Source organism: Streptococcus sp. 27098_8_82, from assembly GCF_041431615.1.
GTDB classification, from domain to species: Bacteria; Bacillota; Bacilli; order Lactobacillales; family Streptococcaceae; genus Streptococcus; species Streptococcus sanguinis_K.
Map to the genome: position 1 here is coordinate 344,356 of NZ_JAPVYB010000002.1, position 57,671 is coordinate 402,026.

Annotated in this window: 47 protein-coding genes and 1 pseudogene (2 of these 48 only partly in view); 17 read left to right on the top strand and 31 right to left on the bottom strand. The window is 45.8% G+C overall.

From position 1 onward, the window contains the following. The 10 genes from O3627_RS05040 to O3627_RS05085 form a co-directional block, all read right to left on the bottom strand. Positions 1-154, bottom strand: partial view of a cobalt-precorrin-8 methylmutase gene (locus tag O3627_RS05040; protein WP_125357175.1) — the 5' end (the start) only. It extends 545 nt beyond the left edge of the window; 154 of the gene's 699 nt are visible here — the first part of the coding sequence; the start codon lies at positions 152-154; its stop codon lies beyond the left edge, outside the window. A gap of 9 nt (positions 155-163) precedes the next feature. Further along, positions 164-1,114, bottom strand: coding sequence for an adenosylcobinamide-phosphate synthase CbiB (cbiB, locus tag O3627_RS05045; protein ID WP_125357176.1), 951 nt, complete (start codon positions 1,112-1,114; stop codon positions 164-166). A 1-nt stretch (position 1,115) separates the two neighbouring features. Then, on the bottom strand, positions 1,116-2,474 hold the full coding sequence (locus O3627_RS05050; RefSeq protein ID WP_125357177.1) for a cobyrinate a,c-diamide synthase: 1,359 nt from the start codon (positions 2,472-2,474) through the stop codon (positions 1,116-1,118). 300 nt (positions 2,475-2,774) lie between these two features. Then, complete coding sequence (locus O3627_RS05055) at positions 2,775-4,532, bottom strand: ABC transporter ATP-binding protein (protein ID WP_371621302.1); 1,758 nt, start codon at positions 4,530-4,532, stop codon at positions 2,775-2,777. Continuing rightward, on the bottom strand, positions 4,522-6,288 hold the full coding sequence (locus O3627_RS05060) for an ABC transporter ATP-binding protein (RefSeq protein ID WP_343092002.1): 1,767 nt from the start codon (positions 6,286-6,288) through the stop codon (positions 4,522-4,524). Before O3627_RS05060 ends, O3627_RS05055 begins: the two co-directional genes overlap by 11 nt. Beyond that, positions 6,281-6,739, bottom strand: a complete 459-nt coding sequence (locus tag O3627_RS05065) for a MarR family winged helix-turn-helix transcriptional regulator (RefSeq protein WP_004188212.1) — start codon at positions 6,737-6,739, stop codon at positions 6,281-6,283. The genes O3627_RS05060 and O3627_RS05065 overlap by 8 nt, the downstream gene beginning before the upstream one ends. A gap of 174 nt (positions 6,740-6,913) precedes the next feature. Next, entirely contained in the window at positions 6,914-7,249 is a 336-nt protein-coding gene (locus tag O3627_RS05070) for a hypothetical protein (protein ID WP_002903845.1), read from the bottom strand. Positions 7,250-7,327: 78 nt separating this feature from the next. Further along, a complete protein-coding gene (locus O3627_RS05075) occupies positions 7,328-7,738 on the bottom strand; it encodes a peptide deformylase (RefSeq protein ID WP_002910562.1) in 411 nt (136 codons plus the stop codon). 46 nt (positions 7,739-7,784) lie between these two features. Beyond that, entirely contained in the window at positions 7,785-8,684 is a 900-nt protein-coding gene (gene scrK, locus O3627_RS05080; RefSeq protein ID WP_125382009.1) for a fructokinase ScrK, read from the bottom strand. 159 nt (positions 8,685-8,843) lie between these two features. Further along, positions 8,844-10,730 (bottom strand): sucrose-specific PTS transporter subunit IIBC, encoded by a 1,887-nt coding sequence (locus tag O3627_RS05085; protein ID WP_125382011.1) that lies wholly within the window; start codon positions 10,728-10,730, stop codon positions 8,844-8,846. Positions 10,731-10,925: 195 nt separating this feature from the next. Here O3627_RS05085 and O3627_RS05090 point away from each other — a divergent pair, with 195 nt between their 5' ends. After that, positions 10,926-12,380, top strand: a complete 1,455-nt coding sequence (locus tag O3627_RS05090) for a sucrose-6-phosphate hydrolase (RefSeq protein ID WP_125382013.1) — start codon at positions 10,926-10,928, stop codon at positions 12,378-12,380. After that, a complete protein-coding gene (locus O3627_RS05095) occupies positions 12,361-13,326 on the top strand; it encodes a LacI family DNA-binding transcriptional regulator (RefSeq protein ID WP_125382015.1) in 966 nt (321 codons plus the stop codon). Before O3627_RS05090 ends, O3627_RS05095 begins: the two co-directional genes overlap by 20 nt. 91 nt (positions 13,327-13,417) lie before the next feature. Here the strand turns inward: O3627_RS05095 and O3627_RS05100 are convergent, their stop codons facing one another. The 6 genes from O3627_RS05100 to uvrA form a co-directional block, all read right to left on the bottom strand. After that, on the bottom strand, positions 13,418-17,113 hold the full coding sequence (locus O3627_RS05100; protein WP_125382016.1) for a pullulanase: 3,696 nt from the start codon (positions 17,111-17,113) through the stop codon (positions 13,418-13,420). Positions 17,114-17,337: 224 nt separating this feature from the next. Continuing rightward, positions 17,338-17,769 carry a transcription antitermination factor NusB gene (nusB, locus tag O3627_RS05105; protein WP_185756094.1) on the bottom strand — a complete coding sequence of 144 codons (432 nt, stop codon included), beginning with the start codon at positions 17,767-17,769 and terminating at the stop codon, positions 17,338-17,340. Continuing rightward, positions 17,762-18,151 (bottom strand): Asp23/Gls24 family envelope stress response protein, encoded by a 390-nt coding sequence (locus tag O3627_RS05110; protein WP_002896484.1) that lies wholly within the window; start codon positions 18,149-18,151, stop codon positions 17,762-17,764. Before O3627_RS05110 ends, nusB begins: the two co-directional genes overlap by 8 nt. 19 nt (positions 18,152-18,170) lie before the next feature. Further along, a complete protein-coding gene (efp, locus tag O3627_RS05115) occupies positions 18,171-18,731 on the bottom strand; it encodes an elongation factor P (protein WP_002910568.1) in 561 nt (186 codons plus the stop codon). A gap of 61 nt (positions 18,732-18,792) precedes the next feature. Then, positions 18,793-19,854 carry a Xaa-Pro peptidase family protein gene (locus O3627_RS05120; RefSeq protein ID WP_125382019.1) on the bottom strand — a complete coding sequence of 354 codons (1,062 nt, stop codon included), beginning with the start codon at positions 19,852-19,854 and terminating at the stop codon, positions 18,793-18,795. A 152-nt stretch (positions 19,855-20,006) separates the two neighbouring features. Then, complete coding sequence (uvrA, locus tag O3627_RS05125; protein ID WP_125382020.1) at positions 20,007-22,838, bottom strand: excinuclease ABC subunit UvrA; 2,832 nt, start codon at positions 22,836-22,838, stop codon at positions 20,007-20,009. 127 nt (positions 22,839-22,965) lie between these two features. Here uvrA and O3627_RS05130 point away from each other — a divergent pair, with 127 nt between their 5' ends. Then, on the top strand, positions 22,966-23,910 hold the full coding sequence (locus O3627_RS05130) for a magnesium transporter CorA family protein (RefSeq protein ID WP_002896489.1): 945 nt from the start codon (positions 22,966-22,968) through the stop codon (positions 23,908-23,910). 18 nt (positions 23,911-23,928) lie between these two features. Continuing rightward, positions 23,929-24,600 carry a DUF1129 domain-containing protein gene (locus O3627_RS05135; protein WP_002903834.1) on the top strand — a complete coding sequence of 224 codons (672 nt, stop codon included), beginning with the start codon at positions 23,929-23,931 and terminating at the stop codon, positions 24,598-24,600. 109 nt (positions 24,601-24,709) lie between these two features. On the opposite strand, the gene rpsR is transcribed toward O3627_RS05135, so the two are convergent. From rpsR to hutI, 4 genes are all read right to left on the bottom strand, one after another. Then, positions 24,710-24,949, bottom strand: a complete 240-nt coding sequence (gene rpsR, locus O3627_RS05140) for a 30S ribosomal protein S18 (protein ID WP_000068664.1) — start codon at positions 24,947-24,949, stop codon at positions 24,710-24,712. Between the two features lie 36 nt (positions 24,950-24,985). Continuing rightward, the gene (locus O3627_RS05145) at positions 24,986-25,480 is read right to left on the bottom strand and encodes a single-stranded DNA-binding protein (protein ID WP_002896496.1); all 495 of its coding nucleotides are present in this window, start codon (positions 25,478-25,480) and stop codon (positions 24,986-24,988) included. Between the two features lie 11 nt (positions 25,481-25,491). Continuing rightward, positions 25,492-25,782 carry a 30S ribosomal protein S6 gene (gene rpsF, locus O3627_RS05150; protein WP_002896497.1) on the bottom strand — a complete coding sequence of 97 codons (291 nt, stop codon included), beginning with the start codon at positions 25,780-25,782 and terminating at the stop codon, positions 25,492-25,494. Positions 25,783-25,960: 178 nt separating this feature from the next. Continuing rightward, positions 25,961-27,226, bottom strand: a complete 1,266-nt coding sequence (hutI, locus tag O3627_RS05155) for an imidazolonepropionase (protein ID WP_125382022.1) — start codon at positions 27,224-27,226, stop codon at positions 25,961-25,963. 199 nt (positions 27,227-27,425) lie between these two features. Here hutI and O3627_RS05160 point away from each other — a divergent pair, with 199 nt between their 5' ends. The 8 genes from O3627_RS05160 (at position 27,426) to hutG (ending at position 37,575) form a co-directional block, all read left to right on the top strand. Continuing rightward, a complete protein-coding gene (locus tag O3627_RS05160) occupies positions 27,426-29,456 on the top strand; it encodes a urocanate hydratase (RefSeq protein ID WP_125382023.1) in 2,031 nt (676 codons plus the stop codon). 119 nt (positions 29,457-29,575) lie between these two features. Further along, the gene (gene ftcD / locus O3627_RS05165; protein ID WP_002903832.1) at positions 29,576-30,475 is read left to right on the top strand and encodes a glutamate formimidoyltransferase; all 900 of its coding nucleotides are present in this window, start codon (positions 29,576-29,578) and stop codon (positions 30,473-30,475) included. Between the two features lie 14 nt (positions 30,476-30,489). Further along, positions 30,490-31,116 (top strand): cyclodeaminase/cyclohydrolase family protein, encoded by a 627-nt coding sequence (locus tag O3627_RS05170; protein ID WP_125382025.1) that lies wholly within the window; start codon positions 30,490-30,492, stop codon positions 31,114-31,116. A gap of 66 nt (positions 31,117-31,182) precedes the next feature. Continuing rightward, on the top strand, positions 31,183-32,856 hold the full coding sequence (locus tag O3627_RS05175; RefSeq protein WP_125382026.1) for a formate--tetrahydrofolate ligase: 1,674 nt from the start codon (positions 31,183-31,185) through the stop codon (positions 32,854-32,856). Positions 32,857-32,868: 12 nt separating this feature from the next. Further along, complete coding sequence (locus O3627_RS05180) at positions 32,869-33,468, top strand: HutD family protein (RefSeq protein ID WP_125382027.1); 600 nt, start codon at positions 32,869-32,871, stop codon at positions 33,466-33,468. A gap of 75 nt (positions 33,469-33,543) precedes the next feature. Next, positions 33,544-34,896 carry an APC family permease gene (locus O3627_RS05185; RefSeq protein ID WP_002898305.1) on the top strand — a complete coding sequence of 451 codons (1,353 nt, stop codon included), beginning with the start codon at positions 33,544-33,546 and terminating at the stop codon, positions 34,894-34,896. A gap of 5 nt (positions 34,897-34,901) precedes the next feature. Next, positions 34,902-36,443 (top strand): histidine ammonia-lyase, encoded by a 1,542-nt coding sequence (hutH, locus tag O3627_RS05190; protein ID WP_032916282.1) that lies wholly within the window; start codon positions 34,902-34,904, stop codon positions 36,441-36,443. A 142-nt stretch (positions 36,444-36,585) separates the two neighbouring features. After that, complete coding sequence (gene hutG, locus O3627_RS05195) at positions 36,586-37,575, top strand: formimidoylglutamase (protein ID WP_371621303.1); 990 nt, start codon at positions 36,586-36,588, stop codon at positions 37,573-37,575. 61 nt (positions 37,576-37,636) lie between these two features. On the opposite strand, the gene O3627_RS05200 is transcribed toward hutG, so the two are convergent. Next, on the bottom strand, positions 37,637-40,693 hold the full coding sequence (locus O3627_RS05200; RefSeq protein ID WP_125382029.1) for an AAA family ATPase: 3,057 nt from the start codon (positions 40,691-40,693) through the stop codon (positions 37,637-37,639). A 160-nt stretch (positions 40,694-40,853) separates the two neighbouring features. Here O3627_RS05200 and O3627_RS05205 point away from each other — a divergent pair, with 160 nt between their 5' ends. The 4 genes from O3627_RS05205 (at position 40,854) to O3627_RS05220 (ending at position 44,395) form a co-directional block, all read left to right on the top strand. Next, positions 40,854-41,675, top strand: coding sequence for a PrsW family intramembrane metalloprotease (locus O3627_RS05205; protein ID WP_011836505.1), 822 nt, complete (start codon positions 40,854-40,856; stop codon positions 41,673-41,675). A 308-nt stretch (positions 41,676-41,983) separates the two neighbouring features. Then, entirely contained in the window at positions 41,984-43,033 is a 1,050-nt protein-coding gene (locus O3627_RS05210; RefSeq protein ID WP_371621304.1) for a GtrA family protein, read from the top strand. After that, complete coding sequence (locus O3627_RS05215; RefSeq protein ID WP_002911229.1) at positions 43,030-43,941, top strand: phosphodiester glycosidase family protein; 912 nt, start codon at positions 43,030-43,032, stop codon at positions 43,939-43,941. The genes O3627_RS05210 and O3627_RS05215 overlap by 4 nt, the downstream gene beginning before the upstream one ends. After that, positions 43,922-44,395 carry a hypothetical protein gene (locus O3627_RS05220; RefSeq protein WP_032913332.1) on the top strand — a complete coding sequence of 158 codons (474 nt, stop codon included), beginning with the start codon at positions 43,922-43,924 and terminating at the stop codon, positions 44,393-44,395. Before O3627_RS05215 ends, O3627_RS05220 begins: the two co-directional genes overlap by 20 nt. Positions 44,396-44,453: 58 nt before the next feature. Here O3627_RS05220 and O3627_RS05225 read toward each other — a convergent pair whose 3' ends face one another. From O3627_RS05225 to O3627_RS05270, 10 genes and pseudogenes are all read right to left on the bottom strand, one after another. Next, complete coding sequence (locus tag O3627_RS05225) at positions 44,454-45,056, bottom strand: histidine phosphatase family protein (RefSeq protein WP_371621305.1); 603 nt, start codon at positions 45,054-45,056, stop codon at positions 44,454-44,456. Next, positions 45,053-45,649 carry a histidine phosphatase family protein gene (locus tag O3627_RS05230; RefSeq protein WP_168955963.1) on the bottom strand — a complete coding sequence of 199 codons (597 nt, stop codon included), beginning with the start codon at positions 45,647-45,649 and terminating at the stop codon, positions 45,053-45,055. Before O3627_RS05230 ends, O3627_RS05225 begins: the two co-directional genes overlap by 4 nt. Positions 45,650-45,660: 11 nt before the next feature. Continuing rightward, positions 45,661-46,503 carry an HAD family hydrolase gene (locus O3627_RS05235; RefSeq protein WP_371621306.1) on the bottom strand — a complete coding sequence of 281 codons (843 nt, stop codon included), beginning with the start codon at positions 46,501-46,503 and terminating at the stop codon, positions 45,661-45,663. 263 nt (positions 46,504-46,766) lie between these two features. Then, complete coding sequence (locus O3627_RS05240; protein ID WP_002911224.1) at positions 46,767-49,004, bottom strand: alpha-galactosidase; 2,238 nt, start codon at positions 49,002-49,004, stop codon at positions 46,767-46,769. A 108-nt stretch (positions 49,005-49,112) separates the two neighbouring features. Further along, the gene (locus tag O3627_RS05245; protein ID WP_002911223.1) at positions 49,113-50,057 is read right to left on the bottom strand and encodes an AraC family transcriptional regulator; all 945 of its coding nucleotides are present in this window, start codon (positions 50,055-50,057) and stop codon (positions 49,113-49,115) included. 1 nt (position 50,058) lies between these two features. Then, a complete protein-coding gene (gene metF, locus O3627_RS05250) occupies positions 50,059-50,937 on the bottom strand; it encodes a methylenetetrahydrofolate reductase [NAD(P)H] (protein WP_002910611.1) in 879 nt (292 codons plus the stop codon). Positions 50,938-51,074: 137 nt separating this feature from the next. Further along, positions 51,075-53,327 (bottom strand): 5-methyltetrahydropteroyltriglutamate--homocysteine S-methyltransferase, encoded by a 2,253-nt coding sequence (metE, locus tag O3627_RS05255; protein ID WP_002910612.1) that lies wholly within the window; start codon positions 53,325-53,327, stop codon positions 51,075-51,077. A 241-nt stretch (positions 53,328-53,568) separates the two neighbouring features. Next, a complete protein-coding gene (locus O3627_RS05260; RefSeq protein WP_002910613.1) occupies positions 53,569-54,510 on the bottom strand; it encodes a hypothetical protein in 942 nt (313 codons plus the stop codon). After that, positions 54,507-55,607 (bottom strand): AI-2E family transporter, encoded by a 1,101-nt coding sequence (locus O3627_RS05265; RefSeq protein WP_371621307.1) that lies wholly within the window; start codon positions 55,605-55,607, stop codon positions 54,507-54,509. Before O3627_RS05265 ends, O3627_RS05260 begins: the two co-directional genes overlap by 4 nt. A 964-nt stretch (positions 55,608-56,571) precedes the next feature. After that, positions 56,572-56,705, bottom strand: a pseudogene (locus O3627_RS05270) (insulin activator factor); the annotation flags it as partial. A gap of 132 nt (positions 56,706-56,837) precedes the next feature. On the opposite strand from O3627_RS05270, the gene pabB reads away from it, so the two are divergent. Next, a protein-coding gene (gene pabB / locus O3627_RS05275) for an aminodeoxychorismate synthase component I (RefSeq protein WP_161543509.1) crosses the window boundary here: on the top strand, positions 56,838-57,671 show its start. 897 nt of this gene lie beyond the right edge of the window; the window shows 834 of its 1,731 coding nt (coding positions 1-834); it begins with the start codon at positions 56,838-56,840; its stop codon lies off the right edge, out of view.

Here is a 57,671-nt window from a genome sequence, read left to right on the forward strand (position 1 = left end):
AATCGAAATCTCCCGTCGTATGGATAGCCCTCTTGATAATGGATTCTTCCATTTCCGAATGGAAGACATAATCAGGATCTTTTTCAGTAATCATAGACTGAATAATTTGAAAGCTCTTTTCCTCAATAGAGGAAGGATTTTGGATATATGTCATAGTATACTCCTAGAAATATGCTTGCTTTACTAAATAAAAAAGAGTGAACAAGATTAAACCTGTCATGGTACTTGTATAAAGCAGAGAGATAGCCGTCTGAATATCATCCGCCGCAACCGGCCTGGAAGCCTCTCCAATGGTCGGCTTCTCGATTAGCTCTCCGTGATAGACGTGCGGTCCGCCCAGCTGAATGCCCAGAGCACCAGCTACAACTGCCTCCGAAAAAGCACTGTTGGGACTAGCATGCTGATAGCGATCCCGCCAGCCAATCCGCAGGGCTCCTTTGACATCCAGCAGTAAAATCTGACTGCTGAGAATCAAGAAAAGCCAAGTCAAACGCGCAGGAATCAGATTGGCCAGATCATCCATCTTGGCGGATATCAAGCCGATTTTGCGGTATTTCTCCGTCTTATAGCCTACCATAGAATCTAAGGTGTTGATGGCCTTATAGGTCATGGCTAGAATGGGTCCTCCTAGAAAGAGGCAGAGCAGAGGGCCGATAACCCCGTCACTGGTATTTTCAGCCACCGTCTCAATTGTCGCCTTGCTGATTTCCTCTGGTGTCAGCTGGGAAGTTTCACGGCCGACAATCATACCAACTTGCTTTCTAGCTTCTTCCAAAGTGCCAAACTTGAGCGTATGGTAAACCTTTTGGGCCTCAAAAGCTAGACTTTTAGCCGCTAGACTAGCATAGGCCAGATAGATCCAGACGATCCAGTAGAGGACGGGATGGACCAGACTAGCCAGCCAAAGCAGCCCGTAGCTGACTCCCAGCGACAGTCCAACTGTTGTCAGCCAGAGGAAAAAGCCAAATAGATAGGGCGAAAACTGCCTTTTCTCCTGCAAGCGCATACATAGATAAATATAGGAACCCATCCACTTGACTGGATGAGGCCAGCTATAGGGGTCGCCAATGAGCCAGTCCAGTAAGACGGCCAAAAAAATTGCAATGAGTGTCATATCACTTCGCCTCTTTGATATAGTTCAGCCAGTTGGCCAGCAGTTGCTCATCCTGATAAAAATGAACATGCAGGTAGCTAGCAAAGGTCCGGCCCTTTTGATAACCGCCTGTCCAGGCAGCTACGACCTGACCGTCTCTGACCTTCTCTAGCTTGAGGACCGTATCTTCCTCCGTTTCAAAGACCGAATGGTGAAACTCATGTCCCCTGACCGCTGTACCTTTAGGACCAAAAAGACTGTCTACCTGCGTTTCTGCTTGGCAATAACCAAAGCTTTTCAGGCCGGGTGTCATCAGGCTCTTGCCCTCGAAAATGCCGACCATTTCATAGACCTGCCCCCCTACTTCCAGCAGCTCTCCCAGATACATGAGTCCGCCGCATTCTGCGTAGATTGGCTGGCCTTGCTCGTGAGCTTTCTTAACCGAAGCCCGAAAGTCAGCATTTACCATCAGCTCCTGAGCGTAGACTTCTGGAAAACCACCGCCAAAATAATAAGCATCTGCAGCTGGGAGTTCCTTATCTTTCAGAGGGCTGAAAGGCACTAGCTGGACATTGAGCTCTCTTAAAAAGTCTAGATTATCTTCGTAGTAAAAGTGGAAAGCATCATCCAAAGCATAAGCCAAAGTCAAGGGCTGGTCATTGCGGATATGAAAAGGATTGGTCATCTGCTTATCGGGAAGTTCTGCCTTTTCCAGCAGTCTGTCTAGATTTATATACTTGGCCGCTGCCGCTCCCAACTCCTCAAATCGACGGTCCAAATCATCCATTTCTACGTCAGGGATTAGACCTAGATGGCGCGATGGCAACTCTGCAGTTGCATTCTTAGGCAGATAACCCAGCACTTCGACATCCGTGTAACGCTCAATGGCACCCTTGATAAGTTCAAAGTGAGTCTGTGAAGCCACCCGGTTGATAATGACCCCAGCAATATTCAAATCCGGATCAAAAGTCGCAAAGCCATGTACCATGGCTGCTGCAGATGTTGATGTCGCCTTCCCATCGATAATCAAGACAACCGGAATGCTCAACTTCTTAGCAACAGAAGCAGAAGACGCACAGTCCTTGTCCGTTCCCAGACCATCAAAGAGCCCCATGACTCCTTCGACTACTGCCACATCCGCATCTCCATGCCATTTGTAGTAGGACCAAGCCAGACTCTGATCGTCCGGTATCATAAAGCTGTCCACATTCCGTGACGGTCGCTTAGTAATCCGACTATGATAAGCTGTATCAATATAATCAGGTCCTACCTTATAAGGCTGGACCTGATAACCTCTGTCTGCCAGAGCTTTCAAAATCCCTAGGGTAACTGTGGTCTTTCCGACACCGCTGGAAACACCAGCTAGCATAAATTGCTTCATCGCTTTACTCCAGATTTGCTGATAAAAAAAGTACTACAAAAAAATAAGGAATTTTTATTTTTTTTGTAGCACCGTTGCTCACTTATTATGTAGAGCAAACACCCCGTTGTGTTCGCTTTCAGTTCTTATATTAAATTTATTTTAATATAAAGCGTAAAAGCTGTCAAGTTTTTAATAGAGCATCTGCGAAAAAAGTCAAGATTCTAGAGCGTCTCCACTGAAAATTGAGCATTTTTTACAATTCTGTTAAATTTAAAAAAACATCAGGAAAACGAACATTCCTGATGTTTTATTTGAGCATCAACCTGCATCTTCCTCTACAAACTGACTATTATAGAGGTCCGCATAGAAGCCATTCTGAGCCATGAGTTCATCGTGGTTGCCCTGCTCGATGATATTTCCATCGCGCATGACCAAGATAAGATCTGCATTACGGATAGTAGACAGACGGTGGGCAATGACAAAGGAAGTCCGGCCTTCCATGAGTTTGTCCATGGCCTTTTGAATCAGCTCCTCCGTCCGTGTATCGACTGATGAAGTTGCCTCATCCAAGATCAAGAGCGGCGCATCTTTCAGCAGAGCACGAGCGATGGTCAACAGCTGCTTCTGACCAACCGATAAGTTGACCGTGTCATCCAGCACCGTACCATAGCCCTGCGGCAGAGTCATGATAAAGTGATGAACACCGACCGCCTTCGCTGCAGCAACAACTGCTTCATCCGTCACATGCTCCTGATTATAAATCAAGTTCTCTCGGATAGTTCCCTCAAAGAGCCAGGTATCCTGCAAGACCATTGAAAAGGCATCGTGAACCTCGGAGCGTTTCATATCCTTAATATCTATACCATCAATGCTGATACGTCCCTTGTCAATTTCATAGAACTTCATAAGGAGATTAACGATAGTCGTCTTACCGGCACCCGTCGGACCGACAATGGCAATCTTCTGTCCGGCTTTGGCCTGGGCTGAGAAATCATGAATAATGGTCTGGTCCGGCTTGTAGCCAAAGAAGACTTCTTCAAAGGCAACATCTCCCTTGACAGCAGTAAGCTGCTGCTCTTTATGCTGGTCGTCTTCCATCTCAGGCTCAGCCAGAAACTCAAAGACACGAACCAGTGCTGCACCAGCCTGCTGCAAGACAGTGATACCTTGGGCAATCTGTGACAAAGGCTGAGAGAAGGTCCGCACATAAACCATAAAGGCGACGATAATTCCGATGCTAATAGAGCCATTAATCGCCAGAGCAGCACCGACCAAAATAACCAGCACATAAGCAAAATTCCCCGTAAAGAACATGAGCGGCATCATCATGCCAGAGATAAATTGAGACTTCCAAATACTGTTATAGAGATTATGATTGAGAACCGCAAAGCGCTCCTTAGACTGCTCAATGGCATTATAGCTGGTAACAACATTATGACCGGAGTACATCTCCTCCACATAACCGTTTACCGCAGCCAGATCGTTTTGCTGGGCAGTGAAATAACCCTGGGACTTGCCCATGATGAGACCAACAAAGACAAAACCTAATACAGTAGCCAAGATAGTTACCATGGCCAAGATCCAGTTCATGAAGAACATGGTCAAAACCACAGCAACCAAGAGCAGGCTGGCAGAGATGACGTTACCCAAACTCTGGTTGAGGGATTGGCCGACCGTATCCACGTCATTGGTCACGCGCGACAGAGTATCCCCCTGAGAATGACCATCGAAATAGCCCAACGGCAGCTTGTTTATCTTCTCTGCAATGGCCGTCCGCAGCCGCTTGGAAAAATACTGGATAACCGTACTGATGATAAAGGACTGGCCATAGTTGAGCAGGGCTCCGACTGCATAGAGCACGGTCAGCAGAAGGGCAATCTGAGACACAGCTTTCAAATCAATGCTGGTAGCCAAACCTTCAGAGATGAGATTGGTAATTTCTTTTAATTTATTTGGCCCATAGACCGTGATAATGTTTGATAAGACAGCTCCCACAAATGCCAAAGCAAGAGGAAGCTGGAAGCCTTTGAGATAAGGCCGTATCTGGCTAAATAATGAAGGCTTCTTATTTTCCATTTTCTAATTCCTCCTTGGATAGTTGTGAGTAGGCAATTTCTTGATAGACTTCGTTGCTGGCCAAAAGCTCTCTGTGGGTACCTTGACCGACTACCTTACCAGCATCCAAGACCAAGATTTGATCCGCATCCATGATAGTAGAAATCCGCTGCGCCACGATCAGCTTGGTCATATCCTGCGTCCGCTCAGCCAGTTCCTTGCGCAAAATGCGGTCTGTCTTATAGTCTAGTGCTGAGAAAGAATCATCAAAGATGAGGATTTCTGGCTTACGAGCCAAGGCTCTGGCAATGGCCAAACGCTGACGCTGGCCACCAGAGAAGTTGGTTCCGCTTTGAGCCACTTCAGCTTTCAGCCCCTTTTCCTTCTCTTGGACAAAGGGCTTAGCCTGTGCTAGATCAAGAGCCTCCCACATTTTCTGCTCATCCAGCGGGCTTTCTTTGCTTTGACCGAAGTCCAGATTGCTCTCGATATCACCAGAGAAAAGCACCGCCTTTTGCGGGATGTAGCCGACCTTATTGTGCAGGTCTTCCAGCTGGTAATCTTGAACATTGACGCCATCTACCAGAATCTCTCCTTCTGTCACATCATAGAAACGAGGGATGAGATTGACCAGCGTGGATTTCCCTGAGCCGGTTGAACCGATAAAGGCCACGGTATCACCAGCCTGCGCTGTAAAGCTAACATGCTCAATGACCGCTTCTGAAGTCTTGGAATAGCGGAAGGACACATCTCGAAAGATCACTTCTCCCTTGCTATCCGCTGCTGCCTTAGGCTGTTCCGGACTGGTGATAGAAGAATGCAGGTCCAGTACTTCATTAATCCGGCCAGCCGATACAATGGTCCGAGGCAGGACGATGAAGAGGGCCCCCATGAGCAAGAATCCAATCACAATCTGCATAGCATAGGACATAAAGACGACCATATCACTGAAGAGTGGGAGACGCTCCTGCAGCCCAGCCTCCTGGATCAAATAAGCACCAATCCAGTAAATAGCCAGTGTCAAACCGCTGGAAATCCCCATCATAACTGGATTCATCATAGCCATCAGACGACCGATGAAAAGATTGAGTCGGGTTACTTCATCATTAGCCGCCGCAAACTTCTCATCCTGATAGTCCTCAGCATTATAAGCCCGGACCACGCGAATCCCAGTCAGACTCTCTCTAGTGACGCTATTTAGCTTATCGACCAAACGCTGCGCAACTGACTGCTTGGGAAAAGCCAGTGTAACCAAAACTACTGTCAGCAGGATATTAACAAGAACGGCAATGAGAACAGCTGTCAGCCAGTTCTCAGACTTACCGATAATCTTAGTCATGGCCCAAATCGCCATAATCGGTCCCCTGGTCACCACCTGCAGCCCCATGGTAATCAAAGTCTGTACCTGAGTAATGTCATTCGTTGTCCGAGTCAGCAAACTAGGAATCGAAAATTTCTTAATCTCCGTCTGCGAATAGTCTAGCACACGGTTGAAAATATCGCTCCGCAAACTCTGGGTAAAGCTAGCTGCTATACGAGCGGCAAAAAAGCCAACCACAATAGCTGACAGCAAACTTGCAAAAGACAGGCCGATCATTTTCAGGCCTGGCTCCCACAAATCTGCCAAACCAGTCCCCGGCGTTTGCAATAGCTCTGTAATCGTCGAAATATAGGTCGGAACTTCTAATTCCAAATATACCGTTAGGAAGGTGAAGAGCACACTGAGAACAATCATGCTCACTTCCCTTACCGTCAGCCGTTTAAATAACTTAAACATCTTTGCCTCCATTTTCTAAACTTTCGATATTCTGATAAAACTTGGTCATGACTTGTGAAAAAATCAGCAGTTCTTGCTCAGAAACACCATTCAAAATAGCACGGTCCATTTCATCAAAAAAGTTACGGATTTTCTTCATTCTTTCCTGCGACTGCGGAGTAAGGCGGATATACTTGGCCCGCTTGTCTGTCTTGCTCGTTTCCAGTTGGATAAAGCCATTCTTCTCCATCCTTTTCATTAAGTTAGAGGCCACCGATTTGGAAATATCCAACTCCTGCTCAATATCCTTGATAAGGGTATCCTTCCCCTCTTCCATACGACAGGCGACAATATGCAAGACCTGCCCCTGAGGCCCAGCCATGGACTCAATCCCTTGCTCCTTGGCAAGCTTTTCCGCTATGAGATGAATCTTTCGTCCAAAACGCTTCAATTCCAGTAAAGGCTTATCCATACCTGTATCCTTTGTAAAAATAGTTTTCGTGAGAACTATTTTAACACAAGAAAAAAGAAAGTCAAGAAAAAAGTTTCCATGAGAACTATTTTTTCAACAAGAAAAAAAGCGAAGAAAATTTCTTCACCCTTCCTTTCAAACTGACAAACAGCCTAAAAATTGATTGGTCCCGCATTAAAATTTTGAAGAAGAAGCGAGGAATAGAGCCCCTCCAATGATAAGGAGAATGCCTGCAATCCAGCCTATAAATGGAATGGGCGCGATGTTGCTGCTTCCGACGATAAGGAGGACGCCCGCTGCGACACTGAAACGCATTTGACCTTTGTAATAAGCCAAGGAAGTAATTCCCAAGCCCAGAGCTGCCAATTTAATCACCGCTCCCAGTAAATTCAGGCCAGAATCACCTAGTAGGGCTGAAAAAGGAACAAAAAAGATATTCGAGAGCAGCAAAATAGTCCCTCCAATCAAACCAACCAGACCGCTTATCAGTGCTAAAGTTTTTGTTTTCATTTACATCTTGCCTCCTTCAATATTATTCTGCTAATTATCTCTAATTTTAGACATTTTTTGCAATTTTGTCAAATTTTTCTAAATGATAATCCCTTCCAAATGATCCAATTCATGCTGGCAGATTTGGGCAGGCAGGCCTTTCAAGGTCATGGTCTGCTGCTGCCAATGTTTATCCAGATAATCGACTGTGATTTCCTGATAACGTTGAGTGGGACGGCTTCCAACCAAGGACAGGCAGCCCTCTTCTGTCTTATAAGGGCCTGACTTAGAGAGCAGCACCGGATTAAACATGACTACCGGCACCAAGCCATATAGAAAGATAATGACCCGCTTACGGACACCAATCATATTTGCTGCGAGCCCTATACAGTTTTCTCGATTGGCCTGCAGAGTATCCTGCAAGTCTTGAGCCAGATAAAGGTCTTCTCTGCTAGCCCGCTCAGACAGCTGCTGCAGAAAGAAAATATCTTTGACAATTGCTTTTTCCATTGCTTTCCCTCATAGAGAAGAGCCTGATAAATCAGACCCTATAAGCTTATTTTGCGTGGCGTTCACTAACTTCTTTAGCCAGTACAAAGTTGCCCAGCGTTGCGGAGCCATTTCCAGCCACAGCCGGTGTCACGATATAGTCACGAACATCAGGAACTGGCAAATAGCCATTCAGAAGAACTGTGAATTTCTCACGAACTCGATCCAGCATGTGCTGCTGAGCCATAACTCCGCCACCAAAGACGATGACATCTGGACGGAAAGTCACTGTCGCCTGAATAGCCGCCTGAGCGATATAGTAAGCTTGAATATCCCAGACAGAACTATTGAGTTTAATATTTTCCCCACGAACTCCGGTCCGCGCCTCTAAGCTTGGTCCAGCCGCCAATCCTTCCAAGCAGCCATTGTGGAAAGGACAAACGCCATTGAACTCTTTTTCCACATCCATAGGGTGCTTAGCTACATAATAATGCCCCATCTCTGGGTGTCCTGTCCCCCCTACAAATTCGCCTCGCTGGATAGCGCCAGCACCGATTCCTGTCCCAATCGTATAATAGACCAGATTTTCAATACGGCCGCCAGCATTGTTGCGAGCTACCACTTCACCATAAGCTGAACTATTGACATCCGTCGTGAAGTAAATGGGCACATTGAGAGCCCGGCGCAGAGCTCCGACAATATCCACATTAGCCCAGTGTGGCTTAGGCGTAGTCGTGATAAAGCCGTAAGTCTTTGCGTTGGGATCAATATCAATCGGCCCGAAAGATCCAACAGCCAAACCAGCTAAATTGTCGAAACGAGAAAAGAACTCGATCGTCTTGTCTAGTGTTTCGATAGGTGTAGTCGTTGGAAACTGTGTCTTTTCAACAACTTCAAACCGTTCATCACCTACAGCACAGACAAACTTAGTGCCGCCCGCTTCCAAACTTCCATACAATTTTGTCATTATAAATCCTCTTTTAAAATTTGATTTCTACTCTATTCATTATAGCATATCTCTTGCAGACTTTTTGCCAAAAATAGTCTTTTAAAAGCTTTTTCAACAAGACTGCACTTATGACATAAAAAACGAACAAAAACTGATTTGTTCGTTTTCTAAATTCCATTAGGCTTTCACTTCGATAATTGCGTCGCCTTTAGCAAGAGCTCCTTCTGCTACTGGAGTCACAGAAGTGTAGTCAGCTGTGTTGGTAACGATGACCATGGTCGTATCATCCAGACCAGCAGCTGCAATTTTCTCAGCTTCAAATGTTCCCAGAACATCACCAGCTTTGACCTTGTCGCCTTGAGCAACCTTTTGGTCAAAACCTTCGCCGCCCATAGACACTGTGTCGATTCCGACATGAATCAGAATTTCAGCACCATTAGCTGTCTTCAAACCATAAGCATGGCCAGTCGCGAATGCAATTGTCACTTCAGCATCAGCCGGAGCATAAACCACACCCTCACTAGGCTTGATAGCAATTCCTCGTCCCATCGCTCCGCTAGAGAAAACAGGATCATTCACATCGCTCAAAGCCACTGCCTGACCAACGATTGGAGAGATAATTGTTTCGTCTTGGAGAGCAGCTGGCACATTACCAGTTGTTTCTTCTTCAACTAGTTTTTCAGTTACAGCTGCTTCAGTTACAGTTTCTTCATCTTCAAAACCAAACATATAAGTCAAAGCAAATCCAAGCGCAAATGATACAGCTACCATGAGGAGATATTGTAAGAGTTGGCCATTACCGATGTAAAGCATTGTACCAGGGATGATAGTGATACCATTACCAGTACCGGCAAGTCCAAGGAGAGATGCCAAGCCACCACCAATTGCACCTGCAATCAATGAAAGGAAGAATGGTTTGCGGTAACGTAAGTTAACCCCGAAGATAGCTGGCTCTGTAATGCCAAGGAAGGCAGAAAGAGCAGCTGGGAAAGCAAGAGTTTTAAGTTTAGGATTTTTAGTTTTCACACCAACAGCAACGGTTGCAGCACCTTGAGCTGTCATAGCTGCAGTGATGATAGCATTGAATGGGTTAACGTGGTCCGCAGCAAGCAATTGTACTTCAAGTAAGTTGAAGATATGGTGAACACCTGATACGACAATCAATTGGTGAACTCCACCAATCACCAAACCACCTAAACCAAACGGTAAAGCAAGGATTGCTTTTGTTCCAAACAAAATGTAGTTTTCAACAACGTGGAATACTGGTCCGATGACGAAAAGTCCAAGGATAGACATTACCAAAAGTGTAACGAATGGTGTCACCAAGAGATCCAAGACATCTGGCACAACCTTGCGGAGAGCTTTTTCAAACTTAGCTCCAACAACCCCGATAATGAAGGCTGGAAGAACAGAACCTTGCAAACCAACAACCGGGATGAAGCCAAAGAATTTCATAGCAGTCACTTCGCCACCTGATGCTACTGCCCAAGCATTTGGAAGCGAGCCAGACACCAGCATCATACCAAGGACGATACCAACAGCTGGATTTCCACCAAATACACGGAAGGTTGACCAAACAACCAAGCCTGGCAAGATGATGAAGGCTGTATCCGTAAGGATTTCTGTATAGGTCTTCACATCATCTGGAAGCGTCATTCCAAGAGCGTTCAAGAGTCCACGCACACCCATGAAGAGACCTGTCGCTACGATAACTGGGATGATTGGCACAAATACATCACCAAATGTACGAATGGCGCGTTGGAACCAATTCCCTTGCTTAGCAGCTTCTGCTTTCATGTCATCTTTTGATGAAGTTGGCAATCCTAAGGCTACAACTTCGTCATAGATTTTATTAACCGTACCGGTACCAAAGATAATCTGGTACTGGCCGGAGTTAAAGAAGGCACCCTGAACTTTTTCCAGATTTTCGACAGTATTTTTGTCTATTTTACCTTCATCTTTAACCATCACGCGCAAGCGAGTCGCACAGTGAGCCACACTGTTGACATTCTCACGTCCGCCAAGGGCTTCGATGACTTTTTTTGCAATGTCAGTATTATTCATTTGCAAAAATCTCCTTATAAATATTTTTAACTTTTGAAAGCGATTTTATCGCCTTTACGAATATTATTTTACCATGATTCAAAAATATGTCAAGCGTTTTGCAGAAAAAATATTTTTTTACTGTTAAATGTTGATTTTTCAGCAGAAAACGTTTACTATAGTAATAAGAAATAATATGATTCGGAGGACAAAAGATTGGCTTGGACGACTGAAAAACGCTACAAACGCTATGAAGACTGGACTCAGGAAGAGCTACAGCACATCAAAGAAAACATCGCTAAATCTCCTTGGCGGGCTAACTATCATGTAGAGCCTCAGACAGGTCTCCTCAATGACCCCAATGGCTTTTCTTATTTTGACGGCAAGTGGGTGGTTTTCTACCAAAACTTTCCTTTCGGAGCAGCTCACGGCCTCAAGTGCTGGGTCCAGATGGAAAGCAATGACCTAGTTCACTTCACGGAAACTGGCCTTCGGGTGCTGCCAGATACTCCTCTGGACAGCCACGGTGCCTACTCGGGCTCTGCCATGCAGTTTGACGATAAGCTCTTTCTCTTCTACACTGGCAATGTTCGTGACGAGAACTGGGTACGTCACCCATATCAAATCGGTGCCTTATTAGATAAATCAGGCAAGCTCGAAAAAATTGACAAGGTCTTAATTGAGCAGCCTGCTGAAGCGACTGACCACTTCCGCGATCCCCAGATTTTCAATTACAAAGGACAATTCTATGCCATTGTCGGCGGGCAAAACCTAGACAAACAAGGCTATGTCAAGCTTTACAAGGCAGTTGATAATGACTATACCAACTGGGAAGTAGTTGGCGATTTAGACTTCGCCAATGACAAGACAGCCTATATGATGGAGTGTCCTAATCTAGTCTTTATCAATGACCAACCAGTCCTGCTCTATTGTCCTCAAGGTTTGTCTAAGGATGTACAGGACTATGGCAACATTTATCCAAACATGTATAAAATAGGTCAATCGTTTGACACAAACAAAGTTGCTATGATTAATCCTAGCCCTATCCAAAATCTGGACTACGGTTTCGACTGCTACGCGACCCAAGCTTTTAACGCACCTGACGGTCGTGCACTGGCTGTCAGCTGGCTAGGCTTGCCTGATGTGGAATACCCATCTGACCGCTTCGACCATCAAGGGGCCTTCTCTCTCGTCAAGGAATTAAGTCTGAAAGACGGCAAGCTCTACCAATACCCCGTGCCTGCTATCAAGGATTTGCGAGCAGAGGAACAGCCTTTCACTGCTCTGGCAGAAAGCAAGAACAGCTACGAACTAGAGCTGAATCTCGCTGCGGACACCGAGCACGAAATCGTCCTCTTTGCAGACAAGGATGGCAAGGGATTACGCATCAATTTTGACCTCAAAGCAGGTCAAGTGACCGTTGACCGCAGTCAGGCAGGCGAGCCATTCGCTCTGGACTTTGGAACCAGCCGAAGCTGTAATATTGACAAAGAAGCAACGAGCGCTACTATCTTCATCGATAAATCGATTTTTGAAATTTTCATCAATAAAGGAGAGAAAGTATTTTCCGGCCGTGTCTTCCCAAGAGAGGACCAGACTGGCATTGCCATTACCAAGGGCAATCCAACCGGTACTTACTATGAATTAGATTATGGTCGCAAAGCTAACTGATGTAGCAAAACTAGCAGGAGTCAGCCCCACAACTGTTTCCCGCGTCATCAACAGAAAAGGCTACTTATCCGACAAAACGATTTCTAAGGTTGAGGCAGCCATGCGAGAATTGGCCTACAAGCCTAACAATCTGGCGCGTAGCCTCCAAGGAAAATCAGCCAAGCTGATTGGACTCATTTTCCCTAATATCAGCAATGTCTTTTATGCAGAATTGATTGACAAGCTTGAGCATGAGCTCTTTAAACAGGGCTATAAAACCATCATCTGCAATAGTGAGCATGACTCAGACAAGGAGCGTGAATACCTTGAGATGCTGGAAGCCAACCAGGTGGACGGCATCATTTCTGGCAGCCACAATCTAGGCATCGAGGACTACAATCGCGTGACCGCTCCAATCATTGCCTTTGACCGCAATCTTTCGCCGGATATCCCTGTTGTCTCCTCAGACAACTATGGTGGCGGAGTGCTGGCGGCCCAGACCTTAGTCAAGGCTGGAGCTCAAAACATCATCATGATTACTGGCAATGACAATTCCAACTCGCCAACTGGCCTGCGCCACGCTGGCTTCGCTTCCGTCCTGCCAGACGCACCTATTATCAATGTTTCCAGTGATTTCTCACCGGTCCGCAAAGAAATGGAAATCAAGCAAATTCTGACTCAGACCAAACCTGATGGCATTTTTACATCAGACGATCTGACAGCCATTTTAATTATGAAAGTCGCTCAGGAGCTAGACATCCAGATTCCTGAAGAGTTGAAAATCATTGGCTACGACGGCACCTACTTTGTGGAGAACTACTACCCACAGCTGGCAACGATAAAGCAGCCACTGAAAGATATCGCCCGTCTCTCTGTGGACCTGCTCCTCAAAAAAATTGCCGGTCAAGAAGTCCAAACGACTGGCTATTTCCTACCAGTCAGCCTCTTATCTGGTAAGAGTGTTTGATATAGATAAAAAAGTAAAGACGACCTCCATTATTGGAAGTCGTCTTTATTTAGCCATAGTCTAAAAATTCTCACAGGGCAATAATCAATTATTACTCTTTCTTTCTAAAGCTTAACAGACCGGCCAGGAAAGCAAGGAAGCCACCTAAAAGTGCCAGCAGGGAAGTATTTGTTCCCGTTTTTGGCAAGGCTTTTTCTGTTTGGTTAGCCGCTTCTTTTACTTCTGAAGCCTGAATTTTTTGCCCATCCAAGGATAAAGCTTGAGGCTGAGCGTTGGCTACAGAAGCGGCAGACAGCTGCTCTTCTTGAGCTACTGGAGCTTGAGATTTTTCTTCCTGAGCTAGGTTCGCTTTTCGAAGTCGCAAAATAGTCGCTGTCAGCGGAGCTAGGGCTAAACCATTGCCGTTTCTGGTGACACCTGCTGGATCAGAAATGGCTGTCACTCCTGCCGTATTACCATCTGCCACAACCTCTGCACCTGCTAGATGCTTGTAGGCTTCACCAAAGTTGAATTGTCGTTCCTTGGTGTCTGCATTGACAAAGATAGCATAAATATCGCCATTCGACGCAACCACTTGGTAACCGAGCACGAGGTCTTCTTTCTCAACACCATCCTTGCCAGGCTGGGTGATGAGGGTCACATTTTGCTCCACTTCATCTTTGGAACTGCGGGTAAAGGCATCCGTTGATTTCCGCAAGGCAATCAAGCCTTTCATATAGGCACGACTCTTGGCATTTTCAGGGAACTTCTCTGAATCAGTCGCCTTGGTCCAGTCAAAGTGGTTGACCGCATCGCTCGAATCATAAGAATCATGAATGAAATACGGATAGTCAAACGGCGTGCCGTCTTCATTGGTCAACAAATGCGCTTTGTTTGGAACCTTGTCTTCAGAGACCGGATATTTATAGTCGGGATCACGGAATTGCTTGGTCCGGCCGTACTCTTGACCAGAGTGGATAAATGGTGTCCCTTGCGAAGTCAGAATCATCAGATTTCCCAGACGCAGGCGGCGATGAATCTCTTGATAATTGGCAGCCACTGCCGGATCTTTCTTGATCGACTGGGCAATGATATCAAAGAGCGTCAGATTATCATGGGCTGCGATGTATTGGATCACATCCCCTGGGCTATCCGCCTCAAAATTGGTTGGTTGCGCCTTGATGTTTTTAAAGACATTTTCTACACTGCGTTTGCCACCAGTGATGAAGGCTGGTGTTCCTTCATTTGGATAACCTGATTTCAAGGTATTGCGAATATCATCCGAGAAAACCGCTACCGTGTCCGTTGACTTCATCCAAGACTGGTCAGCAGGCTGGACAGCTTTATTTTCATCACCTGCATAAGTCTTCCAGCCCTCACCCAGCATAATGAGATTTGGGTTGAGCTTCTTGGCTTCTTCAAAGGCTTTTTGGATGGACTCAGCATCATGGTCTCCCATCATATCAAAGCGAAAACCATCTACCTTGTACTGCTCTGTCAGGTACTTGATCGAATCCACCAAGACCCGTCTGCTCATATAGTGAGTAGTACCCAAGCGGCCGCCGCCAAAGCTTGATCTCGGTGTACCATCCGCATCCATAAAGTGGTAGTAATTGGGCTCCAAATCCTCAAAGATAGAGGTCTTAGCCGTATGATTATAGACCACATCCAGGATAACGCCCATTCCACGCTTATGAATTTCGTTGACAAGGTTTTTGAATTCCTCAATGCGCTTGGCTGGATCTGTCGGTACGCTAGAGTACATACCTGTCAGCGAGAAGTAGTTTTGCGGATCATAGCCCCAGTTATAGTTGCTGTTGCTGGAAGCGTACTTGTCCATGCGCTCAGCATTTTTCAGCTCATTTACAAAATAATAACTCAAAACTGGCAAGAGCTGAACGTGGGTCACTCCCAAGTCTTTCAAATAATCTAATTTCTCAATGAAAGCTGAGAAGGTTCCAAATTGAGATTTCAAATCCTTTGAGATAGCTGGATCAGAGGTAAAATCACGAACATGCGCCTCATAAATCAAGGCATCTTCCCGCTTCTTAAAGTTCGGTATAGTAGCATAGGTCAGGTCTTTCGGTCCATATTCACTTGGATCTACAAAGGCTGCCTTAGCAATCTTGTAGGCATCCCCCTTGTCCGCATCTTCACTGTTCCAAGCGGCTAAAGACTTGGCATAAGGATCCAGCACAAGAAACTTTTTGCCGCCACGAGTAATTTCATAATGATAGAAATACCCTCGATAGTCTGAAATCCCTAGGCCGCTCTCAGGCGTTAAGCTGCTGGTCCATGTGCCAGACTCCCCTTTCTGCATAGCCAAGCGTCCAACAACCTTGTTCTGATCCTCTTTGTCGTAGACTACCAAATCAACTTGGTCCGCACTTGGCGACCAGAAGCTTAGGTCCACTTGTTTACCCGCTTGAGAAACACGCGCTCCCAATTCACCATCATACTTGTAAATACTATCTTTTAGCTGCCAGTTCATGCTGGTTTTGAATTGATCATTGCCATATTTGATAAGGTAAGGTGACTGGGCTTGGTTAAAATCACCGATGAATTTGGCACTTTTGGTCTCAGGAGCCAGAACCACATCTTTAACAACGACTTGATTGCCATCTTTGTCTGTAATCTTTAAGTTCTTTAAAATGTCCTCTTTTTTAGCACTCTCTAAGGTAGAAAAGCTGGTCTCAATCTCGGTCAAACCTACATGCTGGGCACCCGTCATGCGAATATCGTTGACAAAGTAAGGGTTGGTATAAACTGTCGGATCCGCATCACGCAAGAAAATCTGGCTGTTTTTCTCCAAATTCGCGAAATTATAATCCTGATTTTGAATCTTCACATCATCTCCTGATTTGCTTTCGTCTAAAAGCAAAAAGCCAATCATCTTAGCAGCATCTTTCAAGGGAACATCTACATAGCGACCATATTTCCCAGTATTTTCAAAATCCACTCCGTCAGGCCAATTCTTGCTTGGGTTTTGGACATCTCCCCAGAGCCAGAGCGACTTCTTATCATACTGCCCATCTGTACGATAGTAGTTGATTCGAACCATCCCTTTTTTCAAAGGCTCATAAGTATGAGGTTGATAGTCCGTATCAAACCAAACCTCATTCATCTGAGGACTGAGTAGCTCAACTGTCTTGTCACCTGTAATATTCTGACCTGCCGTATTATTGATGAGAAGGCTGATCTTGCTTCTTTTCTCAGCCATCTTGACATCAAGATAATAGCCGTAGTCATCTTCTTTAGCAGTCGCAAAGCTAGTCGCTCCGGTCGGCCAACCTCCCTTTTGGCTAGAAGGCGTCTCAACATCATCCCAAGTCCACAGGCCCAAGCTGTCTAGATTTTGTGAAGGCAGGGTTTTGAAATGAAAGCGAATATTGCCCTCTTCGATAGCGTCTTTCGCCGAAGCCTGCGGCTGACTAACTGGTTCTTGCTTGTCTTTTTCACTTGGATTCGCAGTTTCTTGACCTGATGCTGAACCTGCACTAGCTGGAGCTTGATCTGCTAGCACACCAGTTGGAGCAGCCTGCTCTGAAGCCCCCGCTCCTGAACTACCTACCTCTCCAGTTTTTTCTTCATTTGCTGACTTAGGTTGGGCTGCCGCATCTGCATCAGAGACTGCTTCTATTGCAGGGCTGGTGGCTGTGCTCGCCTCATCCGCTTGGACTAGCTGAGCATTTCCCAGGAGGAAACCTGAGGCAATGACAACAGAGGCTACTCCTACTTTTAAACGACGGATGCCAAAATAATGACGCTTTTCGCCCATCTGAGACTGTAGGTGATAGTTATTTTTCATAAACAGAAAACTCCTTTATTTTTTCTTATAGAGAACATCTATGCAAACGTTTTCTGTATTTATTATACCGATTCTTTTTAAAATTGTAAAGGCTTTCAAGAAGAGTTTTTCTCACTCAGATACTTCATGCTTTCTGTGCGGAATTTGATAATTCGATAAGCTATTTGTGATTTAAACAACAATTGACAAGCAAAAGGGCCAAGACACTTGTCTCGACCTTCATTTTATTCAACAATAAATTGACTCAAAATCCCATTAATGAACTTACTGGACTTTTCGTCAGAGAATTGCTTGGAAAGCTCAATGGCTTCATTGACTGCTACCAGCTGTGGGGTATCAAACTCCGTAATCTCAAAGATCCCCAGACGCAGGATATTTTTTTCGACCAGCGTCAGACGATCTACTGTCCAGCCTTTTTTGAGATGCTGGGCAATTTTCTTATCCAAGTCGTCCTTGGACTGGACCACACCGGATACCAGATTGAGCAGAAAAGCTGGAATATCAGCTTCCGCTGCATTGTCAGCCTCTTCGTCCTTATCATAAGAATAGGCAAAGCGACAAGCTTCCACAAGATCACCTTCATACTCTAGGCTCATCAGGGCCTGAAAAGCCCGCTGGCGCAGACCTCTTCTGGATTCCAACAGTATATCAGTCATTGAGGAAGTCCTCATCAAATAGATCTTTCAAGTCTGGCTTCGGTGCCTTTTCTGGAACAATGCCTGCCACATGGATATTGACAGCAGACAGCTCTACCTCAGCCATATCAAAAACTGCGCTTTTTACAGCCTTCTGGATTGCTACTGCAACAGTTGGAACGCTGACACCGTATTCCAAATACAGGTAGATATCTACAGTCACATCACCTGTCTCATCTGTATGAAGCGATACTCCGCGACCGAGGGAGCGCATGGAAAGACTGTCTGACATACTCTTATTTGCGAAGGAATAAACACCTTCTACCTTTGCCGTTGCAATGGCAATGATTTTTTCCAAAACACGTGGCGCAATGACGATTTCACCTAATTGTTCAGCTGCCATAGTTATTACCTCTTCTATATTATGCGCGAGAAACGTAAGTTCCTTCTGCAGTATTGATGATTAATTTTTGTCCAACTTCGATGAAGTCTGGTACGTTGACAACAAGACCTGTCTCAAGTGTCGCTGGCTTACCAGATCCGGTAACAGTAGCTCCCTTGATAGACGGCTGAGTATCTGTCACGACCAATTCAACTGTTGTCGGTACTGTCACACCAATCACTTCTGTTCCGTAGAACTGGATTTTCACATCAGAGTTTTCAAGGATGAATTTCAATTCTTCTTCTACATTGACTACTGGAATTTCATATTGATCATAAGTCTCAGTATTCATGAAATAAGCAGTGTCATCCATTTTGTACAAGTATTGAGCTGGAACAGTTTCAATAATGGCTTGTTCAAATTTTTCTTCTGGACGGTAGCTGGTATCGAAGGTAGAGCCAGTACGAACATCGCGCAGTTTCATCCGCATAATCGTATTTCCCTTACCTGGCTTGTGGTGGCTCGCTTCCAAAACGCGGATGAGTTTTCCATCAGCTGTTTCGAAGGTCATTCCAGCTTTCAGCTTACTTGCTTCAATCATTCTATATTACCTCTTTTTAAAATTATATTTCTACTTATTCTATCATAAAGCCTGATAATTCTCAAATAACAATCAACTCTTTCGGCGCAAGAGTTAGGACTTCGCAGCCTGTTTCTGTGATGAGGAGATCGTCTTCGATGCGGACGCCGTATTTGCCATCCAGATAGATACCTGGCTCATCAGTCAGGACCATGCCCGCCTCAATCGGCTCTTCTGACTTGCCGAAGTAAGGAATCTCATGGATGTCCAGGCCAATCCCGTGGCCAATCCCGTGGCTAAAGTAAGGACCGTAGCCAGCATCGTTAATAATCTGACGCGGAATCCGGTCAAAATCAATTCGGCTGAGACCAGCCTTGGCTGCTTCTATCAGGGCTTGATTGCTGCGCAGGACGATATCATAAATCTCCTGTTCCTCATCCGTCACTTGCCCCACATGAACAGTCCGCGTCATATCGCTGACATAGTGGTTGTAGTAGCAACCAAAGTCCATGGTCAGGGTTTCACCCTTTTGAATGACCTTGTCACTAGCCACACCATGAGGCATAGCAGAGCGGTAGCCCGAAGCAATGATAAAATCAAAAGAGGCACCTGAAGCACCTAGCTGGCGCATACGGGCATCTAAAAAGTTCATAACAGCCAGCTCTGTTGTCTCACCAGGCTTGATAAAGTCCAGTACATCTAGGAAGGCTTGATCAGAAATCTGACAGGCCTTGCGAGTGGTCGCGATTTCCTGAGCATCCTTAATCATGCGCAGATTTTCAATAAAGCCCGTCATGGGAACTAGTTCGTAGGCCGAGAAGACACTTTCCAGCATCTTGAAGTAGGCATAGGAAATCTCGTCATCAAAACCGATTTTTTGCAGCTTGTCATCCGCAATAATCTTGACAATCTCACCAATCGCGTCGCGTGTTTCGACAATATCAAAACCTTGGACTACTCCCTTGGCAATCAGCGTATAGCGCGCATCCGTTAGGAAAATCCGACGTGTTTTGCTGATGAAAACTGTCGCTTCTGTCCCGCTGAAACCAGTCAGGTAGTAAATATTTTTCAGATTGGTTACTAAAACAGCATCGCAGTCTGTCTGAGCCAATGCTGCTTCAAACTTTTCAACTCTTGATAACATGAGGCACCTCCGTGAAATAACTAAGCTTATTATATCAAAAAACCAGTCAAATAGGACATTTTTTGACAAACCTTATCCAGGAATTAGAATCCAACGAGCATTCTCTGACATGAAAAATCCCTGTTTTTAATATCAAACAGGGATTTGATGAATTATTTTACGTGCAGCTTGCCTTTCAAATATTGACCGGTATAGCTGGCTGGATTAGCTGCGACTTCTTCCGGTGTCCCCGTCGCAATAATCGTACCGCCACCGACACCGCCTTCCGGTCCCAAATCAATGATATGGTCAGCTGTCTTGATAACATCCAAATTGTGCTCGATAACGAGGACTGTATTGCCATCGTCCACAAAGCGTGATAGCACTTGAAGGAGCTTGGCAATATCTTCAGAATGCAGACCCGTGGTCGGCTCATCCAAGATATAGAAGGACTTACCAGTCGAGCGCTTGTGAAGTTCGCTGGCCAGTTTCATCCGCTGAGCTTCACCACCTGACAAGGTTGTGGCTGGCTGCCCTAGAGTCACATAGCCTAGTCCCACATCCTTGATAGTCTGGAGTTTGCGGGCAATCTTGGGAATGTGCTGGAAGAACTCTACCGCATCATTGACCGTCATGTCCAGAACCTGAGCGATATTCTTCTCCTTGTAGTGGACCTCTAGAGTCTCGCTATTATAACGGGTACCGTGGCAGACCTCGCAGGCCACATAGACGTCAGGCAGGAAGTGCATCTCAATCTTGATAATCCCATCACCCGAGCAGGCCTCACAACGACCGCCCTTGACATTAAAGCTGAAACGCCCCTTCTTGTAGCCGCGAATCTTAGCTTCATTGGTCTTGGCAAACAGATCGCGAATATCGTCAAAGACTCCAGTATAGGTAGCCGGATTAGAGCGCGGTGTCCGGCCAATCGGACTTTGATCAATATCAATCAGTCGATCCACATGCTCAATGCCGCTGATTTTCTTAAACTTACCTGGCTTAGCAGAATTGCGGTTGAGCTTTTGGGCGATGGCTTTCTTAAGGATAGAGTTGACCAGCGTTGACTTACCGGATCCAGAAACTCCTGTCACAGCGATAAATTTGCCCAAGGGGAATCTGGCCGTGATATTCTGCAAGTTATTTTCCTGTGCACCAGTCACTTCGATAAAGCGGCCATTGCCTACACGGCGGTCCAATGGCACTGGGATTTCGCGCTTACCTGACAGGTATTGGCCAGTGATAGATTTCTTGCTCTTGGCCACTTGTGCAGGAGTGCCCGCTGCAACGATTTCACCTCCGAAAACACCAGCTCCTGGTCCCACGTCAATCAGCCAGTCAGCCTCCCGCATGGTGTCCTCATCGTGCTCAACCACGATGAGGGTATTGCCCAGGTCGCGCATCTTCTTGAGGCTGGCAATCAGGCGGTCATTGTCACGCTGGTGCAAGCCAATAGAGGGCTCGTCCAGGATATAGAGGACGCCACTTAGATTGGAACCAATCTGAGTCGCCAGACGAATCCGCTGGCTCTCGCCTCCTGATAGAGTCCCAGCCGAGCGAGACAAAGTCAGGTAATTAAGACCAACATTATTAAGGAAGGTCAAACGGTCATGAATTTCTTTGAGAATAGGCCGAGCAATAGTAGCTTCATTGTCAGTCAAGCTAAGCTTGTCTAACTGGACCAGATGATCTGCAATGGACAAGTCTGAAATCTCACCGATATGCAAGCCGTCTTCGCCACCAACCTTGACAGACAAGGCCTGAGAGCTAAGTCGATAACCATGACAAGCTGCACAAGTCAGCTCATTCATATAAGCCCGCATCTGCGTCCGAGTAAAATCACTATTGGTCTCATGGTAGCGACGGCTGATATTGGTGACAACCCCCTCAAAAGGAATATCAATATCGCGCACGCCGCCAAACTCATTTTCATAGTGGAAATGGAACTCCCGCCCATCCGAGCCAAAGAAAATCAGCTGCTTTTCTTCCTCCGTCAGCTCCTCAAATGGCTTGTCCATATCAATGCCAAAGGCAATCATCGCCTGCTCCAGCATCTGTGGATAGTAGTTGGAGGAGATGGGATTCCAAGGCGCTAGTGCTCCTTCGCGCAAGGTCTTGCCAGCTTCTGGCACAACGACATCTAGATCCACCTCCAGCTTAACCCCCAGACCATCACAGTCCGGGCAGGAGCCAAAGGGCGCATTAAAAGAAAAGAGTCGTGGCTCTAACTCCGGCACTGTAAAGCCGCAAACTGGGCAGGCATAATGCTCAGAAAAGAGCAGCTCTTGACCGTCCATGGTATCAATCACCACATAGCCCTCAGCAATCCGCAGAGCCGCTTCGACCGAGTCAAAGAGGCGGCTACGCACCCCTTCCTTGATGACAATTCGGTCTACCACGACCTCAATATCATGCTGCTTGCTCTTAGAAAGCTCTGGCAATTCCGTCACATCGTAAATATCGCCATCCACGCGCACACGGACATAACCGTCTTTCTGAATCTTATCAAAAACGGTCTTATGCTGGCCCTTTTTCTTACGGATGACCGGCGCTAATATCTGCAAACGCTGACGATCTGGCAATTCCAAGACCTTGTCAACAATCTGCTCGACAGACGAAGCCGTAATAGCTCCATGACCGTTGATACAGTATGGCGTCCCAACACGAGCATAGAGCAGGCGCAGGTAGTCATTGATTTCGGTAGCTGTTCCCACTGTTGAGCGCGGATTTTTGCTGGTCGTCTTCTGGTCGATGGAAATAGCCGGGCTGAGACCATCAATCGAGTCCACATCCGGCTTTTCCATATTGCCCAAAAACTGCCGAGCATAGGCCGACAGACTCTCCACATAGCGGCGCTGCCCTTCTGCATAGAGGGTATCAAAAGCCAGACTGGACTTGCCCGAACCGGACAGACCGGTCACCACGACCAGCTTGTCCCGCGGAATTTCTACATCAATATTTTTTAAATTATGAGCTCGCGCTCCATGAATCACAATTTTATCTTGCATCTTGACCTCGTTTCACTTATAAACCTTCTCCATTATAACAAATTTTTCTGCAAACTTTTGCCCCAAAAGCCCGAATTTGTAGTATAATAGTACGGTATGCAAAAAAACTCTGGAAAGGAAAATGATTATGAAGCAAGTCTTTTTATCAACTACGACAGAATTCAAAGAGATTGATGCGCTCGAATCAGGCACTTGGATCAATCTTGTCAATCCTTCCCAGAGCGAATCAATCGAAATTGCCAACGCCTTTGGCATTGACATCACTGACCTGCGAGCGCCGCTCGATGCAGAAGAGATGTCTCGGGTTACTATAGAGGATGAGTACACGCTGATTATCGTTGACGTGCCCATCACAGAGGAGCGGAATAACCAGACTTACTATGTCACGATCCCGCTTGGTATTATCATCACGGAAGAGGCTATTATTACCACTTGTTTGGAAAAATTACCTCTGCTGGACATCTTCATTCACAGGCGCCTGCGCAACTTCTATACTTTTATGAAGTCACGTTTTATCTTTCAGATTCTCTACCACAATGCTGAGCTATATCTGACAGCCCTGCGTTCCATTGACCGCAAGAGTGAGCAGATTGAAAGTCAGCTGCACAAGTCCACGCGAAATGAAGAACTGATTGAGCTTATGGAGTTGGAAAAGACCATCGTCTATTTCAAGGCTTCTCTTAAAACAAATGAGCGCGTGATTAAGAAGCTGACCAGCTCCACTAGCAATATCAAGAAATACCTGGAAGACGAGGACTTGCTGGAAGACACCTTAATTGAGACCCAGCAGGCCATTGAGATGGCTGATATCTACGGCAACATCCTCCACAGTATGACAGAGACATTCGCCTCTATCATTTCTAATAATCAGAACAATATCATGAAAGCCTTGGCTCTGGTGACCATCGTCATGTCTATCCCGACCATGATTTTCTCGGCCTATGGGATGAACTTCAAAAATAACGAATTGCCTCTCAACGGCGAACCACATGCCTTCTGGATTATCATGTTCATCGCCTTTGCCATGAGTGCTTCGGTCATGGCCTATCTCATGCACAAAAAACTATTTTAACCTTTAGAAAGAACGCCTATGTCACAAGTATCCCTCGACAAACTTAGCAAAAAAAACAAAGAATTTATCCATATCGCAACTAACCAACTCCTACAAGATGGCAAATCTGATCAGGAAATCCAGACCATCTTAGAAGGTATTCTACCGGAAATCCTGGAAAATCAAACCAAAGGAATCACTGCCCGCGGCCTCTACGGAGCCCCAACTACTTGGGCAGCTTCTTTGACCGCAAAAGAGCGCTATGATGCCGAGCATCCAAAGGAAAATGACGATCCTAAATGGATGATGCTGGACTCTGTCCTCTTTATCTTTGGTTTCTTTACCCTCCTGACCTCAATCGTCAATCTAGCTTCCTCTCAGCCATCTGTCTATGGACTGACGACTCTCGTACTTGGAAGCATCGTCGGTGGTCTTTCTTTCTATGCCCTCTACCACTTTATCTACCGTTTCTACGGACCAGATAAGGACCGCAGCCAGCGCCCTAAGCTGCTCAAGTCCATCCTTACAATGGCAGCAGCTATTCTCCTCTGGAGCATGTCCATCGTATTGACTAGTCTCCTGCCTGAATTCCTCAACCCCCGCCTATCCAATATCGTAGTTGCTATTGTCGGCGCTATCACCCTAGCCCTGCGCTTCTATCTCAAAAAACGCTTCAACATCAAGAGTGCGACTATGGGGCCTACGAGATAAGAAATCTTTAAATCAAATAATACTTAAAAAGACAGTTCAAATCAAACTGTCTTTTTATTATACAATTCTTCTATTATCTAAAAAATCCCTGCCGAGGCAGGGAATCTAATTAGTCTTCATTTACGAAAGGCATCAAAGCCATTACGCGAGCGCGTTTGATAGCTGTTGTTACTTTACGTTGGTTTTTAGCTGAAGTTCCTGTTACACGACGAGGAAGGATTTTCCCACGTTCTGAAACGAAACGGCTAAGAAGCTCAGTATCTTTGTAATCAACATATTCAATTTTGTTCGCTGCGATGTAATCAACTTTTTTACGGCGTTTGAATCCGCCACGACGTTGTTGAGCCATGTGTTTTCTCCTTTATATTATAGTTAGATTCGGTCCTTAGAAAGGTAGATCGTCGTCCGAGATATCCATCGGGTTAGAATTACCAAATGGGCTCTCATCACGAGAAAAGTTCGGTACTTGGTTAGACGAGTCTGCACTGCCATAACTTGGAGCAGAGCTGCCGCCGAAGCTGTTTCCACCGTAACCGCCAGATGACTGACCTTCACGATTAGAGCGGCTTTCCAAAAGTTGGAAATTGTCCGCAACAACTTCTGTGACATAGACACGCTGGCCTTGCTGATTCTCGTAGTTACGCGTTTGAATACGACCTGTAATTCCGATCAGGGCTCCTTTTTTAGCCCAATTTGCAAGATTTTCTGCCTGCTGGCGCCAGATGACAACATTGATAAAGTCTGCTTCTCGCTCGCCACTTTGATTTTTGAAGTTGCGATTGACAGCCAGAGTAAATGTTGCGACCGCTTGGTTCTGCGGAGTATAGCGAAGCTCGGCATCACGGGTCATGCGACCCACCAGTACAACGTTATTAATCATAGTCTACCTTCTTAAGCGTCAAGTTTGACGATCATGTGACGAAGAATGTCAGCGTTGATTTTTGAAAGACGGTCAAACTCTTTAAGAGCTGCATCGTCGTTTGCTTCAACGTTAACGATGTGGTAAAGTCCTTCACGGAAATCTTGGATTTCGTATGCAAGACGACGTTTTTCCCAGTCTTTTGATTCAACAACAGTTGCACCATTGTCAGTCAAGATAGAGTCAAAGCGTGCTACCAAAGCGTTTTTAGCTTCTTCTTCAATGTTTGGACGAATAATATAAAGAATTTCGTATTTAGCCATTGATTTTTCCTCCTTTTGGTCTAATGACCCCAAGACTTTGCAAGGGGTAAGTGAGGTTTGCTCACAAATAATTATTATAGCAGACTTGCGGCAGAATGGCAAGGGAAAGTTTTGATATAAAGAAAACTCTCCCTGTCACCAGAGAGAGTCCGAAAAATACGATTCTTTTTTAGAGAGGCTAGACAATTCTACCTTGATCGACGACCAGTTTTCCAGCCTTGTAGACCTGATGGGTCAGATTGGTCGCAAAGAAATAAAGTGGATAGTCAATGTTCTTAGCGTCTAGGATGGTAATGTCCGCCTGCTTACCAGTATCAAAGCTGCCAATCTTATCTTGACGGTTAACTGAATAGGCCGCATTGATGGTTACAGCGTTAAGGACTTCTACTGGTGTCAGGCGCATCATAAAGCAGCCCAACTGCATGACGAACTGCAGGTTAGCTGTTGGACAAGAGCCTGGATTGCTGTCGGTGGTCAGGGTAATAGCCATACCAGCTTCCAGCATCTTGCGGGCTGGTGCATAGGTATCTTCCATCAGACTGAAGGTAGTTGCTGGCAGGAGATTCCCGATAACCTTGGCTTCTGCCATCTTGCGAATGCCCTCATCGGTCGCTACCATCAAGTGCTCTGCACTCGTTGCTCCTAGCTCAGCTGCTACATCTACTCCACCGATAGACTCGATTTCATCAGCATGGATACGAAGCTTGAAGCCCATTTCTTTAGCCTTAGAAAGCAGGTAGCGCGACTCGTCAGCTGTAAAGACACCTTTTTCACAGAAAATATCACAGAACTCAGCTAGATTTTCTGCCTTTACCCGAGGCAGCATTTCCTCGACGATAAGCTCCAGATATTCCTGAGAGCGTCCCTTGTATTCTGGTGGAACGGCGTGGGCAGCCATAAAGGTAGAAACGAGATCAATATCATGGTCACGGTCCAAAGCTCCAACGACATCTAGCTGGCGCTTCTCTGTTTCCCAGTCCAAACCATAGCCACTCTTGGCCTCAACAGTCGTCACCCCATGCAGCAGCATATAGTCCAGCAGTCTCTTAGACTTATCATAGAGAGTGTCAAAAGAAGCTTCTCGCGTTGCTCGGACTGTACTGAGAATACCGCCGCCTTGGGCAAGAATTTCCAGATAAGGGACTCCGGCTAATTTCTTAGCAAATTCATGTTCCCGGCTGCCACCGTAGACTAAGTGAGTGTGGCAGTCAATCAAGCCAGGTGTGGCAATCTTGCCTTCATAAGACTGAATCTTAGTATCAGGTCCAACCAGACTGGCATCCGGCTCTCCGCTGCCAACTGCTAGGATTTTGCCGTCTTTGACTGCAATGTAGCCGTCTTCCAAAACCTGAGCTTCCTTCATCTCCTCGCCAAAAAGGGGATGTCCGAGGTCCTTGGGACAGAAGACTTGATTAAAGTGAGTTAATAGTAAATCAGCAGTCATGCTTGTTCCTCCATTTCATTTTCCGACATATTTGCTTTTCATCATAATACACTATCGTCAAATTATAGTCAAAAGCTTGTAAAAGATAGGAGCCCCACTTTTTTTACTGTTTTTGTCATTTTCTTGACTCTTTATGGACGGGAGTCTTATAGAATGTAAGAGAAAGATATTTTACACTTGACTAAAAGGAGGATTTTTCATGTCATACTTTAGCGAAAATGAAATTGCAGCAGCAATGACCGTCAAATTAGACGATGTACTGCCTGAAAAAACAGTTTTCCAAGAAGGCATCCGTCGAGCACCTGACCGGGGCTTCCGTTTGACTCAAGCTCAAACCGAAATTGCTTTAAAAAATGCCCTTCGCTATATTCCAAAGAGATTCCATGAGGAAGTAATTCCAGAATTCTTAGAAGAACTGAAGACTCGCGGACGGATTTATGGCTACCGCTGGCGTCCAAAAGAACGCATCTACGGCAAACCAATTGACGAGTACAAAGGGAACTGTACTGCAGCCAAGGCTATGCAGGTCATGATTGACAACAACCTGAGCTTTGAAATCGCCCTTTATCCATATGAATTGGTTACCTATGGGGAAACTGGATCTGTCTGCGCTAACTGGATGCAGTACAACCTGATCAAGAAATACTTGGAAATCATGACCGACCATCAAACCTTGGTCGTAGAATCTGGCCACCCACTCGGACTCTTCAAGTCCAAACCAGAAGCACCTCGTGTTATCATCACCAACGGCCTCTTGGTCGGTGAATATGACAATATGAAGGACTGGGAAATTGCGGAAGAAATGGGCGTGACCAACTATGGTCAAATGACAGCTGGCGGCTGGATGTACATCGGCCCTCAAGGTATCGTCCATGGTACTTTCAACACCCTCCTCAATGCTGGGCGCTTGAAACTGGGTGTAGCTGATGATGGCGACCTGACTGGCAAACTCTTCATCTCTTCTGGTCTGGGCGGCATGAGTGGAGCTCAAGGGAAAGCAGCCGAAATTGCTAAAGCTGTGGCAATCGTAGCTGAAGTAGACCAATCTAGGATTGAAACTCGTCATTCCCAAGGCTGGATTAGCCAATTAGCCGAAAGTCCAAAAGAAGCAATCGAGCTAGCTCAAAAAGCTCTGGAATCTGGCGAATCCACTTCTATCGCCTATCATGGTAACATCGTAGATCTCTTAGAATATGTCAACGAGAACAATATCCATGTAGATCTACTGTCTGACCAAACTTCTTGCCACAATGTCTATGACGGCGGCTACTGTCCGGCTGGTATCAGCTTTGAAGAACGGACTCGCCTTCTAGCCGAAGACAAGGAAACCTTTGCTAATTTGGTTGACCAAACATTGGAACGTCACTTCAAGGCTATCAAGACCTTGACTAGCAACGGCACCTACTTCTTTGACTACGGTAATGCCTTTATGAAGGCAGTCTATGACTCTGGCATCAAGGAAATTTCTAAGAATGGCTTTGATGACAAAGACGGCTTCATCTGGCCATCTTATGTAGAAGATATCATGGGCCCAATGCTCTTTGACTATGGTTATGGTCCTTTCCGTTGGGTATGTCTGAGCGGCAAACACGAAGACCTAGTCGCTACTGACCATGCAGCTATGGAAGTGATCGACCCTAACCGCCGCTACCAAGACCGCGACAACTACAACTGGATCCGCGATGCAGAAAAGAACCAGCTGGTTGTTGGAACTCAGGCTCGGATTCTCTACCAAGACTGTATGGGACGCGTCAATATCGCCCTCAAGTTCAATGAATTAGTACGCGAAGGCAAGATTGGTCCTGTCATGATTGGCCGTGACCACCACGATGTATCTGGTACTGACTCTCCATTCCGTGAAACTTCTAATATTAAAGATGGATCTAATGTTACTTGCGACATGGCCGTGCAATGTTATGCTGGTAATGCAGCTCGCGGTATGAGTCTGGTAGCTCTCCACAACGGTGGTGGAACTGGTATCGGTAAAGCAATCAACGGTGGCTTTGGCTTGGTACTGGACGGTAGCGAACGCATTGATGAAATCATCAAATCAGCTATCGCTTGGGATACAATCGGAGGAGTCGCTCGTCGTAACTGGGCTCGCAATGAGCATGCTATTGAGACAGCTATCGAGTACAACCGCCTCCACCAAGGAACAGACCACATTACCATTCCATACTTAACTGACGAAGATTTGGTCAAAGAATCTGTTAAGAAATTGTTCGAATAGAAAAAACTTGTCCCCCAACTTCCGGCCTGAGCTGGGTATCAACCTGGCTCAGGAGAAGGTTCTGCTTCATTAAGTTCATATTATAAATTAAAATTATTGATATCACGAGGTAATATCTTATGGCAAAAATTGTTGAATGTATTCCTAACTTTTCTGAAGGCCGCAACCAAGCGGTCATTGACGGTCTAGTGGAAGTAGCTAAGAGCGTGCCAGGTGTAACACTTCTGGACCACTCTTCTGATGCCAGCCACAACCGCAGCGTCTTTACCCTGGTCGGTGACGACCAAAACATTCAGGAAGTTGCCTTCCGTTTGGTCAAATACGCTTCTGAAAATATTGACTTGACCAAGCACCAGGGTGAACACCCTCGTATGGGCGCAACTGATGTCCTGCCCTTTGTACCGATCAAGGACATCACAAGTGAGGAATGCGTAGAAATTGCGAAGACCGTATCTGAACGGATCAACCGTGAGCTCGGTATCCCTATCTTCCTCTATGAAGATGCAGCGACTCGTCCAGAGCGTAAGAACTTGGCCAAGGTTCGTAAAGGACAATTTGAAGGCATGCCTGAAAAACTCTTAGAACCTGACTGGGCGCCTGACTACGGTGAAAGAAAGATTCACCCAACTGCCGGTGTCACTGCTGTTGGTGCCAGAATGCCACTCATCGCCTACAACATCAACTTGGATACAGACAATCTGGAAATTGCCAACAATATTGCCAAAATCATCCGTGGATCAAGCGGTGGTTACAAGTACTGTAAAGCAATCGGTGTTATGCTGGAAGACCGCAACATTGCTCAGGTTTCCATCAACATGGTCAATCTGGAAAAATTCCCACTCTATCGTGTCTTTGAAACTGTTCGCTTTGAAGCCAAGCGCTACGGAGTTGGAATCCTCGGCTCAGAAGTTATCGGTTTAGCTCCAGCCAAGGCTTTGATTGACGCAGCAGAATACTATCTGCAAATCGAAGACTTTGACTACGGCAAGCAAGTTCTGGAAAACCATTTGCTGGGCTAGGAGGACAGAAACCTATGAAATTAGTAGATTTAAGCTTGACAGAATTTGCTCAAGTCCTAGGCTCAGATGCTCCTGCACCAGGAGGCGGCTCTGCCGCTGCTCTTTCCGCAGCGAACGGTATTTCCCTGACTAAGATGGTCTGTGAATTGACCCTTGGCAAGAAAAAATACGCAGAATTTGAAGCAGAAATTGCTCAAGTGCACGCAGAAAGCGCCCGCCTGCAAGAAAGCTTGCTCGCAGCTATTGACAAGGACACTGAAGCCTTCAATCTGGTCTCTGCCGTCTTTGATATGCCTAAGGAAACGGAGGAAGACAAGGCTGCCCGTCGAGAAGCGATGCAACAAGCCCTCAAGGAAGCGACCAAGTCACCTTATGGCATGATGGAAGACATCTTGACTTCCCTGCAAACAACTCAAAAGGCTGTTGGCAAGTCCAATACCAATGCTGCCAGCGACCTGGGAGTCGCAGCTCTCAACCTTAAGGCTGGCCTGCAAGGTGCTTGGCTCAATGTCCTCATCAACCTGTCAGGCGTCAAGGATGAAGCATTCGTCGCAGACTACCGCAGCAAGGGTGAAGAGCTACTGCAAAAAGGCTGCGCCCTAGCAGATGAAATTTATCAAGAAATTTTGAAAGTTGTCTAATAGATAAACGGAAGATAAGTCCGCTCATTCCTATGAATGGACTTCCTCTTCTCAAGAGGTAACAATATGGTTTTATCAGATATTGAAATTGCGAATTCGGTTCAAATGAAGCCCATCAAAGAGGTGGCAGAAAAGCTAGGAATTGCTGAGGACGCCTTGTCTCTTTATGGAAATTACAAGGCAAAAATCAGTGCCGGCCAACTAGAAGCCTTAAAAGCCAAGCCAGACGGCAAACTGATTCTCGTGACCGCTATTTCTCCGACACCAGCCGGAGAAGGCAAGACCACTACTTCTGTCGGATTGGTCGATGCTTTGGCTGCCATCGGTAAAAAAGCCGTTATCGCTCTGCGGGAGCCTTCTCTCGGACCTGTCTTTGGTATCAAGGGCGGAGCTGCTGGTGGTGGACACGCTCAGGTGGTGCCCATGGAGGACATCAACCTCCACTTCACTGGTGACTTTCATGCCATCGGTGTTGCCAACAACCTGCTGGCAGCCCTCATTGACAACCACATCCACCATGGCAATGCCTTAGGTATCGACTCTCGCCGCATTACTTGGAAGCGGGCAGTGGATATGAATGACCGGCAACTGCGCCACATCGTAGACGGCTTGCAAGGTAAAGTCAACGGTGTTCCGCGTGAAGATGGTTTTGACATTACAGTTGCTTCTGAGGTTATGGCCATTCTCTGTCTGTCAGAAAATATCACTGACCTCAAGAACCGTTTGGAAAAAATCATCATTGGTTACAGCTTTGAAGGTAAGCCAATAACTGCCAAGGACTTGAAAGCTGGTGGCGCTATGGCTGCTGTGCTCAAAGACGCTATCCATCCAAACTTGGTTCAAACTCTGGAACATACGCCAGCCTTGATTCACGGTGGACCTTTTGCCAACATTGCCCATGGCTGTAACAGTGTCCTAGCTACCAAGCTGGCTCTCAAATATGCCGACTATGCAGTCACAGAAGCTGGTTTCGGTGCTGACCTCGGTGCTGAAAAATTCATCGATATCAAGTGTCGTACATCTGGACTTCGTCCATCGGCTGTAGTTCTAGTTGCTACCATCCGCGCTCTCAAGATGCACGGCGGTGTGGCTAAGAGCGATCTGGCTGAAGAAAATGTCCAAGCCGTTGTAGATGGTCTGCCAAACTTGGAAAAACATCTGGAAAACATTCAAGATGTTTATGGATTGCCAGCAGTCGTTGCCATCAATAAATTCCCGCTGGATACCGAAGCAGAGTTGCAAGCAGTTTATGACGCCTGCCAAAAACGCGGAGTTGACGTCGTTATTTCTGATGTTTGGGCAAATGGCGGAGCCGGCGGTAAAGAGTTGGCTGAAAAAGTCGTTGAACTGGCCGAAGGAGACAATCACTTCCAATTTGTATATAATGAAGAGGACTCCATTGAGACCAAGCTAAACAAAATTGTTACCAAGGTCTATGGAGGCAAGGGCGTTCGCCTGACTCCTGCCGCTAAACACGAGCTCAAACAACTGGAAGAGCTAGGCTTCTCCAACTATCCTATCTGTATGGCTAAGACTCAGTACTCTTTCTCAGACGATGCTAAGAAACTGGGCGCACCTAAAGACTTTGTTGTGACTATTAGCCAGCTCAAAGTTTCTGCTGGTGCAGGCTTTATCGTTGCTCTGACGGGTGCAATCATGACCATGCCAGGGCTGCCTAAAGTACCAGCCAGCGAAAAGATTGATGTTGACAAAGATGGCAATATCAGCGGTTTGTTCTAATAAATACCAAAAATGACACATGTAACCTTTTTAAGAGTAAATGATTTTCAAGTTTCCGATTGGTCGGGGGGAAAGACAAAACAGCTTTATCTTTCCCCTCCAACTGGCCACTATGGCAAGCGGAACTTTGACTATCGACTCTCGACAGCAACTGTGGAGTTGGCTGAAAGTCAGTTTTCTGACCTCAGCGGCTTTCACCGCATTCTCATGAGCCTGGACCACGCACTTCATCTCCACAATGCCAGCCGGCAGGAGGAAACGGTTCTAGCTCCCTTTACTCCCTATGTCTTTGAAGGGAGTGATTCTATCACAAGTCGTGGGACTTGTACCGACTTTAACTTAATCTACAGCGACCATTATCAGGGACAGATGATTGCCATTTCGGATAGACAAGAACTTGTCCGAGATGACGAAATTCAATTTATCTATGCCTTAGGTGATCTGACGGTAACGGGAACAAACCTGCCATCGCTTAACCTAGAGGCAGAGCAGCTTCTGATAGTGGAAAAAGAGACTCAGGAAACTGAGCTGCATATAATGTTTTCGAGTAACCAGCCAAAGGGCGCTTACCTTGCTATATGGGCTGGTTTGACCCACATCCCTACTAAGTAAAGATACCATGATGTCTTGTCACCATTCTATCTTTACTTGGAAAGGATCCCATATCTCTAAAGGAGAAACATTATTATGGATGCAACTAAACTCACTGCACAAGAACAAGAACAGGAAAAAGCGAAATTCAGCTTTTCCGGTGCAACTCTCTACGGTATCAATGCCGTTATCGGATCAGGGATTTTCCTCCTACCGCAAAAGATTTATAAAGGACTTGGTCCTGCCTCTCTAGCTGTCATGCTTGGAACTGCCCTCCTCGTTATTCTCCTAGCTGTCTGCTTGGCAGAAACTGCTGGTTATTTTAATAAAAATGGCGGAGCCTTCCAATATTCCAAAGCGGCCTTTGGAGACTTTGTCGGATTTAATGTTGGCTTCCTAGGCTGGGCAGTTACCATCATCGCTTGGTCTGCTATGGCAGCAGGATTTGCGAGACTTTTTGTCATTACTTTTAAATCCTTTGCCCCCTATGAACTTCTGCTCAGTGTGAGCCTGATTATTTTGCTCAGTCTAATGAATATATCAGGTCTTAAGACTTCCAAAATGTTCACCTTGACCGCAACCGTAGCCAAGCTCATCCCAATTGTCGCTTTCAGTCTATGTGCGATTTTCTTCATCAAAGGAGGAATTGACAAAGGAAACTTCACTCCGTTTCTTCAGCTAGAACCTGGCGTAGATATCATGAAAGCTATCTCTAGTACAGCAATTTATATCTTCTACGGATTTATCGGATTTGAAACCATGTCTATCGTTGCTGGTGAAATGCGCAATCCGGAAAAGAATGTACCTCGAGCTATTTTGGGCTCTATCAGTATTGTCTCTGTTCTCTATATGCTGATTATCGCAGGAACTATCGCCATGTTAGGCAGCCGTATCCTGCAAACAGATGCTTCTGTACAAGACGCCTTTGTCGAAATGATTGGCCCTGTTGGAGCATGGATTGTTTCTATCGGAGCGCTGATTTCTATTGCTGGACTTAACATCGGGGAATCTATCATGGTTCCACGTTATGGTGCAGCTATCGCAAATGAAGGCCTGCTTCCTAAGAAAATTGCAGAAACCAACTCTAAAAATGCCCCTATAGTTGCCATTATTATTTCAGGAATCCTGGCCATCGTCCTGCTCTTCTCTGGTAAATTTGAAGAATTAGCAGCTCTCAGTGTGGTCTTCCGCTTCTTCCAATACATCCCAACTGCTCTAGCTGTACTAGTATTAAGAAAGAAATATCCGGATAAAAAAGTGGTCTTCCGCGTTCCATTTGGTCCAGTAATTCCAATTTTGGCGGTTCTAGTCAGCCTTGTCATGATTTGGGGTGAAAACCCAATGAACTATGTTTACGGCCTCATCGGTGTCCTTATCGCCAGTGCAGTATACTTTATCTATATAGTACTGATTTGTAAAAATAAAGTTCTTGAACAAGAAGGAGAATGAATCTTATGACACATGTAATCAATTTGGATGGCGAACACCTTACTTTAGAAGACGTCATCGCAGTAGCTCGTCATGGAGCCACTTGCGAAATCGACCAAGAAGCTAAGAAAGCTGTAGAAGCTTCCCGCAAAATCGTGGATGATATCGTCCGCGAAAAGCGGGTCGTATACGGTGTTACAACCGGATTCGGCTCTCTCTGCAATGTCAGCATCTCACCAGAAGATACGACTCAACTGCAAGAAAACCTAATCCGTACGCACTCTTCAGGCTACGGCGATCCCCTGCCTGAAGATGCAGTCCGTGCAATTATGCTAATCCGGATTAATTCCTTGGTCAAGGGCTATTCTGGTATCCGTCTCTCTACTGTCGAAAAGCTCCTGGAATTGCTCAATAAAGGCGTTGTCCCTTACATTCCAGAAAAAGGCTCTTTGGGAGCTTCTGGTGACTTGGCACCGCTGGCTCACATGGTTCTGCCTATGCTAGGATTGGGCCGCGCTTACTATCAAGGCCAATTGCTCTCTGGACAAGAAGCTTTGGACAAGGCCGGTATCGAGAAAATTGCTCTAGCAGCTAAGGAAGGGCTGGCGCTGATTAACGGAACGACTGTCCTGACAGGTATCGGAGCTCTGGCTACCTACGATGCCATCCAGCTTCTTAAACTGTCAGATGTCGCTGGTGCTCTTTCCATGGAAGTCCACAATGGTATTACCAGTCCTTTCGAAGAAGACTTGCATACCATCCGTCCTCAAAGCGGACAGCTGGCTACAGCCCGTAATATCCGCAACCTTCTAGAAGGCAGTGGCAACACAACCGTAGCCACTCAACAGCGGGTCCAAGACCCATATACCCTGCGTTGTATTCCGCAGATTCATGGTGCCAGCAAGGACTCTATCGCTTATGTCAAGACCAAGGTTGAGATTGAAATCAACTCTGTTACAGACAACCCTATCATCACCAAGGAAGGCCATGTCATCTCAGGTGGTAACTTCCACGGTGAACCAATGGCACAGCCATTCGACTTCCTCGGTATCGCTATTTCTGAAATCGGTAATGTATCCGAGCGTCGTGTGGAACGTCTGGTCAACAGCCAACTGAGCAAGCTACCATCCTTCTTGGTCAAACACCCAGGACTCAACTCTGGCTTTATGATTACCCAGTATGCTTGTGCTTCGCTTGCTTCTGAAAACAAAGTCCTATCTCATCCAGCCAGCGTAGACTCTATCCCATCTTGTGAAAACCAAGAAGACTTTGTCAGCATGGGAACTACTGCAGCACGCAAGGCAGCTGAAATTCTCAAGAATTCTCGCCGCATCGTGGCAACAGAAATTATGGCAGCCTGCCAAGCTCTGGATCTGAAACCAGAAAACCATGAACTGGGCAAGGGAACTAAGCCAGCCTACGACCTCTTTCGTCAGCATGTCCGCTTTATCGAGTTTGACAAGGATATCGAAATCTATGAAGAACTCAACAAGGCTTCTGAGCTGATTGAAAACGAAGAATTCCTAGCAGCCGTTGAAAAGGCTGTGGACTTGAGCATTCAGTTCTAAAGCTGGTGACTCTGTAAAAAAGCTAACATAAGAAGCCCGCTCTCGTTCAGCTGGGCTTCTTTTCCCGCCAAAAGTCATTGACAGGCTTAGCGGAAACTCTTATAATAAAGTCGCAAGTATCGTTATGGAAAAGGATAAAATCATGTTAGAAGATTACTATCAGCTAGATAACAGCTATTATCATAAGAGACTGGATGATGATTTATATGCTGCCAAATGGGGGATGGTTATTGAGTTTTTGGACTTAAATGACCCTAATTTAAGACCCTTTGACGGCGTCAACTTTGCCTTGATTGGCTTCAAGAGTGACAAAGGGGTTTATATCAACCACGGCCGAGTGGGCGCAGTCGAAGGTCCACAGGCTATCCGAACTCAACTGGCCAAGCTTCCTTGGCATCTGGGCAGAAACGTTCGCGTCTTTGATGCTGGCGATATTGACGGTCCTAACCGCTCTCTGGAGCAGCTGCAGCAAAGCTTGGCTCGGGCAGTCAAACGCCTGCGAGAGCTCAATCTCCGGCCTATTGTCCTAGGGGGCGGCCACGAAACAGCCTACGGCCACTATCTGGGCCTCAAGTCGTCACTAGGATCTGACCAAGACTTGGCCGTTATCAATATGGATGCCCACTTTGATTTGCGTCCCTATGACCAGACTGGTCCTAACTCTGGTACCGGCTTTCGCCAGATGTTCGATGACACTCTGGCTCAGAAGCAGGCCTTTAACTACCTTATCCTAGGGATTCAGGAGCATAATAACAATCTCTTTCTCTTTGACTTTGTGGCAAAATCCAAGGCTATCCAATTTCTGACTGGTATGGATATTTACCAAATGGGTTACAAGGAAGTCTGTAAGGTGGTCGATACCTTTTTGGCCGACAAGGAGCAGGTCTATTTGACCATTGATATTGACTGCTTTGCAGCTGGTGCCGCTCCTGGTGTCAGTGCCATTCAGTCGCTCGGTGTGGATCCCAATCTAGCGGTTCTGGTCTTCCAGCACATTGCTGCCTCAGGCAAACTGATCGGCTTTGATATCGTCGAAGTCTCTCCACCTCACGATATAGACAACCATACGGCTAATCTGGCAGCCTGCTTTGTCTTTTACCTGACCCAAGTCTGGGCGCAAGCACATGACTGATAGGCATTTAAAAACTTCATTACAAACATCAAAAGAGGATGAACATTGCTTTCATCCTCTTTTATTTTGTGTTTAATGCCTGAGATAGACCTTGGCGTAAGTTTTCTAATTCCTTTAGCTGGTGCCGGTCACGGTAGGGATTGAGCTGGCTTTTGGCCGTTTCATAGTAGGTCTCAAAGTCCTGATCCAGCAAGTCTTCAAAGCCTGCTTCCTGCAAGCTGCCAGTCAGCAGGCGATACTTAATCACAGCCATCAGATAGTAGATCAGCCCTTTGTCCCGCGGATTGCCATAGCGGCTAATGAGACTATCCTTTTTCCGCAGTAGATCAAGCACCGGTTGATAATCTCTCTTCTCACAGCCAATTAAGGCCAAATAAACTTCTAACTGGGTCTCTTTCCAAGGAAAGCTGAGGGACTTCAGAGCTGTTTTCGCCTTGAGGAAAATTCGCTCCGCCTGCTCATAATCTTTCAGCTGATAATAGGTCATGCCCAAGCCGATGTAGAAAGCAAAAATCGAAGGCTCTGCTGTTTTATTTTCCGTCAGCTTAATGGCCTCTTTCTGATGAGCCAGAGATGCCGTAAAATTCCCGCGAATCTGCTCAATCTCTGCCAAATAGTCTAGAGCCGCCGCAATCTGAATCGAGTACTTGGAACGCAGCGAAGACGTCAGGCTGAAACAGTCAATGGACTGGTAGAGATGGTGAAGCGACTGCTCCTCATCTCCAATCATGAGATGATAGAGCCCTTTGAGTCGAAGGTTGATAGCAATGGCCTCGTGATTGTTGGCCTGGACCGAAGCATCCAGAGCCAGCTCCGTATAATAGCGCATCTCAGGGATATTTTCCGTCTGGATACAGTAGTAAATCATCTGCCGATAGCCTTCTAGGAGAAAATCCATCTGCTGCAGCTCCTTGGCCGAAGCAATCACCTGCTGGATATTGTCCATCCCTTGCTGGTAATTCCCCGTCCGGATAGCATAGCGCCCTTCTAGATAGAGAAAGCGGAGAACCAATAGCTGAAAATCCTTGTGATTCTGGTGTTTTCTCTCTAAGCCCTCTATCTCCCGACGGATACGGTCAAACTGGTCTAAAACCGCGGACTGATTGCTATCATCCGTCTTTTCAATAAAGCCAAACTCCCGCGAGTAAATCGGAAAGAGCTCGTGATGAAACTTCAGAGTAGCCTCGAGATAATGCAGCTCGTACTCCAGAGACTTAATCGGCTGCTTGGACATCTTGTAGTGATAGGCGATTTCATTGAGCAACTGAGCATGATAGAGAGAGTCTCCCAGCTGGTCTTCCATGCCTTGGGCAATCTGGTGATGCAGCATTCGCTTCTTGGCAAGCGATAAACGCTCATAGGCGTAGATTCTCAGAAGCTCCTGGCTGAACCACACTACCAATTCCTCGCCCTGCTCCTCTTCCATCAAGAGCTGCTTCTGCTCAAACTCCTCAGTGATTTCGACCACTTCTTCCATCGGCAAACCTAGTAGCCTAGCTAAGAGCGAAACCGACGCAGGAGCCCTAAAGCAAGCCAGATAGTCCACCAGCTCCTCCTCTTGACTGCTCAGATAATCCAGCTTCAAGGACAGCTTTGCCTTGATGGCCGGAGTCAACGGATGAAACTTCTCTCCTCGCAGAAGCTGCTCAGCATACTCCGATAGGAAGAAAGGGATGCCTTGACTGACCCGATAAATATCCTCAAGGCGTGCTTCAGACATGGCTAGCTGACCTGTCTGGGCTTGCAAATAAGCCACACTATCCTTAAAATTCAGCGGCTGCAGCTCAATAAAGCCTAGCTTATTGCGAACCAGCAGGTGATTGAAAAAATGTTCCAAATAAGAAGGGGTGCTCAAATGCTTGGTCAGCACAAAGGCCACAGGATAGCCGGTCAAATGATTCATGACCTGCTCCAAGACAGCAACGCTAGCCTCATCCATCCAGTGACAGTCCTCAATCAAGACAATCAAAGCCTTTTTCTTAGAAATCTTCTGCAGAATATCTACCACAAACTGAGCCAGCTTGTCCGCATCCAACTGAAGATCTGAAGCGCCTCCTGTCAAAATGGGAAAATAACTCTCCAAAATGACCTGCCACTGGCTGATAGAAAGAATCTGGTGCTGAATAACCAAGTCGCCCAGGCCGTCCAGCAAACCGCGCCAAGGCTGGAGTTCTGTCTTCATCTCTTCCTTGAAGCACTCAGCCATGACAATCTGGAAATACTTGGTCTGATTGGCCAGTACTTGACGAGTCACTGTCCGCTTTCCGATACCAGTACCACCGACTAGGACCAGAGCACGCGCCTCCTGAGTCTCTATCACCTTAGAAAAGTAAGATTCCAAACGCTTGATTTCATCGACCCGCCCGAAAAAGTGATCCATATTGCGCAGAAACTGCTTGGTCTTACGCTCGCTACGGTCCTTGGCAAGCACCTCATGATATAGTTGCTGGATAGGTTCTGTAGGACTGATACCCAGTTCCTTATCCAAAATATTGAGCAATTTGTAATAGGTCTCAATGACCTTTCCAGGCCGATCATTATCCTGATAGAGCTTCATGAGCAGATGGTAGTTCTTCTCATCAAACTCATCAATGCTGATCAAACGGCGCAAATTCCGCTCAGCCTCTTTCAAATCCAGATGGTCTTTTTCTGTTTCCATCTGTTGGTAGCAGGCCTGGATATAAAGCTGCTCATATCGCGTCCGTATCTTAGACACCCAGTAATCAAAGGCCTCGCTGTCCTTGAGATAGAAGCCCTGCAGAAAATCCCCTTGATAGAGCGACAGATGCTTTGCAGGATGGTCCGTGAAACGTTCTACATCACTTTCAATCATACACTCGGGATTAAGCGACAGCACAGTCCGGTTGGGAGCGACAATCCATTCCCCACCTAATAGCTTGTTAGCTTGATAAATGGTATTGCGCAGATTCTTTTTGGCGGTCTGGTTGTCCTTGTTTTCCCAGAGGATTCCTGCAATCTCTTCTCGATTGACTGCTCCATTGATGTGGAGATAGTAAAGCAGAGCATTGATTTTAGCAAAAGGAAAAAAGACTTCCTCCTGATTGAGAAAGACACTCGGACTTCCCAGCAATTTCAACCTCAACAGATTTTTCGACATGCAAACGCCTCCAAGAAACCTTATAGAACTAATATAAACAAAAAGAGACAGTTTGGCAAGTAAAGTATTATACCAGCCCTTAATTTCCAGTTTTTAAATTGGTTTTATTTAGGATTTTTTTGTTATACTAGGATGAAAATAAAATTTTAGAAAGTTACTTATGAAGAAAAATATTGTTCTTTTCATTTTTCTCCTTCTGAGCGCGATTGGCTTAGAATACGAGACACAAGCCTATACTACTGGCAGTATGTCAGGTACTTCCTATGGGATTGTCGGACTGTCAGCCCTCTTGGCCCTGCTCTATATCATCCCTGCCCTGCTCTTGATTCGCCAACTGGGTAAAAAATGGCAAACTCCTGCACTTAGCCTTGGAGTAGCTCTGCTAGGTGGCCTTTTCATTTCTGGCTGGACCTCTGGCTTGGCCAACACCTATATCCACGAGTGGGTCAGCACCAGCTTCCCAAACACCTTGCTCAGCGACCTAGAAAACGCCATCGCAGCTCCACTGGTTGAAGAACCGCTCAAGCTGTTAGCAGTTGCCTTCGCTGTCTATCTAGTCCCAGTCAAAAAGCTCAAATCCTTCTTGATGCTGGGTATTACGGCTGGCATGGGTTTTCAGATTAGTGAGGACTTCTCTTATATCCTCTCTGACCTGCCCGAAGGCTTCTCCTTCACTATCTCTGGTATCCTAGGCCGTATCACTGGCGGCATTGCCTCTCACTGGCTCTACACCGCCCTAACCACTCTCGGTCTGGCTCTCATGCTACGCTATGCCAAAACTCAGAAAAATTATTTCCGAGTGGGGCTCTTCTACTTCCTAGCAGCCTTCGTTCTCCACTTCTTCTGGAACTCACCGCTGACTGCTATCGAAACGGATATCCCAATCATCGTACCTGCCATGACTGCTCTGGCTGTCTTTATCTTTTACCAAGCCTACCGAAAAGCCCATAAAATCGACCAAGAAGAATTGGAAGTGGAGTAATGCAAAAAAACGACCGTTATGGTCGTTTTTTTTTGGGTATTCAGGAATATTTTTTAACATTTAAGACATACCAAGCAATTGCAAAAATCGGAATGACCTATTTTTAGAGATATCTACATAATCCCTTTGTCATACTCTAGCATTCATTTCGCAAAATTATCTCTAATCCTCTCCCCAACGGCATTTCTATCCTATTTTCCCCATGCTCTTTCCTTAAAGAAATGTTAACATTTTCTTAAAACTAACTTATATTAGGAATCTTTAAGCCGCAGTCTGTATACTTTCTACAAATCATCTAAGAAAGAGGTATGGATATGGATTTTCTAGTGATTCCGGCCTATGAGCCTGATTATAATCTTATTAAGCTGATAAAAAAAATTCACCATAAAGGTGATTTTCATATCATTGTTATCGATGACGGCAGCTCTTCCAAATGCCAGATAGTCTTTGAGCAGGCAGAGCAGTACGCGACTGTGCTCCGTCATCAGGTCAATCAAGGCAAGGGGCGAGCGCTGAAAACTGCTTTTACCTTTATCCAAGCACTGAAAATATACGGAACGGTGGTAACAGCAGATGCGGACGGCCAGCACAAGGTCTGGGATATTTTCCGCGTAGCGAGCAAGGCTTCTGAAAATCCCAATCGGCTGATTCTGGGAGCACGCGCCTTTACTGGCAAGGTGCCTCTGCGCAGCCGCTTCGGCAACAGTCTGACTCGGGCTCTCTTCAAAGTCCAAACTGGCGTTGGTGTCTCCGATACTCAGACAGGCTTACGAGCCTTTACGACCAACATGATCCCATTTATGCTAAAGGTAGAAGGTCAGCGCTATGAGTATGAAATGAACATGCTCTTAGAAGCCAGCAAGGAATATCCCATTTTGGAAATGCCCATTGAGACAGTCTATATCAATGATAATCAAGGCTCCCACTTCCGACCAATTCGGGATGGGCTCATGATTTATAAAAATATTTTTAAATTCGCCCTGACTTCTCTTAGCAGTTTTGTCGTCGACTACATCGTCTACGCACTGGCTCTCTTATTCTTAGCTGCTGTGCCGACCAGCCTGAGAATTCTTTTAGCTAATGGGATTGCCCGCGTGACCAGCTCAATCTTTAACTATTCGACCAATAAAAGACTGGTCTTTAAGAACGACGACAGTATACTCAAGACAGGAACTGGCTATTTCAGCCTTGCTGTAGTGCTCTTTATCCTAGATACACTGCTGATTCGCCTCTTCTACGCTGTCTTTGGTCTTAATCTTCTGATTGTCAAAATCATCGTCGGCATCTTGCTCTTCACCGTCTCCTGGATGGTCCAAAAGAGATTTATTTTTAAGGAAAGGACTCACACCGCATCATGAAATTTTTAAAGAAACGCTATGCCTATGCCTCTATTTTCGGGCTGCTTCTGACAGCTTCTTTCAGCTACTCCATGCTGAAAACCTTCGTCATCGCAGAGACCATTTCCACGGTTTCAAGCGCAAGTTCGTCGTCCAATGCCGAGGCTGCCAGCAAGGCTGCGGAAACGGCAACTGTGACGGATACCAGCTATTCAGACGACAACATCTCGGTTACGCTAACTGAAAATACCGTCAGCAACACCCAGGTCTACATCGCTGATGTGACTGTCAGCTCATCAGAATACCTGAAAACAGCCTTTGCCCAAAACACTTACGGAAATAATGTCACCGCCAAAACCTCGGAAACAGCTGCCAACAACAATGCTATCCTAGCGGTTAACGGCGACTACTACGGAGCCAACACGACTGGCTATGTCATCCGCAACGGCGTCGTCTACCGCGATACCGTCCGAGAAGACTCCAGCAATGGTGATTTAGCCATTTACAAAGATGGCTCCTTCAAGATTATCTATGAAGACCAAGTCTCTGCCGATCAACTGGTCAAAGACGGCGTGGTCAATCTCTTGGCCTTCGGCCCATCTCTTGTAGAAAATGGTGAGATTGTCGTTGATACCAACTCCGAAGTCGGCCAGTCCATGTCTTCCAATCCTCGGACAGCTATCGGTATCATTGATGAAAACCACTACATCATCATCGTCTCAGACGGACGTACCTCAGAAAGCGAGGGTCTTTCCCTCTACCAAATGGCAGAAATCATGAAATCTTATGGCGTTAAGACTGCCTATAACCTCGACGGCGGGGGTTCCTCTACACTTTACTTTAACGGTCAGGTCATTAACAAACCTACAACCAACGGAAATACTATCTCAGAAAGGTCGGTGAGTGATATTGTCTACATCGGTTACTAATCACAGCAAAAAACGTTTTAGAAAAACGGCCCTTATCTACGCACTATTAACTATTTTCTTCTTTGCTTTCAGCAGAATCTATGAATCTTTCAGTTTCGGCGAGACTTCTAGCCACATGCATTATCTCTTTGTCATTCCTCTAGCGGGCGGCATTTTCCTTCTACTCTTTATGAAGGTCATCCCTAACCTCTCTCGGCTCAGCCTCAACCTCTGGAACTCAGCTGTAGCCATTATGACAGCCGGTATGCTCTTTCGTGGCATCGTCAACCTATCTGGCCGCTCCACAACGCTGGATATGCCCTACTGGTACGTAGGAGCAGCCTTTACGATTCTAGCACTACTCTCCATGGTCTTTACTCGAAGTGAGTGGAATAAAGAAATCCAGGCACAGCCAATACCCAGCAAAAAAGAAGATACAAAACTAAGTCGTCGTGAAACCTACAGTCAAGCATAGACCAAAAAACCTCAGAAAGATCTGAGGTTTTTATTCTAGTGATAATCTTTCTGAGTCTTCATTCACTCTCATACACATCACCCGTCAGCGGATCAATGACTTCTGCCAATTTAAAATGTCCCTGCTCATAATGGTAATGGCAGATGGCGCAATTGCCAAAGCGTACCTTGGGGTCCAGGGCTTGAGCCGCATTCTTGAGATAGAAGGCCCACATGGCACCGCCGTGACTAACAGCCAAGACTGGCTCTGCTCCTGCCTGCTCCATGACCTCAGTCAGAGTGACCAGCACGCGCTCACCGACTTGGTCCACACCTTCTCCACCGTAAGGGACGAATAGGTCTTCAAAAGAGGTGGCTCCTGGTCGAAATTTCGGCTGCAGGTGTTCGGGCTGGGCTTCAAAAAGGCCAAAGTTCCATTCTTTAATGCCTTTAAGGCGAGTATAGTCGGTCCGACCGGAGACAAGTTCTAAAGTATCAGAAGCTCGCTCTTGGGTGGAGGAGTATAGCTGACCAAAACGAATGCCCCGCCCTTGCAAATAAGCTCCTGCCTGCCGAGCTTGATCTTGCCCTAGTTCTGTCAAAGGAGAATCGCAAGCTCCCTGCACCAAGCCTTCTTGATTGAAAAAGGTCTGGCCATGCCGCATCAAATATAAATCTTTCATTTTTCCTCCCAATCGCTAAAATCGTGACCAATAGCCTCTTCTAGATAGAATTGGTCATGTTCAAAAGTAAACTTTAAAATTCCGCAGTTAGTCATGTGACCTAAATCATCCAGACGCCAGTTTTTCCGCCAAGCTCTGGCAAAATTGGCCATAGCTCCGCCATGGGAGACTATGAGTACAGACTGACCATCCGTCTCCTGCATGAGCTGAAGAATGGTCGTTGCCATACGCTCCTGGACCTGATCTTGTGATTCACCGCCATAGGTCACAAAGAAATCTCCATAAGGCAGGGGCGGATTGAGATCCTCGCTTTCCCCCTCAAAGGTGCCGAAGTTCCACTCCTTGAGTCCCTTGACACGCTTATAGGGAATCTTACCGTCTGTTACCAATTCCAAGGTATCACAGGCCCGCTCTTGAGTAGAGCTATAAGCATCGTCAAAAATAATTCCGGCATCCTTAAAATATTGCCCTGCCACCTTGGCCTGATAAATACCAAAATCGGTCAAAGGAGCATCACACCAACCCTGCACCTTGTGACGCAGATTGAAAAGCGTTTGGCCATGCCGCATCAGATAAAGAGTTTTTGCCATCATTCATATCTCCTTTAGATGAGTTCTAACTTTTCAAAGGCCTTGTAGAGACCGTCTTGGCTGACCGAGTCTGTCACCAGATTGGCCATGGCCTTGATTTCCGCTCCGCCATTTCCCATAGCAACGCCGACCTGACAATAGTCCAGCATAGGAATATCAACCTTGGCATCGCCAAAAGCCAGAGTATCTGCCTTATCAGCATGAAGATGCTTCAGCAGAACCTCAATAGCATGCGCCTTGGTAATGTCTTTGACTCCTAAATCACCAAAGAGAGCATGCTCGCCCTTGCCACCCCACGTACCTGCCTTGAGCTCAGGAAAAGCTGCCTTGGAATCCAGATGGTCTTGGTAGCTTCTGAGAATAAAGCTGACTTTGTTCAGGTCGTCCCGATAGAGCTCTCCTCCATAGACCAAGCCGTGAAGAGCTTCTTCAGCTTCCATATTTACTACTTTTTCTGGCTTGACACCTTTTCCAAGGACGTAGGTTCGAAGCACTGGTCGCGCTGCTTCGCGGAAGCCTTTGCTGGCAAAGAGACCGTTATTACTCTCCAGGTAAAACTCTAGCCCCCGCTCCTGAAGCCAGTCGACTAGCCTCTTAGCAACCTCTCGCGGAATCAGCTGGTGCAGAATAACCTGCCCCTTATGCTCCACATAAGAACCGTTGCCACCAATCATGCCATCAAAGCCAATATCCCAAATTTCCGGTGGCATCTCAGCCTTGCTGCGACCTGTACACACATAGACCAAATGGCCCTTTTCCCGTGCCTTGCGAATGGCGACCACAGCAGACTCCGGTATATGATTGTCATAGTCGATGATGGTACCGTCCACGTCCAGAAAGATGATTTTTCTCGTCATAAAACTTCCTCTTCCTCGCATTTGCCGAATGCTTTCTACTAATAATCCAAACTGGCAAATGCTTTCTTCATTTTTTACAAATTCTCCCATTCTGACCCAGCTCTATTTTATAAAAGCTTCACTCTATTATATACCTTTTTGAAAGCCTTTTCCTATAGAATTATCAGAGATAATGGTACTATCCTTTTTTTCTCAGAGGAAAAAGCAAGAAGGACAGCTTTTAATCAGCTTGTTCCTTCTGCTCTTTTTATTCCCCATCTTATCTACTCATCTTCTGCTTCAAATAGCCAGAGTTTAGAATCAAAGTCATAGCTCGGCTTTTGCTCAGAATCCTCCAGAAGCTGACCGCTGGAAGCGTCCGTGGTGACCAGCCCAACTCGCATAAGCTCGGCCCCAGTATAGGTACGCCCCTCTAGCCGATAGACCTTATCCGCAGCCAGTCCTTTCAGTTGCAAACGCTGATGAGAGCGATTGACTTGATTGAGGGCCTTGAAAGTGCCTAAAAGTGCAGTGTTCTGATCCTGACTGACAAGCATCCAAGCTGTCTGCCCATCTTCCTTAAATGGCGACTGCAGTCGATAAAAAGTTCCATTATGAATCAGCTCTCGATGGTGCTTGTAAAAAGCTATCTGTTCCCTGACTTCAGCCAATTCCTCTGGGTTTAGCTGATTAAGATCCAGCTCATAGCCAAAGGAACCGAAAAAGGCGACATTGCCCCGCGTCTTCAACGGAGTCAGACGGTTGGTCTGGTGATTGGGCACGATGGAGACATGAGCCCCCATGGACGAAAGCGGATAGAGAAGGCTGGTCCCGTACTGGATCTTCAAGCGCTCAATCGCATCCGAATCATCGCTGGTCCAAGCTTGAGGAGCATAGTAGATCATACCTGGATCAAAGCGGCCCCCACCTGAAGAGCAGGACTCAAATAACAAGCTCGGATAGCGATTAGTCAAACGCTCATATAAATTATAAACACCCAAGACATAGCGATGAAAAATCTCTCCTTGCTGATCGGCTGGCCAGGCAGCTGAGAAGACATCCGTCAGAGGGCGATTCATATCCCATTTGATATAATCCAGCTGCGCTTCCTCGATAACAGCTGACAGACGCTCAAATATCTCATCCACTACTTCTGGTCGAGAATAGTCCAAAACAAACTGGTTCCGACCATGGTGGGGCTGTCTATCTGGCACTGCAAGCAGCCAGTCAGGATGAGTTCGGTAGAGTTGGCTATCCTTATTGACCATTTCCGGCTCAAACCAAAGACCAAACTGCATGCCTAAACCGTGAATTCGCTCTGCTAAAGAGCCTAGCCCCTGCGGCAGCCTTTCTGGATTGACAAACCAATCCCCCAGTCCAGCGCGATCATTAGTCCGCTGGCCAAACCATCCGTCATCTAACACAAAGAGCTCCACTCCTACTTCCTGAGCCTTTTCAGCAAGTTCCAGCAGCTGATTCTCACTAAAGTCAAAATAGGTAGCTTCCCAGTTATTGATGAGAACAGGACGCGCTCGCTCGCGCCAGTAGCCCCTAGCTAGGCGTCGACGAAATAGCTGATGAAAGACTTGACTCATGCCGTTGAGGCCCCGCTCAGAATATACTAGCAGAGCTTCTGGACTGGTAAAGGACTGGCCTGCAGCCAGCTTCCACTCAAAACCAAAAGGATTGATAGCTAGCTGCAACCGGGTCACATCATAGGTATCCACCTCAGCCTGAATGAGAAAATTACCTGAATACACCAAGGCCGTTCCTAGTACTGGACCTGAAAATTCAGTCGTTTCCGGTCGCTTAAGAGCCACAAAAGGATTGTGGTGGGGACTGGAAATGCCGCGGGTTGACTCAATAGACTGAATCCCCTGCTGAAGCGGGCGCTCCTTGATATGGCGTTCCCGGGCCCATGCCCCTGATAACTGCAGCCAGTCATAATCAGCATCTGGCAGATCAAGCGACAGACTAGCTAGGGATTCCAAGTAGCAAGTTTCCCTGCCTTGATTAATCACTTTGCTAGAGCGAGCGATAACGGGCCAATCAGCAAAAATCGTATAAAACAGCTGAACTTCCACCTCTGTCAACGCATCTCGCAGGGTTAGAATAAGAGTTTTAGCCTCCGTTTGAGTCTCTGTATAAGTAGAGGGCAGCCCCTCTAAAGCTGGCTTACCATCTGCTATCTGATAACTGACATAGACAAAATCAGTAATACGCGAGCCATTTTCCTGCCGCAAACAGATAGCGGGATGACGAAAATCTGTCGTGCCGTATTCTGGAAATTCCTGCCGCACATGCTCCAAAGAATAGCGTAAATCTCCTTCTTTCCGATAGGTCGTCATGGGCCGATGCTGCAGCTCCACTAGATAAGAATAATCCCGATCTGGTACCGCCGCTCCGTAGTAAAGCTGCAAGAGTTTACCATCCTCAGAAACCCGAAAGATATAAGAAATCTCACCATTAGTCAGATGAAATTGCCTGCATTCTTCCTTAAACCAAATACTCGCCTTATTCATGACCTTCTCCTTTCACAGTCTGCAGTCAAACTTCCACTTTCATTATAAAAAAGGCCACCCCTTTTGGTAAGCCTTTCTTTCTAGTATTATTTATCCAAATGTGACTTTTTACAGCTCCTGTCCCAGATGAGAGCTAGCCTTGCGAAAATTCAAGGGCGACTGGCCACGCGCCTTCTTGAAGGCTTTTGAAAAGCTCTGTGTTCCGGCAAAGCCTGTCTTATTGGCAATCTCTTCCACCGAAAGCTGGCTGCCCGTCAGCAAATCAGCTGCCATATTGAGTCGCAAATCATTGCTGTACTCCTTGATCCCCTTGCCTACTTCATCCTTGAAAAGCCGAGATAGGTAGGAAGGGTGCAGCGCCAATTTCTGCGCCAACTCCTGCACAGATAAACTTTCTGGCAGATGACTGCTCAGTAGTTCCAAGACCTGCTGGACATAAGGATTGATCCGACGGCTTTCCGTGATTAAAGAGGTCTGCTTGAGACGCTGGGACAAGAGTTCTAAAAAGCGATAAACTTGCCTTTGCAGAGCTAGTTCAGCTGTTATTCCGCTGCCCTCATAGGCCAAACCTTCAAAGACCAAGGCCTTAAATTCCTGCAAAGAAGTCAGCTCAAAAGACCACTGGCCAGACTGTAAGCCCAGAGCCTGCAGATAAGGAGGCAAGAGATGCCCACCCAGTCCCATCCAGACATAAGACCAAGGCTCTTCTCCATCAGCCTGATAAAAGACCGATTGACCCGGTGGCACCACAAAGCCCTGCCCTTCCTGCAAATCATAGCGCTGATTGCCCACGGAGTAAGTCCCCCGTCCCTCCAGTACGATGTGAATGACATAAACATCCCGAACAGCCGGCCCAAAGCTATGGTGGGCTTCCGTTTTTGAATAACCACAGAAGGCAAAAAAACAATCTTCTTGGCCAAACTGCATAGACTTAACCAAGGTCAGCGAATGCTCCATCAGCTCCTCCTTAGATTTGGATAATTTTTTTATCCTTATTATAAAACAAAAACCACTAAACAGCAAATGAAGCTGATTAGTGGTTTCTTCATTCATCTTAGAAAGATTGGACGGATGGGTTATGATTAAAGAGAGCATGGGTAGCCTTATAGATATGGTAGGCTGTTGCAGCATTATTCATAGTGTAAAGGTGTATGCCCGCTACATCTTGGGTCACCAAGTCAACAATTTGGTCCACAGCATAAGCCAGACCAGCTGCTCTCAGAGACTCTGGGTCATGTTCGTATTTATCCAGAATAGCCCGGAATTTTCTTGGCAGCTTGATATTCTCACAGGTCTTGAGCAGGCGCAGAGCCTGATTGCGATTGAGAATCGGCATAATCCCAGCATGGATTGGCACTTCAATACCGGCTAAAATACACTTGTCCTGAAAATCATAAAAACGCTCATTGTCAAAGAAAAGCTGAGTCACCAGACTAGAACAGCCAGCATCCACCTTTTTCTTGAGATTTTGAATATCCGAAATCTGATTTGGAGAATCCGGATGGCCCTCCGGATAGCAGGCTCCAATGATGTCAAAGTGCGGTGCTTCTGTCTTAATGTATTCAATCAAATCAGTCGCATAGGTAAAATCATCCTTAGGCGCTACATCTGGAAAAATATCCCCTCGCAAAGCCAAAATCTGATGGACACCAACCCGATCCAAAGACTGCAAGATATTGGACACCATGTCCTTGGTCAGATAGACCGCAGGTAAGTGAGCAATCGTCGGAATCTGGAGATCATTGGCGATGAACTCGGTCAAACGAACCGTCGTCTCCTCAATGTCAAACTTATTATTGCTGGCAGTCACACTGATAAAGTGCGGAGCCAGATCTTGCATCTCTCTCAATGCCTGAAAAATCTTATCATTGCCTACTGCCGGATTGGGAGGAAATACTTCAAATGAGAGACTGGGTGTGTGACGACGAACCATATAACAAAAAGTTCCTTTCAATGATGGTAGTGATAGCCGAGGGCAACCCTAGAAGAACAACTTCTGCAGGATTGTCAGCTCTGCTTCAATTTTTGGGGTATCCTCCATCAAGATCAACTTTTGAGGTTCCAGGAGGATTATTGCAAATGTTGTCTAGCTGCTTTGGCTGCTTCTACTAAGCGCACCAAGCTAGCCTTGGTTTCTGGGATACCACGAGTTTTAAGACCACAGTCAGGGTTGATCCAGACCTTACTGCTTGGCACCTTAGCCAAGATAGCTTCAATCGTATGGTCGATTTCCCCTTCATTTGGCACGCGTGGTGAGTGGATGTCGTAAACTCCAGGCCCCACTTCTGTCTGGAAGTTCTTAGCCTTGAGCTCATCCAGGATTTCCAAGTTAGAGCGGCTAGCTTCAAAGGAAATCACGTCCGCATCCATGTTGTCGATCGCAGGGATGATATCTGTAAATTCTGAGTAACACATGTGAGTGTGGATTTGCGTATCGGGAGCTACTGTAGAGTGTACCAAGCGGAAGGCTGGAATTGCCCAGTCAAGATAATCTTCATACCAGTCACTGCGGCGGAGTGGTAATTTCTCACGAAGAGCAGCCTCGTCGATTTGGATAATCTTAACACCAGCAGCTTCAAGGTCAAGTACTTCATCTTTGATTGCAAGAGCGATTTGAAGGGTAGAATCCTTGATAGAGATGTCTTCACGTGGGAAAGACCAGTTGAGGATGGTTACAGGTCCAGTCAACATACCCTTAACAGGTTTGTCTGTACGGCTTTGTGCGTAGCTAGACCATTTAACAGTGATTGGGTTGAGACGAGTCACATCACCCCAGATGATTGGTGGTTTCACCCCACGCATACCGTATGATTGTACCCAACCATTCTTAGAGAAGAGGTAACCTGACAGGTTTTGACCGAAGTACTCAACCATGTCATTACGCTCGAACTCACCGTGTACTAGCACGTCAAAGCCGACTTCTTCCTGCCACTTGATCCAATCATCGATTTGCTCAGCCAAGAACTTGTCATAGTCTTCTGCTGACAGCTCGCCCTTGCGGAAAGCCAAGCGTTTGGCACGGACTTCCTTAGTTTGAGGGAAGGAGCCAATTGTCGTAGTTGGCAACGGTGGCAGATTGAGCGCCTTGTGCTGGATTTCCTCACGCTCTGCAAAGACCGGCAGGCGAGTGTAGTCAGCATCTGTCAAGCCAGCGATCCGAGCAGCCAGCTCTGCATTTTGCCCAACACGCTCTGCTGCAAAGAGAGCTTTGTTAGCTGCAAGTGCTTCAGCACCACCGCCATTGCGGATAGCATCCAAGTCACGGATTTCATCCAATTTTTCCACCGCAAAGGCAAAGTGGTTCAAGATTGCTGGTTCAAATTCTTCATTAGCAGTCGTAAATGGCACATGGAGAAGTGAGCATGAGCTTGTCAAAACAAGATTTTCAGCTGGAATTTGCTCAAGCACTGCCAAGCTCTTTTCATAGTTGTTGCGCCAGATGTTCTTACCGTTGACAATCCCTGCATAAAGAGTCTTATCAGCTGGGAAGCCACCTTTTACAAGGTCAAGAGTTTTCTTGCCTTCGACAAAGTCCAGACCAATCGCATCTACTGGCAACTCTACAAGGTCTGCATAGATGTCACGAACGTCACCAAAGTAGGTTTGAACTAAGACTTCCAAGCCTTTCTTGTCTGCCAAAAGCTTCTTATAAAGGTCCAAGAAGAGAGCTTTTTCTTCTGCTGACAGGTCTTTAACCAGACTTGGCTCATCCAGCTGGATACGCTCTGCACCTAGCTCTGCTAATTTGGCAAAAACTTCTTGATAGGCTGCAGCCAGGGCATCTACAAAGTCAGCCGGCGCTACACCGTCTTCAAAGTCAGATACTTGCAGAAGGGTGAATGGGCCGACCACAACAGGACGGGTTACCAAGCCCAACTCTTTTGCTTCTGCAAATTCATCAAAAATCTTATGCCCAGCCAGCTTGACTTGGGTTTCTTTTTCAAATTTAGGAACGATATAGTGGTAGTTGGTGTTGAACCATTTCTTCATCGGAAGGGCACGGACATCCCCTTTTTCGCCCTGATAACCACGAGCCAAGGCAAAATAACGCTCCAAGTCAGTCAGCTCCAAGCCTTGCACAGATGACGGCACCACGTTAAAGAGAAAGGCTGCATCCAATACATTGTCGTAGTGAGAAAAGTCATTTGACGGAATCTCTGAAATTCCTTTTTCCTTAACAATATTCCAGTGCTTAGCGCGCAGCTCTTTGGCTGCAGCCAGAAGCTCTTCTGCTGAGATTTCATGTCTAAAGTATTTTTCAGTTGTAAATTTCAATTCGCGGAATTCACCCAAACGTGGGAAACCAATGATAGTCGTTGACATAAACGTCCTCCAAAATTTTTCTTGATTTTATCTTATCAGAAAATCCCCCCTCTGTATAATTGGAATTTCCCAGAGTTTGATATAGTCTAAAACTATAACCCGGTTCTCTATGCAACAATAAAAGCTTATTTTTCAACTTCCATTGACTGAAATTATTGTTTGCTATAGGTAGAAATTATGACCTTGGAAAAAGAAAAACCAGCGAGAATAAAATCTCGTTGGTTTTTGATTATTCGATTGTTTAATGTTTCTGTAGCGCTGGATGCTGCTCCAACCATGCTTTTGCTTCTTGACTATTATGAATCTGAGTATCAGATACAGATGAATCATCATTGTAGCCATAAACTGGCAAGACATCTTCTCCCTTGGTCGCAAACCAATAAAGAAGAGTATCAAACCACTCATCTGGTGTAACCTTATCCGTCCTAACATAAAGCGCCCAATCTTCTTTAATCAGTTTAGACTCTATATCTGGATAAAGGCTGTAAAGATTGATGTTCACATCTTGAACCCTCCCATCAAGTGTGAATTTTGCTATTTGATTCGAAGGATTCATATAGCCCTTAGGATCTATAACTTCCGAAAAATTTGTTGCTCTTGCCGTATTATAGATATCAGAATCCATGGTAAACTTTGTATCTTTTGATGGTTCTTCTATTTGTTCCGTCTCCAAATTTAAGTAAACATCTTTGAAAGTTGGTTGTTCTTCTGAAAGGTTCTCTATAGTCAATCTAAAATAATGCTCCCCACCAAGATAATAACATCCAATTAGTTCAAAAGGAACACTTTTCTTATCGTAACTTCGAACAGCTTGATAGAGATCAATCTTTCGTTCTGGCAAGCCTTCTTCCTCTAAATTATAAAGAATAAGGTTCCAATACTCTCCTTTTTGCTGAAGATGCTCCTTCGAAAATGTTTGTTCTTTCTCTGGAAGGATTGCCCATCTTTTTTCTGAATCTATGGCGTACTTTTTACCAACAATCAAAGAACTTGGCGCTAGAACATATTGTTTTTTATCTCCAAAGATTTGAATATCTGAACGTTTTACTTTTGAGTGCGAATTACTCTTATATGTTATCTTCTGAGATTCATTCTCCGTTGATTTTCTATAAATAGTGAAATAAAAACTAACAAGCAAGATAGTCAATAGAAGCGAGCTGAGAATAATTATTTTTTTCTTCATCTACTTGCGCTCCCTTCAGCTTTTTTCTCCTCCTTCTCCACAACAAACTCTCTAACTAAGCGGTAGATAACTGCAAAGATAGGCGTGAAGAAAATCATGCCGACCAAGCCAAAGAGGTTGCCCCCAATCAGGGCGGCGGCTAGGGTAAAGAGAGTTGGGAGACCGACGGACTGGCCAACCACGCGCGGATAGATAACATTGCCCTCAATCAGCTGCACTCCCTGAAAGACTGCGATAGAGAGAAGGGCTTTCCAAGGGCTATCGGTAAAGATAAAGATAGCTCCCAGAGCACAAGCTGAGAATGGCCCGATGTAGGGAATAAAGGATAGCACTCCAGCCAAAACTCCTGTCAAGGCCGCATAAGGCAGGCCTGTCAGAGAGTAGGCGATAAAGACTAAAACACCGACAATGACGGCCTCTATCATCTGCCCCATTAGGAACTTATCATAGGTCTCAACAATGACAGAACCGACATAGGATAGGCGTTTGACAGCTTTCTCAGGAAGCAGAACCTGCAAGAGACGGCTAGTGATTGTCTGCAAATGCTCCTTGCTGCTCAAGAAAGCAAACATGAGAAAGATAGACATAATGACAGAGAAGAAATTGCCAAAAATAGCAGAGATATTGCCCGTCAGACTCCCCAGAAGAGAGATGGCTCGGTTGACAATGTCGCTGTTTTGTAACTGCTTGGTCAAATCTTTCAACTGGCTAGAGGAAAGCAAGCCAGACTGCTGCAGCCACTTAGCTACCTGAGGCGCTACTTTGCCGATTGTCGCACTCAGCTGATTGACCGCTGTGGTCAGAGTCGGCACGACAATAGAAACAATCCCTGTCATAATTAGAACTAAAATCAGCACCTCTAAAACTAAGGCCAAACCGCGCTGCAACTTTTGTGGGACTCGGCATTTATCCAAGAAGTCTTCCAGTTTTTTCATTGGGACATTAAAGATAAAGGCTAGGACTCCACCCAATATAATGGGTGAAAAAACCGAAGTCAGACTCTGCAGGCCAGACCAGATGTTCCCGATATAGAGAACCAGAGCCAGAGCAAGCGCCGCAAAGACGATTAGTTTATAAGATTCATTTATTTTTTTCATAAGGTTTCCTTTTAAGGTTTTGTCATTTCCTTATTTTATCATAATTTCCGAGGGCTTTCGAGCAGGAGGAAATAGGTTAGTCAGCTTTGTCTTCACTCTTAAATTTTTGAAAATCTTGAAGATAGAAACTTCCTGAGATGAGAGCCAGAAGACACGAAAAAATAGACAGAAATGGGATAGACTCTACGAAGTCCTTAAGGGGGGAATAATGAGAGAAAAGAAAAGCTTAAAGGATTTTTTAGAGCTTTTTTAAAAATTTCTATCTCTAATATAAATTTTTATAGCATCATTAATCTAAATATTAAAAATCGTTATTTCCGTCTTTTTTTGTATTGTAAAAAAATGTTTGCAATGATATAATAAAAATGACTCTAATAGAGTCTACCAACAAAGTTGGAGCGAAAGTTGGCTCTTTATTAGAAGTAACTTTTCTTAAACCCGAGCGAAACTAATATCGTCCAGTGGGTCAAGCCGAATAAAAAGCTTTTAAGGCCTTAAGGAGTTATATGAAATTTATTTTTAAGAAAAAGAACACTGAATTTGCATTAAGCATCAGTCCAACTTCAATCCTCATTATCGCAGCGCTGTTGCACTTGATTTAACATAATCAAGCTATTGCTCAATCCCTAACCTATCCCCAAGGTTGGGATTTTTTATAATAAAAAATTCAAAGGGATGAGCTTCCCCAAGCTCATCCCTTTTATGCTAAACCCTGGATCTGTTTTAAAGCATTAACTGCATTTAAAACATCACTAACACATAGTTACTGTTCTCCTTTATTTATGCGACACAAATTATGCGACACAAACTATATTACACAAATTAATGTGATTTCTTTTTTGAAGCGAGCTATTGCAATTACTCTAAGGGTTATAACATTTATTTTAAGAAAAATTCCTTAATCCTCAACTCAAGTGTAACATATAATCTATAAAAAGTAAAGGAAATGTTCTTTTTTCTCCCATAAAACGCCCCAACCAGAGTTTTCAACCAGTTTTGGAACTAAAAGTGCCATCGCTTAGAAGAAGCGTAAAGGATGATGAGGCCTCCTAAAATTCCAGTAATTCCATTTACTAATAACAATTTATTTGATTTCATAGCAATCTCATTCTTTCTTTTTTAAACATAGTATACCTAGCTACTTTCTAATCTGTCAACCGTTATAAAAGAATGATTGTCTCATCCGATAAATACGTTTTCATTCAAATTATCTTATGATAAAATAACTTTATGCACAAGAAAACGATTATTGATTTTAAGCAGTTGGGCCAACGCCTGATTTTTACGAATCCCATCAAGGAGCTAAAGACTCGCCGTCTTGACCAAGTGGAGGAACTTTTGACAGAGATTGAGGGCTGGCAGGAGAAAGGATACTATGCTGTCGGCTATGTCAGCTATGAAGCAGCTCCAGCCTTCGAGGAAAAGTTTCAGGTTCATTCGGCTCCGCTCCAGAAAGAATACCTCCTTTACTTTACTATCCACGATAAGGCCGAGAAGGATGCCATTCCCTTGACCTATGAGGAAGTGGAAATGCCAGCAGCTTGGCAGGGGCTGACTTCTGAGCAAGAGTACCAGAAGGCTATCGAGACCATTCATCATCATATCCGCCAGGGCGATACCTATCAAGTCAACTACACGGTGCAACTGTGCGCGGAGCTCAATCCTGAGGATAGCTTGGCTATTTACAACAGGCTGGTCGTTGAGCAAAATGCGGCCTACAATGCCTATGTAGAGCATGACGAGACTGCCATCTTGTCCATCAGCCCTGAGCTCTTTTTCGAGGAGCACCGAGGCCAACTGACCACTCGACCTATGAAAGGGACCACAAATCGGGGACTGACCTTAGGGCAGGATAGGGAGCAGGCTGCATGGCTGGCCCAGGATGCTAAAAACCGAGCAGAAAATATGATGATTGTCGATCTGCTGCGCAATGATATGAACCGTATTTCTCAAACAGGCAGCGAGCGGGTTGAGCATCTCTGTAACGTCGAGCAATACTCTACAGTATGGCAGATGACCTCTACCATCAAAAGCCAGCTGCAGGAGGAAATCGGACTGGCAGAG

Excerpts from the sequence above, each read along its gene's own strand:
- cbiB (WP_125357176.1), bottom strand. The coding sequence starts at position 1,114 with ATGACACTCATTGCAATTTTTTTGGCCGTCTTACTGGACTGGCTCATT.
- O3627_RS05050 (WP_125357177.1), bottom strand. The coding sequence starts at position 2,474 with ATGAAGCAATTTATGCTAGCTGGTGTTTCCAGCGGTGTCGGAAAGACC.
- O3627_RS05055 (WP_371621302.1), bottom strand. The coding sequence starts at position 4,532 with ATGGAAAATAAGAAGCCTTCATTATTTAGCCAGATACGGCCTTATCTC.
- O3627_RS05060 (WP_343092002.1), bottom strand. The coding sequence starts at position 6,288 with ATGTTTAAGTTATTTAAACGGCTGACGGTAAGGGAAGTGAGCATGATT.
- O3627_RS05065 (WP_004188212.1), bottom strand. The coding sequence starts at position 6,739 with ATGGATAAGCCTTTACTGGAATTGAAGCGTTTTGGACGAAAGATTCAT.
- O3627_RS05070 (WP_002903845.1), bottom strand. The coding sequence starts at position 7,249 with ATGAAAACAAAAACTTTAGCACTGATAAGCGGTCTGGTTGGTTTGATT.
- O3627_RS05075 (WP_002910562.1), bottom strand. The coding sequence starts at position 7,738 with ATGGAAAAAGCAATTGTCAAAGATATTTTCTTTCTGCAGCAGCTGTCT.
- scrK (WP_125382009.1), bottom strand. The coding sequence starts at position 8,684 with ATGACAAAATTGTATGGAAGTTTGGAAGCGGGCGGCACTAAGTTTGTC.
- O3627_RS05085 (WP_125382011.1), bottom strand. The coding sequence starts at position 10,730 with ATGAATAATACTGACATTGCAAAAAAAGTCATCGAAGCCCTTGGCGGA.
- O3627_RS05095 (WP_125382015.1), top strand. The coding sequence starts at position 12,361 with ATGGTCGCAAAGCTAACTGATGTAGCAAAACTAGCAGGAGTCAGCCCC.
- O3627_RS05100 (WP_125382016.1), bottom strand. The coding sequence starts at position 17,113 with ATGAAAAATAACTATCACCTACAGTCTCAGATGGGCGAAAAGCGTCAT.
- nusB (WP_185756094.1), bottom strand. The coding sequence starts at position 17,769 with ATGACTGATATACTGTTGGAATCCAGAAGAGGTCTGCGCCAGCGGGCT.
- O3627_RS05110 (WP_002896484.1), bottom strand. The coding sequence starts at position 18,151 with ATGGCAGCTGAACAATTAGGTGAAATCGTCATTGCGCCACGTGTTTTG.
- efp (WP_002910568.1), bottom strand. The coding sequence starts at position 18,731 with ATGATTGAAGCAAGTAAGCTGAAAGCTGGAATGACCTTCGAAACAGCT.
- O3627_RS05120 (WP_125382019.1), bottom strand. The coding sequence starts at position 19,854 with ATGTTATCAAGAGTTGAAAAGTTTGAAGCAGCATTGGCTCAGACAGAC.
- uvrA (WP_125382020.1), bottom strand. The coding sequence starts at position 22,838 with ATGCAAGATAAAATTGTGATTCATGGAGCGCGAGCTCATAATTTAAAA.
- O3627_RS05130 (WP_002896489.1), top strand. The coding sequence starts at position 22,966 with ATGAAGCAAGTCTTTTTATCAACTACGACAGAATTCAAAGAGATTGAT.
- O3627_RS05135 (WP_002903834.1), top strand. The coding sequence starts at position 23,929 with ATGTCACAAGTATCCCTCGACAAACTTAGCAAAAAAAACAAAGAATTT.
- rpsR (WP_000068664.1), bottom strand. The coding sequence starts at position 24,949 with ATGGCTCAACAACGTCGTGGCGGATTCAAACGCCGTAAAAAAGTTGAT.
- O3627_RS05145 (WP_002896496.1), bottom strand. The coding sequence starts at position 25,480 with ATGATTAATAACGTTGTACTGGTGGGTCGCATGACCCGTGATGCCGAG.
- rpsF (WP_002896497.1), bottom strand. The coding sequence starts at position 25,782 with ATGGCTAAATACGAAATTCTTTATATTATTCGTCCAAACATTGAAGAA.
- hutI (WP_125382022.1), bottom strand. The coding sequence starts at position 27,226 with ATGACTGCTGATTTACTATTAACTCACTTTAATCAAGTCTTCTGTCCC.
- O3627_RS05160 (WP_125382023.1), top strand. The coding sequence starts at position 27,426 with ATGTCATACTTTAGCGAAAATGAAATTGCAGCAGCAATGACCGTCAAA.
- ftcD (WP_002903832.1), top strand. The coding sequence starts at position 29,576 with ATGGCAAAAATTGTTGAATGTATTCCTAACTTTTCTGAAGGCCGCAAC.
- O3627_RS05170 (WP_125382025.1), top strand. The coding sequence starts at position 30,490 with ATGAAATTAGTAGATTTAAGCTTGACAGAATTTGCTCAAGTCCTAGGC.
- O3627_RS05175 (WP_125382026.1), top strand. The coding sequence starts at position 31,183 with ATGGTTTTATCAGATATTGAAATTGCGAATTCGGTTCAAATGAAGCCC.
- O3627_RS05180 (WP_125382027.1), top strand. The coding sequence starts at position 32,869 with ATGACACATGTAACCTTTTTAAGAGTAAATGATTTTCAAGTTTCCGAT.
- O3627_RS05185 (WP_002898305.1), top strand. The coding sequence starts at position 33,544 with ATGGATGCAACTAAACTCACTGCACAAGAACAAGAACAGGAAAAAGCG.
- hutH (WP_032916282.1), top strand. The coding sequence starts at position 34,902 with ATGACACATGTAATCAATTTGGATGGCGAACACCTTACTTTAGAAGAC.
- hutG (WP_371621303.1), top strand. The coding sequence starts at position 36,586 with ATGTTAGAAGATTACTATCAGCTAGATAACAGCTATTATCATAAGAGA.
- O3627_RS05200 (WP_125382029.1), bottom strand. The coding sequence starts at position 40,693 with ATGTCGAAAAATCTGTTGAGGTTGAAATTGCTGGGAAGTCCGAGTGTC.
- O3627_RS05205 (WP_011836505.1), top strand. The coding sequence starts at position 40,854 with ATGAAGAAAAATATTGTTCTTTTCATTTTTCTCCTTCTGAGCGCGATT.
- O3627_RS05210 (WP_371621304.1), top strand. The coding sequence starts at position 41,984 with ATGGATATGGATTTTCTAGTGATTCCGGCCTATGAGCCTGATTATAAT.
- O3627_RS05215 (WP_002911229.1), top strand. The coding sequence starts at position 43,030 with ATGAAATTTTTAAAGAAACGCTATGCCTATGCCTCTATTTTCGGGCTG.
- O3627_RS05225 (WP_371621305.1), bottom strand. The coding sequence starts at position 45,056 with ATGAAAGATTTATATTTGATGCGGCATGGCCAGACCTTTTTCAATCAA.
- O3627_RS05230 (WP_168955963.1), bottom strand. The coding sequence starts at position 45,649 with ATGATGGCAAAAACTCTTTATCTGATGCGGCATGGCCAAACGCTTTTC.
- O3627_RS05235 (WP_371621306.1), bottom strand. The coding sequence starts at position 46,503 with ATGACGAGAAAAATCATCTTTCTGGACGTGGACGGTACCATCATCGAC.
- O3627_RS05240 (WP_002911224.1), bottom strand. The coding sequence starts at position 49,004 with ATGAATAAGGCGAGTATTTGGTTTAAGGAAGAATGCAGGCAATTTCAT.
- O3627_RS05245 (WP_002911223.1), bottom strand. The coding sequence starts at position 50,057 with ATGAATGAAGAAACCACTAATCAGCTTCATTTGCTGTTTAGTGGTTTT.
- metF (WP_002910611.1), bottom strand. The coding sequence starts at position 50,937 with ATGGTTCGTCGTCACACACCCAGTCTCTCATTTGAAGTATTTCCTCCC.
- metE (WP_002910612.1), bottom strand. The coding sequence starts at position 53,327 with ATGTCAACGACTATCATTGGTTTCCCACGTTTGGGTGAATTCCGCGAA.
- O3627_RS05260 (WP_002910613.1), bottom strand. The coding sequence starts at position 54,510 with ATGAAGAAAAAAATAATTATTCTCAGCTCGCTTCTATTGACTATCTTG.
- O3627_RS05265 (WP_371621307.1), bottom strand. The coding sequence starts at position 55,607 with ATGAAAAAAATAAATGAATCTTATAAACTAATCGTCTTTGCGGCGCTT.